At 40.2% G+C, this 44549-nt stretch carries 39 protein-coding genes; 13 read left to right on the forward strand and 26 right to left on the reverse strand.

Annotation, left to right across the window (positions count from 1 at the left end):
- Positions 1–127: 127 nt before the first annotated feature.
- Positions 128–1054, reverse strand: coding sequence for a DUF58 domain-containing protein (locus Q1R07_RS12110; protein WP_300490545.1), 927 nt, complete (start codon positions 1052–1054; stop codon positions 128–130).
- Positions 1055–1658: 604 nt separating this feature from the next.
- Between Q1R07_RS12110 and Q1R07_RS12115 the strand changes: the two genes are divergently transcribed.
- Complete coding sequence (locus Q1R07_RS12115) at positions 1659–2117, forward strand: hypothetical protein (protein WP_300490547.1); 459 nt, start codon at positions 1659–1661, stop codon at positions 2115–2117.
- A gap of 122 nt (positions 2118–2239) precedes the next feature.
- Here the strand turns inward: Q1R07_RS12115 and trxA are convergent, their stop codons facing one another.
- From trxA to Q1R07_RS12145, 6 genes are all read right to left on the reverse strand, one after another.
- Positions 2240–2557, reverse strand: a complete 318-nt coding sequence (gene trxA, locus Q1R07_RS12120) for a thioredoxin (protein ID WP_136404020.1) — start codon at positions 2555–2557, stop codon at positions 2240–2242.
- Positions 2558–2716: 159 nt separating this feature from the next.
- On the reverse strand, positions 2717–7219 hold the full coding sequence (dnaE, locus tag Q1R07_RS12125; RefSeq protein WP_300490552.1) for a DNA polymerase III subunit alpha: 4503 nt from the start codon (positions 7217–7219) through the stop codon (positions 2717–2719).
- Between the two features lie 102 nt (positions 7220–7321).
- A complete protein-coding gene (locus tag Q1R07_RS12130) occupies positions 7322–8905 on the reverse strand; it encodes an MFS transporter (protein ID WP_300490555.1) in 1584 nt (527 codons plus the stop codon).
- Positions 8906–8908: 3 nt separating this feature from the next.
- Positions 8909–9958: an HlyD family secretion protein gene (locus Q1R07_RS12135; protein WP_300490558.1), complete on the reverse strand. Its 1050-nt coding sequence runs from the start codon at positions 9956–9958 to the stop codon at positions 8909–8911.
- Between the two features lie 37 nt (positions 9959–9995).
- Positions 9996–11354 (reverse strand): TolC family protein, encoded by a 1359-nt coding sequence (locus Q1R07_RS12140; RefSeq protein ID WP_300490560.1) that lies wholly within the window; start codon positions 11352–11354, stop codon positions 9996–9998.
- A gap of 146 nt (positions 11355–11500) precedes the next feature.
- On the reverse strand, positions 11501–12184 hold the full coding sequence (locus Q1R07_RS12145) for a DUF6252 family protein (RefSeq protein WP_300490563.1): 684 nt from the start codon (positions 12182–12184) through the stop codon (positions 11501–11503).
- Between the two features lie 251 nt (positions 12185–12435).
- Here Q1R07_RS12145 and Q1R07_RS12150 point away from each other — a divergent pair, with 251 nt between their 5' ends.
- The 5 genes from Q1R07_RS12150 to Q1R07_RS12170 all read left to right on the forward strand — a co-directional run bounded on the left by Q1R07_RS12150 (position 12436) and on the right by Q1R07_RS12170 (position 16606).
- Entirely contained in the window at positions 12436–12987 is a 552-nt protein-coding gene (locus Q1R07_RS12150; RefSeq protein WP_300490566.1) for a 30S ribosomal protein S16, read from the forward strand.
- Positions 12988–13004: 17 nt separating this feature from the next.
- The gene (gene rimM, locus Q1R07_RS12155) at positions 13005–13535 is read left to right on the forward strand and encodes a ribosome maturation factor RimM (RefSeq protein WP_300490569.1); all 531 of its coding nucleotides are present in this window, start codon (positions 13005–13007) and stop codon (positions 13533–13535) included.
- Positions 13536–13541: 6 nt separating this feature from the next.
- On the forward strand, positions 13542–14249 hold the full coding sequence (locus Q1R07_RS12160; protein ID WP_300490572.1) for a methyltransferase: 708 nt from the start codon (positions 13542–13544) through the stop codon (positions 14247–14249).
- A gap of 229 nt (positions 14250–14478) precedes the next feature.
- Positions 14479–15657 carry an acyl-CoA dehydrogenase family protein gene (locus Q1R07_RS12165; RefSeq protein ID WP_300490575.1) on the forward strand — a complete coding sequence of 393 codons (1179 nt, stop codon included), beginning with the start codon at positions 14479–14481 and terminating at the stop codon, positions 15655–15657.
- Positions 15658–15820: 163 nt separating this feature from the next.
- On the forward strand, positions 15821–16606 hold the full coding sequence (locus Q1R07_RS12170; protein ID WP_300490578.1) for a DUF3050 domain-containing protein: 786 nt from the start codon (positions 15821–15823) through the stop codon (positions 16604–16606).
- A gap of 30 nt (positions 16607–16636) precedes the next feature.
- Here the strand turns inward: Q1R07_RS12170 and Q1R07_RS12175 are convergent, their stop codons facing one another.
- From Q1R07_RS12175 to Q1R07_RS12240, 14 genes are all read right to left on the reverse strand, one after another.
- The gene (locus Q1R07_RS12175; RefSeq protein ID WP_300490581.1) at positions 16637–17653 is read right to left on the reverse strand and encodes a hypothetical protein; all 1017 of its coding nucleotides are present in this window, start codon (positions 17651–17653) and stop codon (positions 16637–16639) included.
- Positions 17631–19256 carry an NAD(P)/FAD-dependent oxidoreductase gene (locus Q1R07_RS12180; RefSeq protein WP_300490584.1) on the reverse strand — a complete coding sequence of 542 codons (1626 nt, stop codon included), beginning with the start codon at positions 19254–19256 and terminating at the stop codon, positions 17631–17633. The genes Q1R07_RS12175 and Q1R07_RS12180 overlap by 23 nt, the downstream gene beginning before the upstream one ends.
- Positions 19234–20751, reverse strand: coding sequence for a polyamine aminopropyltransferase (locus tag Q1R07_RS12185; RefSeq protein WP_300490587.1), 1518 nt, complete (start codon positions 20749–20751; stop codon positions 19234–19236). The genes Q1R07_RS12180 and Q1R07_RS12185 overlap by 23 nt, the downstream gene beginning before the upstream one ends.
- A complete protein-coding gene (locus Q1R07_RS12190; RefSeq protein WP_300490590.1) occupies positions 20744–20959 on the reverse strand; it encodes a DUF350 domain-containing protein in 216 nt (71 codons plus the stop codon). The genes Q1R07_RS12185 and Q1R07_RS12190 overlap by 8 nt, the downstream gene beginning before the upstream one ends.
- A gap of 213 nt (positions 20960–21172) precedes the next feature.
- Complete coding sequence (locus tag Q1R07_RS12195) at positions 21173–22399, reverse strand: DUF4178 domain-containing protein (RefSeq protein ID WP_300490593.1); 1227 nt, start codon at positions 22397–22399, stop codon at positions 21173–21175.
- Between the two features lie 3 nt (positions 22400–22402).
- Positions 22403–22765 (reverse strand): S-adenosylmethionine decarboxylase, encoded by a 363-nt coding sequence (locus Q1R07_RS12200; RefSeq protein ID WP_300490596.1) that lies wholly within the window; start codon positions 22763–22765, stop codon positions 22403–22405.
- 100 nt (positions 22766–22865) lie between these two features.
- The gene (locus tag Q1R07_RS12205; protein WP_300490598.1) at positions 22866–23195 is read right to left on the reverse strand and encodes a 2Fe-2S iron-sulfur cluster-binding protein; all 330 of its coding nucleotides are present in this window, start codon (positions 23193–23195) and stop codon (positions 22866–22868) included.
- A 2-nt stretch (positions 23196–23197) separates the two neighbouring features.
- On the reverse strand, positions 23198–24256 hold the full coding sequence (locus Q1R07_RS12210; protein WP_300490601.1) for an NAD(P)/FAD-dependent oxidoreductase: 1059 nt from the start codon (positions 24254–24256) through the stop codon (positions 23198–23200).
- 172 nt (positions 24257–24428) lie between these two features.
- Positions 24429–24668 carry a NifU family protein gene (locus Q1R07_RS12215; protein WP_256551594.1) on the reverse strand — a complete coding sequence of 80 codons (240 nt, stop codon included), beginning with the start codon at positions 24666–24668 and terminating at the stop codon, positions 24429–24431.
- Between the two features lies 1 nt (position 24669).
- Positions 24670–25800, reverse strand: a complete 1131-nt coding sequence (locus Q1R07_RS12220; RefSeq protein ID WP_300490609.1) for an Mrp/NBP35 family ATP-binding protein — start codon at positions 25798–25800, stop codon at positions 24670–24672.
- Positions 25801–26137: 337 nt separating this feature from the next.
- The gene (locus Q1R07_RS12225) at positions 26138–28540 is read right to left on the reverse strand and encodes an ABC transporter permease (RefSeq protein WP_300490612.1); all 2403 of its coding nucleotides are present in this window, start codon (positions 28538–28540) and stop codon (positions 26138–26140) included.
- A 2-nt stretch (positions 28541–28542) separates the two neighbouring features.
- On the reverse strand, positions 28543–29286 hold the full coding sequence (locus tag Q1R07_RS12230; protein WP_300490615.1) for a head GIN domain-containing protein: 744 nt from the start codon (positions 29284–29286) through the stop codon (positions 28543–28545).
- Positions 29287–29316: 30 nt separating this feature from the next.
- A complete protein-coding gene (locus Q1R07_RS12235; protein ID WP_136403996.1) occupies positions 29317–30030 on the reverse strand; it encodes an ABC transporter ATP-binding protein in 714 nt (237 codons plus the stop codon).
- Positions 30031–30156: 126 nt separating this feature from the next.
- Positions 30157–31398, reverse strand: coding sequence for an HlyD family efflux transporter periplasmic adaptor subunit (locus Q1R07_RS12240; protein WP_300490618.1), 1242 nt, complete (start codon positions 31396–31398; stop codon positions 30157–30159).
- Positions 31399–31544: 146 nt separating this feature from the next.
- On the opposite strand from Q1R07_RS12240, the gene Q1R07_RS12245 reads away from it, so the two are divergent.
- The gene (locus tag Q1R07_RS12245) at positions 31545–32900 is read left to right on the forward strand and encodes a sigma-54 dependent transcriptional regulator (protein ID WP_300490621.1); all 1356 of its coding nucleotides are present in this window, start codon (positions 31545–31547) and stop codon (positions 32898–32900) included.
- A gap of 11 nt (positions 32901–32911) precedes the next feature.
- The gene (locus Q1R07_RS12250) at positions 32912–34264 is read left to right on the forward strand and encodes a HAMP domain-containing sensor histidine kinase (RefSeq protein WP_300490624.1); all 1353 of its coding nucleotides are present in this window, start codon (positions 32912–32914) and stop codon (positions 34262–34264) included.
- 2 nt (positions 34265–34266) lie between these two features.
- On the opposite strand, the gene Q1R07_RS12255 is transcribed toward Q1R07_RS12250, so the two are convergent.
- From Q1R07_RS12255 to trmB, 3 genes are read right to left on the reverse strand one after another with little or no spacing between them, the layout of a single operon-like run.
- The gene (locus Q1R07_RS12255) at positions 34267–34599 is read right to left on the reverse strand and encodes an MGMT family protein (RefSeq protein WP_300490627.1); all 333 of its coding nucleotides are present in this window, start codon (positions 34597–34599) and stop codon (positions 34267–34269) included.
- The gene (locus Q1R07_RS12260) at positions 34599–35225 is read right to left on the reverse strand and encodes a LysE family transporter (RefSeq protein WP_300490630.1); all 627 of its coding nucleotides are present in this window, start codon (positions 35223–35225) and stop codon (positions 34599–34601) included. The genes Q1R07_RS12255 and Q1R07_RS12260 overlap by 1 nt, the downstream gene beginning before the upstream one ends.
- Positions 35226–35237: 12 nt before the next feature.
- Positions 35238–35912, reverse strand: coding sequence for a tRNA (guanosine(46)-N7)-methyltransferase TrmB (trmB, locus tag Q1R07_RS12265; protein WP_300490633.1), 675 nt, complete (start codon positions 35910–35912; stop codon positions 35238–35240).
- 238 nt (positions 35913–36150) lie between these two features.
- Between trmB and Q1R07_RS12270 the strand changes: the two genes are divergently transcribed.
- Positions 36151–37227 carry a glycosyltransferase gene (locus Q1R07_RS12270; protein WP_300490635.1) on the forward strand — a complete coding sequence of 359 codons (1077 nt, stop codon included), beginning with the start codon at positions 36151–36153 and terminating at the stop codon, positions 37225–37227.
- Here Q1R07_RS12270 and Q1R07_RS12275 read toward each other — a convergent pair.
- Together Q1R07_RS12275 and Q1R07_RS12280 are read right to left on the reverse strand one after the other, a co-directional pair.
- A complete protein-coding gene (locus Q1R07_RS12275; protein WP_300490637.1) occupies positions 37192–38235 on the reverse strand; it encodes an ATP-binding protein in 1044 nt (347 codons plus the stop codon). The two genes, Q1R07_RS12270 and Q1R07_RS12275, sit on opposite strands and share 36 nt — an antisense overlap.
- A complete protein-coding gene (locus Q1R07_RS12280; RefSeq protein ID WP_300490640.1) occupies positions 38236–38919 on the reverse strand; it encodes a response regulator transcription factor in 684 nt (227 codons plus the stop codon).
- 196 nt (positions 38920–39115) lie between these two features.
- Here Q1R07_RS12280 and Q1R07_RS12285 point away from each other — a divergent pair, with 196 nt between their 5' ends.
- From Q1R07_RS12285 to Q1R07_RS12300, 4 genes are all read left to right on the forward strand, one after another.
- Positions 39116–41866: a TonB-dependent receptor gene (locus Q1R07_RS12285; RefSeq protein WP_300490643.1), complete on the forward strand. Its 2751-nt coding sequence runs from the start codon at positions 39116–39118 to the stop codon at positions 41864–41866.
- A gap of 198 nt (positions 41867–42064) precedes the next feature.
- Complete coding sequence (locus tag Q1R07_RS12290; RefSeq protein ID WP_300490645.1) at positions 42065–43243, forward strand: hypothetical protein; 1179 nt, start codon at positions 42065–42067, stop codon at positions 43241–43243.
- Between the two features lie 114 nt (positions 43244–43357).
- The gene (locus Q1R07_RS12295; RefSeq protein WP_300490648.1) at positions 43358–43684 is read left to right on the forward strand and encodes a T9SS type A sorting domain-containing protein; all 327 of its coding nucleotides are present in this window, start codon (positions 43358–43360) and stop codon (positions 43682–43684) included.
- Positions 43685–43795: 111 nt separating this feature from the next.
- A partial coding sequence (locus tag Q1R07_RS12300) for a hypothetical protein (protein WP_300490651.1) occupies positions 43796–44549 on the forward strand: 754 nt, incomplete at its 3' end.

Genomic DNA, 44549 nt, shown 5'->3' on the forward strand with positions numbered 1-44549 from the left:
GCGTGACAGGCATGTATTCTAACCAACTGAACTACCAAACCAGTGCTTTATTGCGGTTGCAAATATACAACCCTTTTCCATTTCTCCAAACAATTTCTAAAAAAAATTCAGAATTTATTTCAAGTATTTATCCAAACTTTTGTTTTTCAACAAGGTAGGTTGTCATAATTTTTTCAAATTTTTCATCTACCGAAACCGGGACATACTTAATTTTATACTGCGTACAGGTATTTGCTACTTTTGTAAAGTAATCCTGAACCCGCTTTTCGTAATCATTTTTAACATTTTCGGCAAAAAGATTGATCTGTTCTCCGGTTTCAAGGTCAATAAATTTCCGCGGTGCATTGTCAAAATCGAATCGAAATTCTGTTTTTTTATCAATTATATGAAACAAGACCACTTTATGTTTATTGTGCTTTAGGTGTTGCAAGGCTTTAAACAAACGTTCGTCATCTTCTCCCTGAAACATATCCGTAAATAAAATCACCATCGATCGTCTATGAATTTTTTCTGCAATCTGATGCAAAAAGGTGATGGTATCGGTATTTTTTGACGATTTTGGCGCTTGTAAAACATTTTCCAGTACATTGAGCAACATCCGGTGGTGGCGTTCACTACCTTTTTCCGGCGCGTAATATTCGTAGGTATCCGAATAAACGCTTAATCCTACGGCGTCACGCTGCTTTTTAAGCAGGTTCATCAATACCGCGGACGCCAATACCGAAAATCCGATTTTATTCTCGTAAAACAACTGTTCTTTCCCCAACTCCGGGTAATGCATGGACGAGGAATTATCCAGAATCAGGTGACATCTCAGGTTCGTTTCTTCTTCGAAACGCTTGGTATACAAACGATCGGTTTTAGCAAATAACTTCCAGTCAATATGTCGGGTACTTTCACCGGGATTATAGACTTTATGTTCGGCAAATTCGGCCGAAAATCCATGAAACGGGCTTTTATGCATCCCGGAAATAAAGCCTTCTACGATCTGGTTGGCCAAAAGCTCCAGATGCTGAAAACTCGATATTTTTGCAATTTGATGGTCAATCTTCATACTTCCAAAGATAATGAGATAATTGAATGCTTTTCTATTTTAAAAAAGCTTCTTTTTAAAATAGAACACAAAATCAAACCCTTTTTACTTTTCACAGCCTTAAAAGACGTATCGAACAACAAAAGACAAACAGTCACTTTAGCCCGAATATAAGTCAAATCCTGTTTTAACGGGTATCGTATACTTTTTTAAAACAAAATTTTAATACTTTAATAATCCAATAGTTTATCGTCTTGCTATCAAAGACGGACATTTCGAGTCCGATTATAAAGCCGCTTGTTTTTACAGCAAATCTTCCCTAATCCTCCAAAGCCTTGGAATAATGGCGATACAGATTCATCGACAAAACATGAAAATAAATGGGACACACTAGAGGAATATCGTAAAGGAGAGATAATAACGAATGAGAAAACTAGATTCAACTCTTTAAGTAAATAACTCCAGTCAAGCTATAAAAAATACAAATAATATCAAACTAAGGACAAATGATCACTGAATAAATAGAAATAGATTGCAGTTGCTATCTTTAGCATAACAAGCGTTACGTTCCTAACTTTTAAAGTTATAAGAAACGTAGAATAACGAAATTTTTAAAATAAAAATTATGACAAAAACAATTGCAATTTTAGCATTATTGATCAGCAGTATAGCCTTTTCACAGGAGCTATCCTTAAAAGGAAGTACAGTATTTCAGCAGGAAAAAAAACTTAAAAACAAAGAGGTGCTAGAGTTACTTCAGTCTAATATCAGGGCATTGGAATTCTATCAAGAAGCCCGCACCAAGACCACTGTTGGAGGATTATTATTAGGATTGGGGCTCGGGTTGGCCGCTGGCGATGTGCTTTATGGCGCTACAGCTGATGTCAAATACCCAACACCGCTTACTTATGTAGGATTAGCCGCTACTATAATTTCAATCCCGGTTCTTTGCGGAAGGTCAAAGAAATTAAAGAAAAGTATTGAACTCTATAACAAAAACTTAAAAACAGTAGGAAATAACGATTCGTATGAAATGCGGTTTACGGCTAATTCCAACGGAATTGGCTTTAAACTCTCATTTTAATAAAACACAGGAGTCATTGTTCCTTATACCTTACAAGTTTTAAAAGCCTGTCAGGTGTAGCTTAAAATATAAAAGGCCCCGCAAATTGCAGGGCCTTTTATATCAAACAATTATAATGATTATTATAATAATGCGTCGATTGCATCGCTATAGGTTTGCTTTGGAGCAACTCCTACCTGACGTCCCACTACTTCTCCGTTTTGGAAAACCAAAACTGTAGGAATGTTACGTACACCATATTTCGCTGCAAACTCTTGGTTAGCATCTACATCAACTTTCCCGATAACGGCTTTTCCTGCATATTCTTCACTCAATTGATCAATGATCGGAGCTACCATTCTACAAGGACCACACCATGCCGCCCAAAAGTCAACCAAAACCGGTTTATCTGATTTCAATACTAATTCTTCGAAAGTAGCATCTGTTATTGCTTGTGCCATTTTATTTTCTTTTAGGATTTATTAGTTACAAAAGTAGCTTTTTATTTTCACTTTTAAAACGCCTTAAAATCAGTTTTCATTATGTCCGAATTGTTAAAATCGATTTCACATTTTTTTAAGGAAATTCAAATCGAATATTCGAAAATGAAAGATCTGTTCTTAATTCAGTCTGAAATTTAGTTGCATCTTTTCGAGTTCCTGTAACAATTCGCCCGAAATATTCACTTTTAACTTCCGACTCGGCATACTTAATTTGGTTACTACCCGGATTTCTTCTTTTTCTTCCGGGATATCTATTTCGGCCTCCTCCAAAACCTCATCGGCAGCAGTATCCTCTTCAACCACCGGCGGTGCTTCTACGACACGCTTGACTTTCTCAAGTTCCATCACTTCAAAAGTCACACTGTGATCGCCGCGGTTCATCTGGAAAATCTCGTTCAATTCAGCAATCAGATTTTGCTGTAACTCCGTTATATTCATCTGGATGATCAGTTTTTTAGCAAAAGACGCCAATACATCCTGTAACGGTTTGATATCCAAAAACTGAATTCTCGGTTCTGTACGTTTGCCTTCTTTATTCACCCAACCTTCTTTGATATTAATTTTAAAATACATAAAGTAGTTCGCCACCAGAAAATGACGGTATTTCAGATAATCTTCCCGGAACATCGAAAATCGGTAACTCTCATCATAGCCTTCGAGGTTAAAACTGGCAAATCCCATTCCGTTTTTGGCCACGCGGTGTTCTACTCCAGTTACAATTCCACCAAAGCTCAGGTTTTTCCCAACATGCTGTTCCATATTTTTTAAGGTGTCCAGACTCGCATTACAGAAATATTTCACTTCAAATTTATAATCGTCCAATGGATGACCCGAAATATAAATCCCTACTACTTCTTTTTCCTTCGCCAGCTTTTCCATCGTACTCCATTCTTCACATGGCGGTACTACCGGTTCCGGAATCTGTACATCACTGGCTTCTCCAAAAAGACTTACCTGTGATGAGTTTTCATTTTCCTGAAATTTCGCACCATAGCGGATCGCTTTTTCCAAAAACGTCAGGTTATCCCCATCCGTATGGAAATACTGCGCCCGGTGGGTTATAGCAAAACAGTCGAATCCTCCGGCCAGTGCCAGGTTTTCAAAGGCTTTTTTATTGGCCGCCCGTAAATCGATTCGCTTTGCCAAGTCGAATATCGATCGGTATTTACCGTCTTTTCGACAATCGACAATCGTGTTTACGGCACCTCCTCCAACACCTTTGATCGCTCCCATTCCGAAACGAACGGCATAGTCTTCGTTTACCGTAAATTTATAATAGGATTCGTTTACATCCGGTCCCAATACCTGTAATCCCATTCGCTTACACTCTTCCATAAAGAAGGATACCTGTTTGATATCGTTCATGTTATTCGACAGTACCGCCGCCATATATTCGGCCGGGTAATGCGCTTTTAAATAAGCCGTCTGATACGCAATCCAGGCATAACAGGTCGAGTGGGATTTGTTAAAGGCGTAACTTGCAAATGCTTCCCAGTCTTTCCAAATCTTATCCAATTTTACCGCGTCGTGCCCATTGGCTACCGCCTGATCGATAAATTTGGATTTCATTTTGTCCAGTACCTCTTTTTGTTTTTTACCCATCGCCTTACGCAATACGTCGGCATCACCTTTGGAGAAGTTCGCCAGTTTTTGCGACAGTAGCATTACCTGCTCCTGATATACCGTAATACCATAGGTTTCCCCTAAGTATTCTTCGCAGGCATCCAAATCGTATTCGATCGGTTCGTCTCCGTTTTTACGGCGGATAAACGACGGGATATATTCCAACGGTCCGGGACGATACAAGGCATTCATCGCAATAAGGTCGGCAAAAACGGTTGGTTTTAGCTCCTTCATGTATTTCTGCATTCCGGGTGACTCGTATTGGAAGATTCCTACGGTTTCACCACGCTGGAACAGTTCGTATGTTTTCACATCGTCGATCGGGAAATTCTCCGGATCCAGTTCGGTTCCGGTTCGGTATTTCACCAATTTTACGGTGTCTTTAATCAATGTAAGGGTCTTCAGACCCAGGAAGTCCATTTTTAACAATCCGGCACTTTCGGCTACGGAGTTGTCAAACTGGGTTACATATAAATCGGAATCTTTAGCCGTGGTAACCGGTACGAAATTCGTGATATCGTCCGGCGTGATAATTACCCCACAAGCGTGAATCCCGGTATTTCGCAACGATCCTTCCAGCATTTTGGCCTGTTGAATGGTTTCACCAGCCAGATCCTGTTCTTTTGCAATCGCGATCAACTCTTTAACGCGGTCAAATTCATCCGATGATTTCAGGGCTTTTTTAACCTGATCTTCTTCTTCCGCCAGGAAACGCGCCAGGTTCCATTTGGATGGCATCATTCCCGGAATCAGCTTCGCAATACGATCGGCTTCAAACAACGGTAAGTCCAATACCCGCGCCGTATCCCGGATCGCCGATTTGGTTGCCATTTTACCATAGGTAATGATCTGAGCCACCTGATTCGATCCGTATTTATTGATTACGTATTCCATAACACGACCACGACCCTCGTCGTCGAAATCGATATCGATATCGGGCATGGATACACGGTCGGGATTTAAGAAACGCTCAAAAAGAAGGTCGTATTTAATCGGGTCAATATTGGTAATTCCAAGACAATACGCTACCGCCGATCCCGCTGCCGATCCACGACCGGGTCCTACGGATACATCGAGGTTTCGGGCTTCGGCAATAAAATCCTGTACGATCAAAAAGTAACCCGGATAACCGGTTTTTTCAATCGTTAATAATTCGAAATCCAGTCGTTCGCGAATGTCGTCGGTTATTTCTTCGTAGCGTTTTGCTGCTCCAACATACGTCAGGTGACGTAGAAATTTATTTTCACCTCGTTTTCCACCATCTTCTTCGTCTTCGGCCACCTGGAATTCTTCCGGGATATCGAATTTTGGAAGTAGTACGTCGCGGTAAAGGGAATACGGTTCAATCTTATCGACAATCTCCTGAATCGAAACAATCGCTTCCGGCAGATCGGCGAAAAGCTTTTTCATTTCGTCTCCCGATTTGAAATAGTATTCCTGATTCGGTAATCCGTAGCGATAACCACGTCCCCTACCAATTGGCGTAGCCTGCTTTTCCCCGTCTTTTACACAAAGTAAAATATCGTGGGCATTGGCATCTTCTTTGGCCGCATAATAGGTATTGTTGGTTGCAACGAGTTTGATGTCGTGTTTTTTCGAAAATGAAATCAAGGTTTGGTTTACCCGGTTTTCATCTTCCTGATTGTGGCGCATCACCTCAATGTAAAAATCGGCACCAAATTGTTCTTTCCACCAGATCAAAGCCTCTTCGGCCTGGTTTTCTCCAATATTTAAAATTTTACTCGGTACTTCTCCGTAAAGGTTACCGGTTAACACGATAATATCTTCTTTGTATTGTTCGACTACCGTTTTGTCGATCCTTGGCACATAATAAAATCCACTAGTATAGGCTATCGACGACATTTTAGCCAGGTTGTGGTAGCCTTTTTTATTTTTAGCCAGGAAAACCACCTGATAGCCGTTGTCTTTTTTGGTTTTATCTTTATGATTTTCGCAAATATAGAATTCACAACCTACAATCGGTTTTACTTCCGTTTCGGTTGGTTCTTCTCCTTTTTCTTCGGCTTCTTTATTTTTGGCCGCCGCTGCTTTGTTGTGGTTTAACACCGCACTCACAAACTGAAAAGCTCCCATCATGTTACCGGTATCGGTCATCGCGACAGCCGGCATTTTAAATTTTACAGCTTCTTTTACCAGGTCGTTAATCCCGATCGTTGACTGTAATACCGAAAATTGGGTATGATTGTGCAAATGGGCGAACGCCGCATCTTTAAGCTCTTTTTTACCTTCTTCCGAAACGGTTTGACGGTTTCCTCCTTCTTGCTGTTGCAAACGCTTCCGGATTTCGTCGGAAGCCGCTTTTAGGTTGATGTGCTTTAAACCGATCAGTTTGATTTCGCCCGGATTGCTCTGACGGAAGTTAAAGAAGTACTCCGGATCAACATCCAGTTCTTCTTTAGTAAACACTTCCCGTTTGATCAGTTCAAGGAAACAGCGTGTCGTCGCCTCAACGTCGGCAGTCGCATTGTGCGCTTCGGAAAAAGGCACTCCAAAAAGGTATTGGTGCAACTCCGTTAGTGTAGGCAGTTTGTAGCGCCCTCCTCTACCTCCGGGCAATTTTAGTAATTCGGCAGTCACTTCGGTACAGGTATCGAGAATTGGCATTTGTGCCATATCACTTCCCACGTTCATTCGATGGAATTCACATCCCATAATGTTTACGTCGAAACCAATATTCTGACCTACAATATATTTGGCTTTAGACAGCGCAATATTAAATTTTTCGAGCACTTCCATCAGTGCCACGCCCTGTTCCATGGCTAACTCGGTCGAGATACCGTGAATCCGTTCGGCGTCGTACGGAATATTAAACCCTTCGGGCTTTACCAGATAGTCCTGATGTTCGACCAAGTTCCCCATTTCATCGTGCAGCTGCCACGCAATCTGGATACAACGCGGCCAGTTGTCGGTATCGGTAATAGGTGCCGACCAGCTTCGCGGTAAACCAGTTGTTTCGGTATCAAATATCAAGTACATAGCTAAAAATCAGTATTTTAAAATCTGTAGTATTTTAAAAAAAGTAATTTTCAAATGTACTGCTTTTTAGAGAAAGAATATAGCAGAATTTGTTAACAGCCGTTAACTACCCCATACGCGGTTTTTAAACAGATCGAAGGTTTGTTTTAGATGACTATTGAGTAATAATAAGACTACTAAAAACAAGAGTCCGTATCCGATTACGGTAAAAATTTCCATATCCGACAGTAATACCGATTGTTTGGAAACGGCCTGAATCAACTGTTGGACGGCTAATTTATAGGCTTCGTCTGCAGTAAATCCTTTTGCCATAAAACTTTGGGTCAGTTTTGCCAATCGTTCGCCGGTTTCGGGACTTTCGGACAATACAAACTGGCGGAGTTTTGTAAAATGCGATCGCTGCAAAAATACCTGCGCATTTTGCAGGATACAAAAACCGATTGTACTTCCCCAAAAACGACCACTTACGCCAACCGTTCCGGAAAAAGGCGCATAATGTGTCGGAACCGACGATACCGTAAACAGCACCAACGGTACAAATAAAATGCCCACCGCCACACCTTGTAACATATACGGAATAAGAATATCCCATAAGGCTACATCCGGCACAAATAAAAAGGTAAACCAAAAATGATAGATCGCAAAAATCAGAAACCCAAGACTAAAAATAAGCCGTGTCGCCACACCTTTTGCCAGAAAAACGCCCGCCAATACCATCCCGATCACATTTCCGATCACATTGAGGTATTGCACCTGTGCTACACGCGACGGCTCCCAGTTCCAAACGGTAAACATTGCACTATGACAAATCGTAAGGGTTGCCCGGGCAATATAAAAAATCACAAAAAGAAAAAAACCGGTTCGAAGGTTCGCATACCGGAACACATTCATATCAAAACAAGGCCTTTTTACCAATTGTTGTCGGATCACAAACAATCCGCCGGTTATCAGAGTTATGATCAATGCCATAATGATTTGCGACGAATCAAACCAGTATTTCCGTTCTCCGTAAATAAAGAAAAAGGAACCGCATAAAATAGCCGTCAGCACCAAGATATAACTCGCCCAATCGACCTGATACAGCGGGATTTTTTTATGAAAACGATTGTTATTAAACGTCAGCATGACCAAGGCCACACAAAGCACCTGAAATATAGCCGAACCATAGGCCATATAGGTCCAGTCGTAATTTTCGAGCAACCAAACCGCTATATTCATAATAAAAGGCGACGCCAGCAACAAGGCTCCATAATTACAGCTAAACCCTATGATCACTGCATTTTTGGATTTAAACCGAGTGATCAGCAATTGACGCAACGGAATCCACGGTAAAGCCATTAATACCCCTTCGACCATCCGTAGCATGATAAATACGGAATAATTATCGGTATAAGCCGACAAGATAAACGTGATTGCCGCCAGGCTGTAAATCGTTACAAAATACTTTTTGGTCGGAAAAAATTTAAACAGTCGGCTTTCGATCATAATCGTGGCCAGAAAGGTTCCGTAGGTTACACATAGCGAAAACTGTAGATCTTCCACATCCACATCCAAAAAACTGGCCGAATAGGTCACATTCGCGGTATATACCCCTAACAATACCATGGAATGCAACATGCACAGAATCAGGATCAGGATGATCGCCCAATTGGGAACCCAAGGCTTAAAAACACTATTTTGCGACATCGCCTATTGGTGTTCGGCTATTACAATCACATTCATCCCCGCCCGTAAAAACTCGGTTTGATCATCGGTTTCAGCCAGTTTGATCCGAACCGGAATCCGCTGTTCGATTTTTACGAAGTTACCCGTCGCATTGTCGGGCGGCAACAGGGAAAAACGCGCACCACTGGCCGGTGATAACGATTCCACCGTTCCGCGGAAAACACGCCCGCGCACCGCATCGGCTTTTAATTCAACTTCCTGACCAATGGTAAGGTATTGTAATTGCGTTTCTTTAAAGTTTGCTGTTACCCATTTTTCCTTACTAACAATCGAGACTAATGTTTGTCCTTCTTTGACCATTTGTCCCGGCTGTATCGTTTTCCGACCCACCCAACCATCATACGGAGCCGTTATTACTGTGTACGACAGAAAAAGTGAGGCATTGTCTGCCATCGCCTGATTGGATTGTACCACCGCTGCTGCCGTTGGTAATTTCGACCGGGTTTCTTTCGTATTCAAAGCCGTTGTCCGGATGGTTTTCTGGATCTCGTTATAACGTGCTTTTGCCGTTTCGTAGGCGGCCTTCACCTGCTCCACTTGTTGTTCGGTCGCAGCTTCTTCCTTTAATAAGGCCTTATAACGCTGGTAATCCTGTCCGGTTTTCCAGACTTCCGTACGTGCCGCTTCGAGCTGTGCTTCCTGTTCCGCGGTTTTATTCGAAACGGTGGCCACGCTGTTTTCGATTACTTTTATATCCTGACGCGCATGGTCAACATCGGCCAACGCACGGTCGAGATGAGACTTGTATTCCCGGTTGTCGATTACGATCAGCGTATCCCCTTTATGGACAAACTGATTTTCTTCGTAGCGCACTACCTGTACAAAACCAGTTACCCGCGCCATGACAGGAGTAACATATTGATCAACTTGAGCGTCGTTGGTTTCTTCGTGGTTGTTATAGAAAATCAGGAACCAGATTCCCAGAACGATTCCGCAAAAAACGATGCAACCGGCTATTACGGTGATCAATGTATGAAAAGAACGATGTGCCCCTGGCGCCTTTTGTGTTCCCATCTTGTAAAAATTGAATTGGAATATTGAATTGGAATAATTAGTGCAATCGGTCGGCCGTATGCAGTAGCTCGTAGTACTTCATCGCGGCTTCAATTTTGGTGGCTGTATTTTTATACCGGGCTTCCAGCAATGCATTATCGGCATCGATCATTTCGGTGATCAAAACCAGTTGATTCAGGTATTTTAACTTGACAATCCGGTAGTTTTCGACTGCCAGAGCCAAGGCTTTTTCCGTCACCGGAATTCGCGCAAGGCTTTCCTGATAGTGCGTATAATCGGCAAAGATTTTATCTTCGACGGCATCTTTTACGATACCGGCTTCCATTTTTTGGCGTTCCCATTGCTGATCGGCGATTCGGGATTTTGCTTTGTTTTTATGTAACGTGGAAAGATTAAACGTGGCTTCAATTCCAACTTGCCCCAATGAGTAGAGATACGGATCGGGCGGAAAAAACATATAGTTCGGATATTTAAAACTGTAATTTCCGAACAAACTGATCACCGGATAATAATTGGATTTTACCACTTTTTTCTCCAGATTTCTGATTTCAACCTCCTTTTGGACCATTTTCATCTCTTCATTGTCCAAAGCGGCTTTTAAAAAGTAATCGTAACTTTCGATATGCTGCAATCCGGAGAGTAACTGCGTCGTATCGGGTTCTATCAGTTGACCTTCCGGAAGTTGCATTATGGTTTTCAGGTCGTGTATGGCTATCGCAATATTTTTGCGATTGGTGAGTGCATCCAGTTCCCGATCGGATAATTGCAATTCGGCACGCAAGACTTCATTTTTGGTTACCGTTCCGTGTTTTTTAAACGACTGTACTTCTTTTAAACGCTCCTGTTCCTCTTTGATGCTTTCGGCAATTATTTCCTGAAGTACCATCATTTTATAGATTCCTAAAAACGAAGCCACAACCTGTAACTTTACGTCATTGGTCGTTTTTTCGGATTTTAAAGCCATCAACTCCGATTCTTTTTCGGCTATTTTTACCGTATGATTGATTTTATTTCCGGCATATAACGGCATTCGGAATGCTGCCGACACGTCGTAAATTTCCGGGATGGTTTTGGTGACTTGTTTTCCCTGAAGAAAGCCGCTTTGAAACTCCGTCAGATTGGTAATTCTGGAATACAGGGAATGCAATTCCACTTCGGGTAACCGGAGTTCTTTTTTGGTTTTGACCGTTTCGCCGGAAATCTGTTCGTCGATATGAGCTTTTTGAATAAACCGGTTGTTTTTTTCGGCTATTTGCCAGGCGTCGTGTAGCTTTAACCGGGTAATTTGTTGGGCGTTTATCGTTACTGTGCCCGAAAGCAGCAAAATGATAGTGAGTAGGTTGCCTGAAATACTCTTCTTTTTGTGGTTTAAAAAAACCAGCGTGTTGCGATGCATAAGTCCATCAATAAATATGAGGCAAAGTTGGCGTGTTTTTACCGAGTGTTAAAATCTTAAAAAGCCAAATATTTATTCATTTCAGACATTTATAATTCATAAAAAAACCACCTCGAAAGGTGGCTTTGTTTATTTTTTATTTCGATCTAGTAAATCGGAATTCTGTAGAATACTCCTTTTTGGTAGTTTACGATACTGTCGTTATCGTTTTTCGCATTAAATTTAAAGCTTCCGGTAATGGTTCCATCCTGAATGCTTTCAATTTTGATTTCTCCGTCGCTTCCCTGAACGTTAACCACTCGGAATTTTGCCAGATTATCACCACCTACAATAGTAACGATATCGCCCGGTACATATCCGGTACCTCTTAAGTGGATTGCTACCGTACTCACCGCTCCGGCTGTCGTTTGAATTGCAACCTGTAATCCGGTTCCCGAACCACCCGATGTAAAAGCAGAAGTAGTATTGGTATATCCAGTTCCTCCGTTTTCTAAAGCAATTTTACTTGCTGGTCCGCTAAAAACTCCTGTAGTATAGATATCTTCCATTCCGTTCATAGTCGAAATAAAGCTGGCTCTGTTACTTTGGTTTGTCGTTCCTAATGGATACGTCCCGTTTTGAAAAGAAGATGTTCTTAAAATCACCTGCTCATCTACCGTGATCCCTTCGATTGTAACCGATCCATCTGCACCAATGGTAGCATGTGCATCCGCAGCTCTCCATAAACCATAGTTCTTTTCACCCTGAAGAGACGGATTATTAAACTGTACATTCTCCTCACAAGAAGTGAATGCTGCCATAAGAACTACAAGAGAAAGTATTTTTTTCATTTTAAATTCAAATTAATATTTGGGTTCTTTTATTTCTACAAAAATAGTTTTTTATCGATAATAAGCTAATAAAATCATAAAAAATCACAAAAACACCTAAGTTATCTTGTTTTCAAAACGATAGCTCCCGTTTTGTCCCTATCAGGACCTAAGGATTTTATGTGTTTTGTATTCGTTTGTATTTAAAAGTTTTATATATTTGCACCCTTATTTAACAGAGGTCGTGTACCTCAAAATTTAATCACAAGATTATGTCAGTAAAAATTAGATTACAAAGACATGGTAAAAAAGGGAAACCTTTTTACTGGATTGTTGCAGCTGATGCTCGCGCAAAAAGAGATGGTAAATTCCTAGAAAAAATCGGAACTTACAATCCAAACACTAACCCAGCTACTATCGACTTAAACCTTGACAGTGCTGTACAATGGTTACACAACGGTGCTCAGCCAACTGACACTGCAAGAGCTATCCTTTCTTACAAAGGTGCTTTATTAAAACACCACCTAGACGGAGGTGTTCGTAAAGGTGCTTTAACGCAAGAGCAAGCTGACGCTAAATTAGCTACTTGGTTAGAGGAAAAAACTTCTAAAGTTGACGCTAAAAAAGACGGTTTAAGCAAAGTTCAGGCTGATGCTAAAGCGAAAGCGTTAAAAGCAGAGCAAGAAGTAAACGCTAAGCGTTTGGCTGCTGCTGAAGAAGCTGCTAAAGCTGCTGAGGCTGTTGCTACTGAAGAAGCTGCTGCTGAAGAAGTTGCTGAAGAGGCTCCTGCTGTTGAAGAAAACAACGAAGAAACTCAAGCTTAATTTACTCCGCGATTCCTATGCGTAAAGAAGAATGCTTCTATTTAGGTAAAATCGCTAAAAAATTCAGCTTCAAAGGGGAAGTCCTGGCTTATTTAGACACGGACGAACCGGAAATGTACGAAGAATTGGAATCAGTTTTTGTTGAATTCAACAATAATCTGGTTCCTTTTTTTATTGAAAGCTGTTCGCTACACAAAAACGATTTTCTTAGAATCCGTTTTGAAGATGTAGCTAGCGAGGAAGAAGCCGACAAATTGCTCGGCTGTCCTTTATACCTACCTTTAAGTGCCTTACCAAAATTGGAAGGCAATAAATTTTATTTCCACGAGGTCATTGGCTTCGATGTGGAAGATACCCGTTTGGGAATTATCGGCAAAATCGTTTCTATTAACGACAGCACCGCGCAACCTTTGTTTGAAATCGAACATAACGGAATCGAGATTTTAATTCCGATGATCGACGATTTTATCGTTGCGATTGACCGAGCCAACAAAAAAGTGGTACTGAACACTCCGGAAGGTCTGGTTGATCTCTACCTGAACAATTAAAACCTTATGTTTCAGTTTAAGCAATTTACCATAGCACAGGACCGCTGCGCGATGAAAGTGGGTACCGACGGCGTTTTATTAGGCGCCTGGACTCCGCTTGACCATCATCCGTATAGCATTTTGGACATTGGCGCCGGAACCGGTTTAATTGCATTAATGCTGGCACAACGCAGTACCGCCGAACAGGTCGACGCCATGGAAATTGACGAAGAAGCCTACGAACAGGCGGTCGAAAATTTCGAAAACAGTCCGTGGAACGATCGTTTGTTTTGCTATCATGCCGCTTTGGATGAATTTGCAGAAGAAATCGAAGACGAATACGACCTGATTGTTTCCAATCCGCCTTTTTATACCGATACCTACTATTCTCAAAACGAACAACGCGATTTGGCCCGATTTGAAGATGCCATGCCGTTTGAAGATTTGGTTGAAGCCGCATCGGTTTTATTGTCGGATAATGGTGTTTTTGCCGTGATCATTCCGTTTAAAGAAGAAGAACGTTTTATCGGACTGGCTCAGGAATGCGAATTGTTTCCTTTTAAAATCACACGGGTTAAAGGTACGCCTACAACCGAAATCAAACGAAGCCTGATTGCTTTTTCCCGAAATCCGGAAAATCAGCCGGAAACGGACGAGCTTATTATTGAAATCGCCCGCCATCAATACACTCCGGAATATACCGCACTGACTAAGGATTTTTACCTGAAGTTATAAAACATCTTTTCATCTTTCCTCCATCTGATTATTTGTTATACTTATAACAAAATGTATCCGTTTTGGCTATTTTACTGTTTTTTAAATTTTTCCCATTTTCAAAACAAAAATATTTTTAAATCGGTGGAATTATACCTCTAAAATTTAGGACAATTCGATATTATAGCGTTCTATAGTGTTGAAAAGTTGATTTTGTTTGCTTACTTTTGTGAACCAAAATTTATAAACAATGAAACCAGACTTATTTCAAGCTCCTGATTATTACCTATTAGACGATTTATTATCAGACGAACATAAATTAGTACGTGATGCTGCCCGTGCCTGGGTAAAACGTGACGTATCTCCAATTATCGAAGAATATGCTCAAAAAGCAGAATTCCCAAAACAAATCATCAATGGTTTGGCAGAAATCGGTGGTTTCGGTCCTTATATTCCTGTAGAATATGGTGGTGCCGGATTGGATCAGATCTCTTACGGTTTAATCATGCAGGAAATTGAAAGAGGCGATTCTGGTGTACGTTCTACTTCTTCTGTACAATCTTCATTGGTAATGTATCCAATCTGGAAATACGGTAACGAAGAGCAACGTATGAAATACCTTCCGAAATTAGCTACCGGAGAATTTATCGGTTGTTTCGGATTAACAGAGCCGGATTACGGTTCGAACCCGGGTGGTTTAGTGACCAACTTTAAAGATATGGGAGATCACTATTTACTAAACGGTGCTAAAATGTGGATTTCCAATGCGCCATTTGCCGATATCGCTGTGGTTTGGGCTAAAGACGAACAAGGAAGAATCCACGGATTAATCGTTGAAAGAGGTATGGAAGGTTTTACAACTCCTGAAACGCACAACAAATGGTCACTTCGTGCTTCGGCTACAGGTGAGTTGATTTTCGACAACGTAAAAGTTCCAAAAGAAAACTTATTACCAAACAAATCCGGATTAGGAGCACCACTAGGATGTCTTGACTCGGCACGTTACGGAATTGCATGGGGTGCTATCGGTGCTGCTATGGATTGCTACGATACGGCTTTACGTTATTCAAAAGAGCGTATCCAGTTTGACAAACCAATCGGAGCGACACAATTGCAACAAAAGAAATTAGCTGAAATGATCACTGAAATCACTAAGGCACAATTATTAACCTGGAGATTGGGTGTATTGCGTAACGAAGGAAGAGCTACATCGGCTCAGATCTCTATGGCGAAACGTAACAACGTGGATATGGCTTTAACCATTGCTCGTGATGCGCGTCAGATGTTAGGTGGTATGGGAATCACAGGTGAATATTCGATCATGCGTCATATGATGAACTTAGAATCGGTTGTAACTTACGAAGGTACACACGATATTCACTTATTGATCACAGGTATGGATGTAACCGGATTAAACGCATTCAAATAGGATTCTAAATCCCTATATATTTAAAAAGAGCTTTATACAAGCTCTTTTTTTATGATAAAAAACCAGCTATTATAAAACCTATTGATCGCTTTATACGTAAATCAATGTTAAAAGCTATTCGCATAACCGCTAGCTTGTTTATTTTTGTACTAAACTTTTACCAATGAATATAAAATCCATCAATAAAAAAATTCAACCTCAAAAGGATATCCTTTTGAGCCATCCTTTATACAGCCAGATTCAAAATATAGACGACCTGCATTGTTTTCTTGAAGGACATGTGTATGCCGTTTGGGATTTTATGTCATTGCTAAAAGCATTACAATCCAAACTAACCTGTACGACGACACCGTGGTTTGCCACTAAAAATCCGGAAACCCGTTATTTGATCAATGAGATTGTACTCGCGGAAGAATCCGATATTTCATTGGACGGAAAACGACTGAGTCATTTCGAAATGTATATCGATGCGATGAACGATTGTCACGCCAATACGACACCGGTATACGAATTTCTGGACAACGTAGTGAACACTCAGAATATTTTTGTATCGATCAAACAAAGTAGCTTACATCCCAATATCAAGGCTTTTCTCGACTTTACGTTCCGCGTAATCGAACAGGGAAAACCACATGAAATTGCCGCTGCTTTTACCTTCGGACGCGAAGATCTGATTCCGGGTATGTTTACCGCCATTCTAAAACATTTTCAGGAGAATTTCCCGGCTACCGATCTTTCCAAACTGATTTATTATTTTGAACGTCATATCGAATTAGACGCCGATGATCACGGTCCAATGGCAATGCAGATGATCAGCGAACTTTGCGGCGAGGATTCCGAGAAATGGAGCGAAGTGGAAAGTGTCTCTATATTGGCACTCGAAAAACGCATCGGACTATGGAATGCGATTGAAGAAACTATCCGCCAGAAAAACCTGGCAACCACATAAAACAAAAAACATCCTTTTCAGGATGTTTTTTTATTTGGATTTCCATATAAATCCGTCCAATATATAATGTGTAAACTGCGGTACAACCAACAAGGGTACCAAAAGAAAATGCAATGTGGTAAGATCGAATCGGACAGCCGAAAAATGTTCCTGCCAGACCGTGACTTCCCAGAGGTATTCTTCGGCAAAAGCTATACTAAGCAAAATACCGATATACAATGCTATCTTTTTATAATTTTTAAGCCCCTGCAATATTCCGGTGCTACTTTCATTTTTAGATTCAATTTCTTTTAAATAGACCAATGCCATATAAGGTATTCCATGCGAAACGACGTTAAGCGCTGTAAAAATCAAATCATTATTAAAATATACAATCCCAAAATACCAGGATAAAGCCGTTCCAACAATCACGGTGTTCTTCGGAACATTAAAGTAACGCTCTTTTACAGCTTTATAAACCGTTCGCACGACATAGGCTACAAGTACCAAAACATAGCCAAACTGTAGTATTTCCAACAGCGTAGCATTCTGAAACTGCAGAAATTCCCGTGGCATAAACCAGTTAAAATTTCGCGATGGGGACAAAAACCAGTACAACATCGGATATCCGGTTGCCGTATAAATTACCAGACTGTCGAAATAGCGGCTGTACTTTTCTCTGGCTTCGTTTCTGGAATACAATCGCATAAAACCATATTGCTGTCGGATAAAATGAAAGACAGCCACATAGGCCAATACCGACCAGAAAAAGGCTTCCCCAAAGGAAAACAAGATCATCCCTATTATCAGGCAGAGTATCGGTAATCCGATTAATAATTTTTTCCGCTTTTGAAATTCAGAGGCGACAAAATAGGTTTTAAACAAGGTGGCATAAACATGCGCGACATCAATAAATACAATCAAAAACAACCAGGTATAAAACGAATAGTGTTGTTCGGCCCAAAGGATTTCTTTCTGAAAAAACACAATTACCGCCAGCACCAAAAAGGGAGGCAATAGGATAAACAGGCTATCTGATTTGGCTTTATGAATCCAGGGTTGCATCATGTATCATTTTATTAACGGCATTAATACCCTGATGAAAAGCTTCTTCAAAAATGGAAATTCCGGCCAGATCCGAATGGGCGAAATAAATTCTGTTGCCAATAGATTGTCCGGCCTGTTCTTTTTCTTTTCCGAATAAAAATCCGGGAACAGGACTAATCATCCCATGTCCTAAAAGGTGGATATCAATCGCTTCGACATATTGCTCAATATCCGGATGGGCTTTGCTCAAATCGGAAAGCACCTGCCGCTTCCAATATTCCTTATCTTGCTTATATAGCTCTCTTCGGCTTTGTGGTATATTTGCCGACGAAAAACTATGATAATATGTAATTACTTTTTTAGGCTGTAGTTGTTGTAAGGATTGATGCTGATCATAAATATATCCCAATCCTTTAGCATCGTATATAACATTATCCCAACACAACGGATAACTGTGGTTGTCGATTAATTCTGTCACCGTTACCGTAGCCAGCAACCAGGGCGCATAATGAAATGCTTTTGAAAACTCCTTCCTACCGGTCAGTAAATACTGATTTACAAATTGAGGCGTAGCCAGAATTACCCGATCAGCTACAATGGTAACCGACTCCTGCTTTTCGCTATCGAATGCGGCTATCACTACGGAATCATTTTTAATTTCGGCCTGATACACCAAATGCTTTTTCAATGTTTTCTGATCGGTGTATTTTTTTAAATGCGATGCCAGTCTTGCATTTCCTTCCGCCCAGGTTAACACATTTTCTTTTTTATCGGCCGTAGCATCGTGTTTCCTTCCACAGAAATAATGAATCCCCGCCCAAGCCGAAACATAGGCGATTCCCAAACCATAATCGTCCCGACAACAATAGTCAATATAATTCCGTAAAGCTTCCGTCGTAAATCCGTTGCGATCCATCCATTCCAGCATTGTGATTGTATCTAACAGCCGCGTCTCATGATCAGTCGAAGACAGCACCAACGGGATATCAAACAGATAGGCTCCGTCCAAACCTTTTGCTTTTCTAAAAAACTCCATTTTGTCAAAAAACCGACGGAACTGCTCTTCTTCCGCCTGAGTAGCTCCCAATCGCGGAACAAGACCTTCCTGCCAGCTATTTTTATAATACAACCGTTCCTGAGGCGAAAACGTCAACTGTTCCTCATCGAATACCGGAAAACCTTTGGTATCATAACCGGTAATTATTTTGGTTTCTCCCAGAAATTGCAACAGTTCTTTATCCTGAAAATTGGGCAACGGAAGATAGTGTGCTCCCAACGGGTATTTCGAGTACCGGTTTTCGCCATTGGACGAATTCCCTCCCAAATGGTCTTCCAGCTCAACTACTAAAAAATCGGTTATTCCTTTTTTATGGAGTTGTCTCGCCGCACTAAGGCCAGCAATTCCGCCACCTACAATCAGATACGGAATATGAATTTCCCGAACCGGCTTCGGAAAGTTTTTCGCCCAAAGACGATGCCCCAATATATGGTTCGTTCCTGTGAGTCGCAACAACAGTCCTGTGGCTTTCTGTTTACAGGATTGCACCAGTGGAATCAATAGCAATGAAGCCGCGATTCCTTTTAAAAAAGTACGTCTTGACTTATAATTTTCCCCACTCTTCATCAAAATAGCGCACTAAGATCTGATTATCCAAACGATTTATTTCCACTGTATTGGCAATCATATCTTTGGAAAAAAAATTAAGTTTATCAAACTGATAATTATAAAAGCGTAATCCATCCGCTTTCCGGTTTACAGTCGAGAATGCTGCCGACGGATTAAGCGCTGCAATTGTATAGCCCCATTCACCAAACGAAGGCACGTAGGCATGATAGGCATCGACTTGCGGAAAAACTTCATTTATGGTCTTATTGATACACCAAAAAGACTTTGGTGCAAAATAAGGCGATGTAGTCTGAACCACTATAAAAGCATCCGGACTTAGAATATGCTGTAAGGATCTGTAAAAATTCAGGGAGTACAGTTTTCCCAAACTGTAATTGGACGGATCCGGGAAATCGATAATAGCCACATCAAATTTTTCCGGACAGTTTTTAGCCCAGATATAGGCATCCTGATTGATCACTTTTACTTTTGGATCGATCAGGGAATTTTTATTAAATCCGGTTAGGATCGTATTGGTTTTAAATAGTTTTGTCATTCCTTCATCCAAATCGACCAACGTAATACGCTTTACCTCTTTGTATTTCAGAATTTCCCTAACGGCTAACCCATCGCCTCCTCCTAACACCAATACATGGTCGACCTTTTTGGCAGCGGCCATTACCGGATGTACCAAAGCCTCATGATACCGGTATTCGTCGGCAGAACTAAACTGAAGGTTGTTATTTAGGTATAAACGGTAATCGCTTTTATTATGTGTTAACACAATTCGTTGGTAGGGTGTGGAACTCGTATACACAATATTTTCGCCGTACAATTTCCCTTCAGAAAAGGACAGAATAGCTTCCGAAAAGACAAAAACAACCAACAATAGAAAAAACGAGGCTATCGCTTTTACTTTTAAAACAAACGGACGGTTTAATTCTTTTTTAAGAAGAAAACACAGACCAATCGCAATTGCTATATTGATCATACCAAAAAACAAAGAGGTTCGCATTACACCCAATTGCGGAACCAAAACCAACGGGAACAATATAGAAGCTAATAAAGCACCTATATAATCGAAGGTAAAAACATTGGATACCAAATCACGGAATTCCACCCGGTCTTTCAGGATATTCATTAGCAACGGAATTTCAAGACCAACCAGACAGCCCGTAGTAAATACGAGTAGATATAGAATAAACTGAAAATAATCGACACTTTCGAATAACAAAAACAGCACCACGGAACTTAAACCACCGACTAAGCCCACCAATATTTCGATTTCGACAAAGGTGTCCAGCAGTTTTTTGGTAATGAATTTTGAGAAATACGACCCAATTCCCATTGAAAACAGGTATACACCAATGATCAATGAAAACTGTTTTACGGAATCACCTAACAGGTAACTCGCCAGTGTACCGGCAACGAGTTCGTATACCAAGCCACAGGTTGCAATTGTAAAAACGGCGATAAGCAATAAAAATTCAAATCGAAGGAATTTTTTACCCATGAATCGCTGCGCTTACTATCATTGAAATCCCGATAATAAAGGCCGCCAGCACAATTGCTACCGCCACATTATTCTTTTCGGAAATTTCTTTCCATGTATTTTCAGGTGTCAATTTTTCGATTACAAAATAAGACCCTAACAAGATCAGTAATCCCAACACGGAAAAGACCAAGGAGTTTAAAATGAGTTTTGTACTGATAAAATCCATATTTTTTATTTTTTGGTTATTTATGATAAAATCGGTTTACACGATGAGTACGCGATTCTGACGTACCGTATTTTTCAACCGTGGCACAATCGCAGATCCGGTTTCCTCCGATTACAAATTGCAAATACACCAAATAAATGGCTAGCCCTAATAACAGTGGCCATTTATTTTGCTTTATATAGGTTTGCATATTATTTTTCATTGTCATCGCTATTATTCATAAGGAGTATACGGACTATCTTCCCATCGTTTTATTTCGTTATACAGCTCTCCAAAGTAGGCAATTAATACAATCACAGCCATAATAATAACCAGCATCCAAATATTCCAATAGGAGGCTTTATTCCAGGTTGCCGTTACTTTCATACCGGTATTATTCAGGTCTTCCGGAGCTTTTACAACAGTTATCGCCAGGTGGTATTTTCCGGCACCTATACCGCAGATACTGAAGTCGTCCGATTGATCGCCTTCGGTCCAGCTTTCGCCTTCCGAATAACCGTGATAATATTCGACATCTTTATTCGCATATATCTCTTCGTTTGTGTCTTCATTTACCAAAGCTACCTGTGCATTGGCCCACGAATTATCCACTCCGGAATGCACGGAAATGGTTAGTGGCGATGCGCCGCCATTAAGTGTAAACGCCGGGGAAATATACTCTTTGTCATTGTATTCGCTAAAAGAAATATCATTGCTAAAAACTACTTCTTCCTGCTTATCGTGATACACATACAAATGCGTTAACAGAATCAACAAGGTTACCGAACACAATATCAAAGCCAGTTGTCGGACATTAAAAAAATAGGGTTGCACCAATCCGATACCAATCCGATTAGGCAATTCTTTCGTAGGCTTAAAAATACGTTTTATCTGATTCTTTGAAATATGTTCACCTAAAAAAACCGTCCGTTCTTCTTTTTCTAACTTTTCAAAAGAGATCATATACGGTGGTGCGATAAGTTCAGCCATCGTTATCAGTCCTGTTGGCAAATCAATATCAAAAAAACCGGCCGCTGCTGCTATTCTCGGTCTTGCAATATCATACAGCTTAAAAACCTTGTCATTATAATCGATTATTTTGGGATGGCCTTTTGCAAAATCATCCGGAATTTCTCGTAACAAAATCCAGTGTCCACTTACTTCCGATAAATATAAAAACTTCCCTGTCGTTGAGGCCAGAACATACTCTTTCCAATAGTAATTCATATATTCTTTAACAACAACGCCCGTAACAGTATACTCTTCCTCTTCCAGTGTCCCTTTTAGTCCCAGTGCAAGACCACCGATCTGTTTGTCGTATTTGTATTTATCTTTAAACGTAAAGTCACCGGTTTCGGTTGCTTTATAAATACTGAAACAATTGGAACAGACAAATTGTTTCACCGGAAACGGCACTTCAACATCTGTAGGGGTATCACACTGATAGCACGTAATTCTCATTCCTTATCTGTTAATTTCAAAATTTTTAATAACATCCGCCTGAAAATAGGCGATATAATCATTTGCCATGTTTTTCACTTTTACCGAATTGTCCTGAAGATAATTACACAAATAAATATCCATGGTGAGTTGGTTGTATTCCGGCCAGGTATGAATACAGATATGCGACTCTTTTAAACAGACAGCAATCGTAAAACTGCTATTGTCAAAAGTGTGTGTTACTATACCTACTTTTTCGAGTTGGTATTTTTCCAGTATCGTTTCGGTAAAAATAATAAAATCTTCTGCTGTGATAAGCTTACGGCTATCCGAAACAGAAAGTGTTAGAAGTTGATGTAATCCGGGAGAATACGAAGTTTGTGTCATTAATTATACCCCATTCGGGAAATTTATCGCGTGTAGTAATTATACGGCAGACTTCTCAAAATGTTACAAAAAAAGCGAAGAAAAATCTTCGCTTTTTTTATTATTCCGGAGCCAACTCCAGTTCTAGTCCGTTTATTGCTTCCGTGATGTGAATCTGACATCCAAGCCTACTGTTATCTTTTACATTAAAAGCTTCCGATAACATCGCCTCTTCATCATCGTTCATTTCCGGTAGGCCCACATCGTTGAGTATATAACACTGGCAGGACGCACACATGGCCATTCCGCCGCAAATACCAATGGTTCCTTCCGGCGCCAGTTCGTAGGCACGTACCAGTTCCATGATATTCATATTCATATCTGTAGGCGCCTGTACCTCATGAACCGCTCCTTCACGGTCTGTAATGATTATCGTTACATCCTGAGACATGGCTATTCAATTGATTTTACAACCGCTTTTTCGGCTTCCTTACGGGTACCGTCAAAACCGTCGACACCACTTACGGTGGTATATTTTAATACGTATTTTTTACCCGGATTCAGTTTGTTATAAACACTCTGACACATTAAAGTGGCTTCGTGGAAACCACATAAAATCAGTTTTAATTTACCCGGATAGGTATTGATATCGCCAATGGCATAAATTCCTTCGATATTGGTCTGATAATCCAGCGCATTATTTACTTTAATCGCGTTTTTCTCGATCTCAAGTCCCCAATTGGCAATAGCGCCCAATTTTGGTGTCAATCCGAATAACGGGATAAAATAATCGGTTTCTACATTCATGCGTGCGCCATTGATTTCGATATCCACCGATTCAATACGTTCGGATCCTTTAAAACCAACAACTTCAGCAGGTGTGATCAAACGAATTTTACCTGCTTTTTTCAATTCCTGAACTTTTTCAACCGAGTCCAAAGCACCACGGAATTCGTTTCGACGGTGTACCAGCGTTACTTCCGAGGCTACATTCGATAAAAAGATACTCCAGTCCAAAGCCGAATCTCCTCCTCCGGAAATTACTACTTTTTTATTGCGGAATTTTTCCGGATCTTTTACAAAATACTCTACCCCCTTATCTTCCTGCTCGTAAAACTCCAAATCTTTCAGGATTGGTTTTCTCGGTTCAAAACTTCCCAATCCACCGGCAATAGCGACTGCTTTTGCGTGATGTTGCGTCCCCTTATCGGTGGTTACAATAAACGTTCCATCTTCCAGTTTTTCTATAGTTTCCGCTTTTTCATTTAGCGTAAATCCCGGTTGGAACTGTTTGATCTGTTCCATAAGATTATCGACCAAATCACCTGCCAATACCGACGGAAATCCCGGAATATCGAAAATAGGTTTTTTAGGATACAACTCCGTTAATTGTCCTCCCGGTTGCGGAAGACCATCGATAATATGGCATTTTAATTTTAAAAGTCCGGCTTCGAAAACGGCAAAAAGTCCTGTGGGACCTGCACCAATAATTAGTATATCTGTTTCAATCATTACGTAATGGATTAATTAAGGACACAAATGTCCCTCGAATTATTTTCTTGTTCTATGACAAATATCAAGAAATCTAACGATGGAAGGCATTATACTGCCTGTCAGGAAATATCCTGAAGACAAAAAAAGTCCCGGCTTCTGTATCTCAAAAGCCGGGTACTGTATCCTGAATTTATGCTACGTTAACCACAGTTTCGATCTGCGGCACATATTTTTTGATCGTAGTTTCCACACCAGCGCGTAACGTCATTTGGTTTACGCTACAAGCTGTGCAGGCACCTTCAAGGCGAACTTTTACGTGCTTATCGTCTTCAATTTCGATAAGCGTAATATCGCCACCATCCGAATTTAAGAACGGACGAATTTCTTCCAGTGCTCTTTCAACGTTTAGTTTGATTTCTTCTGTTGTCATTTTATTTCTTTTTTACAGCTGAACATCCAGCCATCGTGGTAATTTTTATTGCTTCTGTAGGCGGCAGACTTTCATTTCTGCTTACTACTTCCTGTACTACGGAACGCGCCAGTTCTTCAAATGCTTTTTCGATTGGCGATGCCGTTTGCAAAGCGGCCGGACGACCGTAATCGCCTGCTTCGCGAATGCTTTGTACAATTGGCACTTCTCCTAAGAATGGTACCTGTAAGTCTTCTGCAAGATTTTTCGCACCTTCTTTTCCGAAGATATAATATTTGTTGTCCGGTAATTCATCCGGTGTAAAATAGGCCATGTTTTCAATGATTCCCAAAACCGGTACATTGATGCTTTCGGCCTGGAACATCGATACTCCTTTTTTAGCATCGGCCAAAGCCACTGCCTGAGGTGTACTTACCACCACCGCTCCGGTAATTGGAAGCGATTGCATGATCGACAGGTGAATATCTCCTGTTCCCGGTGGTAAATCCAGTAACATAAAATCCAGTTCGCCCCAATCGGCATCAAAAATCATCTGATTTAAAGCTTTCGAAGCCATTGGACCTCTCCAGATTACCGCCTGATCCGGACTGGTAAAGAAACCGATAGATAAGATTTCCACACCGTAACTCTGGATGGGTTTCATTTTGGATTTTCCGTCAACCTCAACCGAAATCGGACGTGCTTTTTCCACATCAAACATAATCGGCATGGAAGGACCGTAAATATCTGCATCCAAAACGCCAACCTTAAAGCCCATATTCGCCAGCGTTACCGCCAGATTTGCCGTAATAGTCGATTTTCCAACACCACCTTTTCCAGATGAAACAGCGATAATATTGCTGATTCCCGGAATCGATTTGCCTTTGATTTCCGGTTTTTCCGGAGCTTCAACTTTTATATTGACTTTTACTTTTGCCTTATCGTATATTTTTTCATGGATCACTTTCATAATGTCCACCTCAGCGCGTTTTTTGATATGCAACGCCGGGGTGTGCAATAATAAATCCACTACTACTTCATCTCCGAAAGTGATTACGTTTTGTACCGCACCGCTTTCTACCATATTTTTACCTTCTCCCGCTATGGAAATCGCTTCCAATGCTTTAAGAATTTCTTTCCTGTCTAATTTCATTATTTTATTCGCTTTAAGTCGTTTATTAAGACTGACTTTATGTTACAAAGATAAGATGAAAAGTTCTTAAAATAAAGATAAAGAATTGTATTTGTTTATTGCGCAATAGCTTCGCTTTACACTTCCGGTTTCAAAACCCTTAATCCGGGACAATAACGGGAATTCAAACCGGTTTCCAGCTGCTTATTTTTTAAAGAATTTCCGATTTAATTTCGAAAATCCATTTTAAAATTCAATTTTCGGGTAGTCAATCTGAGTTTTTCCGCTGTTACTTCAAAAAAAAGCTGCAACCGAAACATGTCCGATTGCAGCAAAAGGTAGTAAAAATCAAAGTGGATTATTCGTATTTCAGGTATTTCAGAATATCGATCCTTGTTGCCTGATAGGCTTTCGAAAGCACGATAAGCAATGTGAGCGATAATAAGACCACAAAACCAATAATAAACGGTAAGGTGGTTATCGAAATCCGGAAAGCAAAGTCTTCCAGCCATTTATTAAGCAGGTAATACGCCGGCATCGCTGCCAGAATAAAACCGATAATACAAAAAATGATGTATTGTGTCGACAGGTTTTTAAGTAGCATTCCGGTTTCGGCACCCAATGTTCTTCGGATCGCGATTTCTTTTATGCGTCTTTCGATCGAATACGATGCCAGCGCAAACAATCCGAACAATGCTATAGTGATCACTACAATATTGAGCAGCGAAAATAAATTGCGTTGTTTTATATAGGTTTCATAGGTCCGGGCGTATTCTTTATCTACAAAATCGTATTTAAACGGATATTCGGTGTCGACTTTCTGCGTCCAGAATTTCTCCAAACCGGCAATCGTCTGATCCATGTTTTGTGCATCGACTTTTACATATATTTTATTGATATTGGTTTGCATCCACGGAACCGTTTTAATATGAAAGAAAACCATTGGCGGTATTTCCCGCTGTAATCCATATAAATGGAAATTGTCGACTATTCCAACCACTTTTAATTTTTGGCCGTTCCATTCGATTTCTTTTCCAATCGGATCTTTTTCACCCATCTTATCCCATGTTACTTTATTGATCAACATTGTACTAACGGTATCGGAAGCCAACTCCGGTGAAAGCATTCGCCCCTGAAGCAGTTTTATATTCAACATATTCAGTAAATCAAAGTCGATTCCCATATTTTGTGCCTGAATGTTGTTATCGTTATGCGTAAAGCCTGTTGAAGACGTAGCACCTCTGCCTGAAAAATTAAAGGTTCCGGCTCCTACTCCCTTAACGCCTTTGATTTTTTGCAATTCCTGTTGAAAGGTTCTGTATCGCTCGTAATCGGTTCCGTCTCTTTTTGCACGATACGGAATCGTTACAATCTGGTCGCCTTTATAGCCTAATTCCTTACTACTCATATAGCGTACCTGTTGGTATACGATATACGATCCGATAATAAAAAATGTCGCAATGGCAAACTGAAGGATCAACATTCCGTTTCGAAGCCATATTCCGTTTTTACTTCGTCCGAAATTACCTTTCAGTACTTTTAAGGTTTCAAAATTCGATACATATATCGCAGGAAAAATACCCGCCAATGCGATAACCACGACCACAATCAGCAACAATTGCAAATAGAACTGACTTCCGATCATTTGGAGGTCTTTTTCTAAGAACGAATTATAAAACGGCAGAGCAAGCTCCACGATCATCATCGACAAAATCAAGGCCCCGAAAACCACTAATATAGTTTCGAAAACAAACTGCCATACGATTTGTTTTTTAGTCGCTCCGATAATTTTTCGGATACCGATTTCTTTCGCTCTTTTAATCGCATTTGCCGTGGCCAGATTGATATAATTCACAATAGAAAGTACCAGAATCAGAATTGAAAGCCCCATCATGATCATCAAAAACTGGTAATTCCCTTTTCCTTCTACCAAACCGCTGGTTAAGTCACTAAGTCGTGCTTTTGACAATGGCGTCATGGAAACCTTGATAACTCCGTATTTTTTAATAAACTCCTGTTCCGTAATTCCCATTTCGGCAGCGTTTTTCCGGATGCGATGTTCGTAGTAAATTTTTTCAATTTCTTTACAGACCGCGTCTACTTTGTCCGGACTCTTAATTTTTAACATTAATCCGTAATTAAAATCACCCCAACTTTCGCTGTTTTTATCCATTTTTAAATACAACATCACGTCGGGTGCCATCGACGATTTACCCGGAATACGGTATACGCCTCGTACCGCATACGGTTTGCCATCGTAGATCATTTGTTTCCCTATCGGATTTTCATCTTTAAAAAACAATTTGGCAACGTCTTCCGATAATGCTATACTATTTTGATCCTGTATGGCTGTTTTCGCGTTTCCGGCTATAAATTCAAAAGGGAAATACGAGAAGAAATTACTTTCGGCAGCGCCAATTTTCTTGATCATTTCTTTTTTTCCATTGTAGTTCAGAATTTCCTCCGAGTACCATGCCGTATAATAACAGTAACTTTCGATGTTTTTGGATGACGCTTCCAGCATCGGAGCGGTTGGCGCTACATTCCACGCCCATTTACCGGCATCGGCCACATCGTTAATCACTTCATAAACCTTGTCTTTTTCCGGGTTCCATTCGTTATACGCGTGCTCTTCATTCCAATACAAAATGGCAAAGATTAATCCGGAAATCCCGATGCTTAATCCCAATATATTGAGTATTGAAAACAGTTTGTGTTGCTTAAAATGATACACAAACACTTTTAACCAGTTTTGTATCATTGTTATTTAGCTGTAATGGTTCCTAATGAATTTTTGTTTGTTGTAAGCGCTTTCGGTTTGCCGGAATATTCAATAGCAGCTACCGAACTGGCGGATGCATCCAGTTTTTCGGTTACATGTACCGTTACTTTCGAGGCATTTGCCGCTTCAACGATAGCATATTTTACGTCCAGATCACCGGCTTTAAAAACCGATGCCGATTTTGCTACCACTTTTAATTCGGTTGCTTTTCCCGTTATCGTTGCTTTTCCGGCACTTGCTAAGGATGCCTTTAGCGTCGTTGTCTGAATAGCACCTTTAAAAGCCGATCCGGAATTGATGTCCAATTGTACGTTTTTTGATTTGATGTTTCCATCCAGACGTGTTCCCGACGTAAGGGTGATTTGCACATTCGCTGTTTCCACTTCATTTTCTAAGGTCATTTTGGCCCCGGAAGCCAATTTAAAATTGGCAACATTCGGACTTAAAACTTCAACCCGTGCGATTTCAAAATTATTGGTTCCTTTATTGGATTTTATCTTTATTTTTAAGACGCCTTTCTCCACTTCGGTAGTGATCTGTTGTACTTTATCGGCCGTATCGGAGGTTACTTTTATTCCGGTTGTTTTACTTTGCGTATAGCGTATTTCAACTCCGCTATGGGCTTCAATGGTTGTAAAATCGGCTACGGTTCTATTTTCGCTTACCTGCGCCTGGCATACAAATCCGATAAGACTTAAAGTTATGGCAATTATAATTCGTATCATGGTTTTTCTTTTTTAAGGTTGCTGTTGTTTTTAATTTTCTTTGGCATCGACTAAAACATCTACATTTCGGGCGTTTTGCTTTTCGCTGAGGATCACGCCGTCTTTCATATGAATGGTACGCTGTGAAAACGATGCATCATAATCGGAATGGGTTACCATCATGATCGTCGCGCCATTCGCGTGTAAATCGGTTAGCAATTCCATTACTTCGTTTCCGTTACGGCTGTCCAGATTTCCGGTAGGCTCATCGGCCAAAATGATTTTCGGATTGGTGATCAAAGCTCGCGCTACGGCTACCCGTTGTTGTTGTCCACCCGAAAGTTGCTGCGGATAATGTTTTAGGCGATGGGAAAGCGAAAGGCGTTCGGCAATGGCTTCCACTCGTTTTTTGCGTTCCGCACTACCCACATTATTGTAGATCAGCGGTAATTCGATATTGTCATATACCGACAATTCGTCAATCAGGTTAAAGTTTTGAAAAATAAACCCGATTTGCTGTTTCCGCAACTTCGCTTTTTCATTTTCCTTTAGTCCGTTGATCTCCTGACCTAAAAGTTTATAGCTTCCACTGGTAATTCCATCCAAAAGTCCGATGATATTGAGCAGGGTTGATTTCCCGCAACCCGAAGGTCCCATTACGGAGATAAAATCCCCTTCGTTAATTTGCAGTGCAATCTGATTTAATGCGGCTGTTTCCACTTCTTCCGTCCGGAAAACTTTAGAAAGATTTTGAATGCTGATCATAACTGTTCGTTTTTTAGATTGATTGATTGATTTTTTCGATTTCCCGTTTCCGGGTTTTTACATTTTGTTCTTTTGTTTATCCGACTTAAAAATGGTTCGGTTAAAGTTATTATTAATTCCATTATTTTACTTGTCAAATTGTAAAACCGCCACTTCTTTATAATCCTGATAAGAAGAGGTGATTACGTTTTCGCCATCTTTTAATCCTTCCAGCACTTCAAAATACAGCGGATTTTCCCGCCCCAGCTTGATCGTACGTCGGATGGCTTTATCACCATTGACTACAAAGATCCAGTTTCCGGAGGTTTCCTGATTAAAACTTCCTTTGGGCAATACCAGCGTTTTCACACTTTCGGAAAGGGTTAATTTAACGCCAAAGCTTAAGCCCTGTTTTAAATCCAGCTCTTTGGCGTTTTCAAAATTCAGCTCGACCTGAAATTTACCTTCTTTAACTTCCGGGATTACTTTGGCAATATGTACCGGGAACTGTTTCCCTTTGTATTCGATCGTTCCTTTTTGTCCAACCGATACGCGCTCCAGGTAAAATTCGTCGACTTTTGCAACCAGTTTATACCCTTGCATCACATCAATTTTTCCGATACTTTCTCCGGCCTGGTAGTTTTTACCTAAAATCGGCTCGAACGAAGAAAGCCGTCCGGATAAGGGTGCCGTAATCAAAAAGTTCTTTTTATTCCCTCGCAAAATGTCAAGGCTTTTTTCCATTGTCGCAATCGAACGATTGATTTGCTGAATCTGGATCTGGTTGGTTTGTTTTTCTTTTTGAATGCTTTGCTGGATAATATTTTTGCGTTCCTGTTGGTAACGGAAGCCTTCCCGTGTCGTTTCCCATTCATTTTTGGCAATGATTCCTTTTTTAAACAGTCGTTCGTTAAGATCGTATAATTGTTTGGCCGTATTATAATCGTGTTCGATTGCGATCAGGTCTTTTGCGAGGTTTAATTCCTGATTTCGGATATCCAATCGCGCTTTGTTTAGATTGTTTATTTGTTCGATCATGGACGTCTCTTGTGTCAGGTAGCTTAATTCCGTATTCGGGTTATATAATTTGGCCAATGCCTGTCCTTTTTCGACATGACCTCCATTTTCTACAAAAATTTCCTGAACCGAACCACCTTCAATAATGTTGATTAAAATAGAATTTAACGGTTCGGCTTTTGCCTGAAACATAATAAAATCTTCAAAGTAGGCTTTACTTACGGTTTTGATGCTAACCTCATCCCTTTTTACATTCAGGCTTTTTTCTTTTGTGATCATTGAATAGGCAAAATAGCTAACGATCAAAAAAAGTAGCACTATCCCAATACGATAGCTATTTTTTCTATTTTTACGAGTGATAACAGTATCCATTTTTTGATTTTTGATATACTACACAAAGACAATTTCGTGCCATTGTTTTAAAAATCAAGAACCTTCTGATTATCAATTGTTTTATAATTCGCCCTAATTTTGAAGTGTTCAATATCGGACACTTTTTTGTCCGAAACCGAACAACCATGAAAAAAAAACAAGCACAGATTTTAATTATCGACGATCAGGATGATATTCTTTTGGCCGCAAAACTGCTGTTAAAAAAACATTTTGAAACCATTCATACCGCCAATTCTCCAAAAAAATTAGTCCAATTACTTGCCGATAATCCAATTGATGTGGTACTTCTGGATATGAATTATCGTATCGGTTTTGAAGACGGACGCGAAGGTATTCATTGGTTAAAGGAAATAAAATTGCTTGCTCCGAACACGGTAGTCGTTCTGATGACCGCTTTTGGAAAAGTGGAAACGGCAGTCGAAGGGCTTAAATCCGGCGCTTTCGATTATGTGATGAAACCATGGGACAACGATAAATTACTTACGGTGATCAACAATGCCGTAGCGCAAAGTCGGAAAGACCAGAAAAAGAATCCACCGCAACTTCAAGTCGGTCAGTCGGTTTTTATGGGTAATGCTCCCAAGATCAAACAAGCCTATGCTATTGCAGACAAAGTCGCCAAAACGGATGCCAATGTACTTATCCTTGGTGAAAATGGAACCGGAAAATATGTTTTCGCCGATTATATTCACCGGCATTCGGACCGGAAAGACCAACCGTTTATCGCGGTTGACCTCGGTTCGTTAAACGAAAACATCTTCGAAAGTGAATTGTTCGGTTATGCGAAAGGTGCTTTTACCGATGCCAAATCCGATACCGCCGGACGTTTTGAAGCCGCACAAGGCGGAACGATTTTTCTGGACGAAATCGGGAATGTTCCGTTGCATTTGCAATCCAAGTTATTACAAGTGATCCAGAATAAAACCGTTACCCGATTGGGTGAAGCCAAAGCCCGACCTCTAAATGTGCGTATCATCACGGCGACCAACCTCGACCTGAAACAGGAAGTGGCGGCAAAAAACTTCCGGGAAGATTTGTTCTATCGGATCAATACCATGACGATTCCATTGCCGTCATTGCGCGAACGAAATGAGGATATTATTCCACTTGCGCACTTTTTATTAGAACAATTGGCCGCAAAATATGGTCGGGATGGGTTACAATTTCAGGAGAAAGCACTGGAAAACATGGAAAAACATCGTTGGAACGGTAATATCCGCGAGATGGAAAACCGGATCGAAAGGGCTGTAATCCTTTGTGAAGAGGCGACTATCACCGCTTCCGATCTGGATCTGACGTCCATTTCCGAACCGGATGAGGTAGCAGAAGACCTGCAATTGTCGGATCTTGAAAAACGAACCATCGAAAAAACGTTACACAAACATCAGTATAACATTAGCAAAACAGCCGAAGAATTGGGACTTTCCCGAGCGGCTCTATACCGCCGAATCGAAAAATTCGGGATTGCAACCAACGATTAAATCCGCCGCTTATGACACAATCCTGGAAAATATACAATGCTTTTTTTATCCGGTTACTGCTATTGCTGGTACTTCTCGGAAGTTGTATTTTGCTGTTTCAGAAACAACTCTACTATACGCTATTTGGTTTTGTTTTTTTCGGGGTCTTAGTACTACTGGAAATGTATTATTTTATCCGAAATGCTTTTTTATTTTACGATAAAACCATCACCGCTATTTTACAGCAGGATTATTCGGCCAGTTATTCCGATGCGTATAAAACCGGAAATTACAGCAAATTGTACCAGCTTTACGAAACGCTAAAAGAACGGGGAAACGAGCAAACATCCAAGGAACTCGTGTACCGAACCATTTTAAACAATATCGACAGCGGTGTTTTAATCCTTGAAAAAAAGGAATCGGAATGGGGTATTTTTTTGATGAACGATTATTTTTCAAATCAGTTTACGGTACCAAAGGTTTCCAAATGGCATTATCTGAAAAAGCAGATTCCATCGTTTTGTTCGGCTATCGAGCAATTTGACTTTCAGGAAGTGAAAACATCCGTGCAAATTCGTGCAAATGCCGATGCGGAATTTCAGACGTTCCGCTTACAGGCGTCATTAAGTAAGAGTTACAATACCGAATATTATATTATTTTTCTGGATTCCATTCAAAAGGTAATCGAGAAAAAAGAGAAAGAAGCCTGGATTAATCTGATGAAGGTGATTTCGCATGAATTATTAAACTCGCTGACACCGATTCGTTCGCTATCGCAGAATTTACAGGAAATTGTGGATCAGGACGATTTAAGTTCCGAAGATCTGGATGATATCCGGTTAAGTCTTTCGACGATCATCAACCGAAGTGATCATCTTCAATTCTTTGTCGACAATTACCGCAAACTGGCGATGTTACCCTCACCTCAAAAGGAAAAAACCGCTTTACAATCGCTCGTACAATCCTGTATTGACACCATGATGCCGTTGTTTAAAACACATGGTATTAGCATCCATAATAACATTGATTTTGACCGTTGGCTTTATGTCGACCGCAACCAATTGGAACAGGTTATCCTAAACCTGCTTACCAATAGTATGTATGCGCTAACCGGAGATTCGACGGATTCGAAAGTAATTGAGCTATCCGCATCAGTGGCCAATAACCGTTTGTTTATTGTGATTTCCGATAGTGGTTCCGGAATTGAAAAAGAGATTCAGGATAAAATTTTCCTTCCGTTTTTTACCACGCGGAAAGAAGGTGCCGGTATTGGTTTGACATTATCCAAAAACATCATCGAAGCCCATGGCGGTTATCTCAATTACCAACGCGACAGCGCGCATACAACGTTTGTTATTAGTCTGATTGAAGGCGAAAATTCGTAGTATTACAATTGTATTTCCGGTTGCCAGAATAGTTTTTCGAAGTGCACCACCTGATTGTTTTTCACTTTAACACCTTCGCTTTCGAGTAGTTGTTGCATCAGATTGGTTCCGTCGAAATGGTGTTTACCGGTGAGCATTCCCACGCGATTTACCACACGATGTGCCGGAACATCGTCTTTTCCGTGTGCTGCATTCATCGCCCAGCCGACCATACGTGCCGAACGCGCCGCGCCCAGGGTTTTGGCAATCGCACCATAGGACGTTACCCGCCCGTACGGAATTTGACGTGCCACTTCGTACACCCGTTCGAAGAAATTTTCATTTTCGGCTTTCATTATCCCAAATAATTATTGATCAACTTAATTAAGGTGACGACAGAAACCAGTCCGGTTATGGATCCGATAATATAATTGATATTGGTAATTAGAAAGGACGGTTTTTCGCCTTCTTTTTTCTTAAAAAACAGGATATAAAGGTAAAACACCAGAAACGATCCGATAACGGCTCCCAATACAAACAGGGAAATATAGGATTGATTAAAAAAGAAATATCCGTTTCGCGACAACCATACGCTGATAAAGACATAATACGGAATCGGAAAAAGATTGAGTGCCGACAGTAGCATTCCCAAAAAGAAACGACTGGTTTTGCTTTTCATTTTAAGCTCTTCCTTGGGTTTCTTCGGTTTGTTGGCAATCGTAAAAAAATAGAGCGTTAACAACACAAAAATCACAAGACCAACTTCCTGTAACAGGTTAATGATTTCCGGATTACGATCGATAAATTTTGCAAATAATACCGCCAGATAGGTTTGAAAAAGTACGGTAAACGTAGCGCCCAATGCAAACATCAGGGCTTTATTTCTGCCATCCCGCACACTTAGTTTTGCAGCCGTCATATTGAGCAGACCGGGTGGTGTGATCCCAATCGAAGCCACTGTAAAACCAAGTATGAGGGGCATGAAATAATTCATCTATTTTATTTTGAATTGGATATAAGTTATCGCTTTATTTTGTTCTAAATATTGTTGTTCGTAAAACGTCTGAATGGCAGTTACCACTTCCGGCGCTCCTTCGTTTTTGTAAACATTATGATTGGCATACAACACTTCGTGGCCTTCGCCGTGTAATAATCCCAACGTATAACCGTGCATAAATTCGCTATCGGTTTTCAGGTTCATGATCCCGTCTTTTTTCAGGATTTTTTTATAGCGTTGTAAGAATTCCGAGTTCGTCATACGGTGCTTTGTACGCTTGTATTTGATTTGCGGATCCGGGAATGTAATCCAGATTTCGTCTACTTCTGATTCTGCGAATACATATTCCAGCAATTCAATCTGCGTTCGTATAAAGGCTACATTCGACAATCCGTTTTCTACAGCTGTTTTTGCTCCCCGCCAAAATCGTGCCCCTTTTATATCAATCCCGATAAAATTTTTATCCGGGTAACGCGTAGCCAATCCAACGGAGTATTCCCCTTTTCCACATCCCAATTCCAACACCAACGGGTTATCATTTTTAAAAACCTCCTGTTTCCATTTGCCTTTAAACGGAAAAGTATCCGACACCACCTCTTCCCGAGTTGGCTGAAATACGTTCCCAAATGTCTCGTTCTCCTTAAATCTTTTTAATTTATTTTTACTTCCCACGACTAAACTTAAAATTTTGGTAAAATTACGGAAATATCCAAGAACTAAAATAGTTTTACTTTGCAGTTATTAAATAAGTTATCAAAAACGATCTTATTTATATCCGGATAACCGGATTGGTTTACGCTTCCCGTTATGCATCGCAGGTTTTTATAAAGACCTGTTATTTCAGGGGTTGATTTGTGTCTTTTGGATTGCCCGCGGGGTAAAATGAAAAACTTTTGGAATATTTAGTACAATGCATAAAGAACGAAAAAAAAGAATTTTAGTCGCTCCATTAAATTGGGGCCTTGGGCATGCCACGCGTTGCATCCCGGTTATTGAGGCTTTGGAAAATCACGGATTTCAGCCGGTGATTGCTTCCGATGGTGTTGCGTTGTCGCTTTTAGAAAAAGAATTTCCGCACCTGCAAGCCTTACAACTTCCTTCTTATAAAATCCAGTATGCTCAAAACGGAGCTAATTTTAAATGGAAAATGATCAGTCAGATTCCGAATATGTACCGCGCCATGCGGGACGAACGGAAAATGGTAGAACGTTGGATTCAGGAAGAGGCCATCGACGGGATTATTTCCGACAACCGACTGGGTGTTTTTTCTTCCAAAGTCCCTTCGGTTTTTATCACGCATCAATTGAATGTTTTAACCGGAAACACTTCCTGGATTACGACTAAAATCCACCATCAGTTTATCCGAAAATACAGAGAATGCTGGGTTCCGGATATCGCCGGAAGTCCGAATCTTTCCGGGAAACTGGGGCATACGGAAACGCCGGTAACCAATGTAAAATATATTGGCCCGTTAAGTCGTTTGCACAAAAAGACCGTCGAGCCCTTATATGATCTGATGGTTATTCTGTCCGGGCCGGAACCGCAACGGACATTACTGGAAGACAAATTAAAACTGGAACTGAAATATTTTGAAGGTAAAATCCTTTTTGTCCGTGGTGTAATCGAAGAAGAACAAACCATCTCGCGACGCCTGAATTTTACCTGCTATAATTTTATGAATACCGAAGAACTGGAAATGGCCTTTAACCAAAGTAAAATGGTATTGAGTCGTTCCGGATATACGACTATCATGGATTTGGCACATTTGGGCAAAAAAGCCTTTTTTATCCCAACTCCGGGTCAATATGAGCAGGAATACCTGGCTAAAAAATTAAAGAAAAAAGGACTGGTTCCGTATTCCCGACAGGAGGAATTTAAAGTTGGCGATTTGAATCAGGTGGACTTGTACAAAGGACTTAAGAACATCACTCAGGAAATCACCTGGCGTCAGTTATTTTGTCTTTTCGAGCGTAAAGGAAAACTCTGATCCGACACCGATTTTACTTTCCACATAAATACGTTCGTCGTGCGCTTCGATAATGTGTTTTACGATGGCCAATCCCAAACCGGAACCACCTTCGGAGCGCGCACCACTTTTGTCCACACGGAAAAATCGTTCGAATAAACGGGAAATAAACTGCTTTTGAATTCCTTCCCCATTATCGGTTACGCGAATAATCACTTTGTTATTGACCAAATCCTCGATACTGATTTCGGTTGTTCCGTTTTCTTTTCCGTATTTGATGGAATTTTCGACAAGATTGGTCACCACCTGCTGGATACGTTCTTTATCGGCAAAAACCTTTACCGGCTTGCTGTATTTCCGATCGAACATCAACATAATGTTTTTCTGATCGGCACGCATTTCCAGAAGATCCAAAACATTCTGAATGACATCGACAATATTGAATTCGGTAAACTCCAGATTTAGATCGCCGGTTTCGAGTTTGGTGATCATATCCAGATCTTTTACGATATAGATCAATCGTTCGACACCTTTTTCGGCGCGTTGCAGGTATTTTTTGCGGATGGTTTTATCGTTCATCGCCCCGTCCAGTAAGGTAAGCAGATAGCCCTGAACGGTGAACAACGGTGTTTTTAATTCGTGAGAAACATTCCCCAGGAACTCCCGACGGTATTCCTCACGAATTTTTAAAGTTTCAATTTCTATTTTTTTGTCTTTTGCAAATTTCTGTACTTCGTTCATCAGCGTCGCCATATCGGTTGTAACCGGCTGACTTCTGAGTGTGGTAGAATCCAGTAACGACACGTCGTCGTAGATTTTTTTAACCCGTCGGTAGATAAAGCGCTCTACGCGGTATTGCAGTACGAAAAAGGAAAAAAAGTAAACGCCTAAAGCAAAAACAATACAGAATTTATAGTTTAGTTCGTAAAACCAATACGTCAATCCTGCGATTAATAAGGTGGAAAAAAGGGTAATATAGAGCGCAGATTTGACTGCAAATCTGTATGATTTTTTAAAGCTTATGGACATTTATATTTCTAATTTGTAACCGACTCCTTTGATGGTTTTAAATAGATCGTCTCCGATTTTTTCTCTTAGTTTTCGGATATGAACGTCAATTGTTCGTCCGCCAACCACTACTTCGTTACCCCATACTTTATCGAGGATTTCTTCTCTTTTAAATACTTTTCCGGGTTTGGAAGCCAAAAGGTAGAACAATTCAAATTCTTTACGCGGCAGGATAATTTCTTCTCCTTCTTTTACAATTTTGTATTCTTCGCGGTTGATTTCGATTTCACCTACTCGTAATACATCACCTTGTTGCTCTTCTTCTTTTAAGCGACGCAATAAGGCTTTAACCTTACTCACCAGAACTTTCGGTTTAATCGGTTTGGCGATGTAATCGTCGGCTCCGGCATCGAACCCTGCCACTTGTGAATAATCTTCACTTCTTGCGGTCAGGAATGTTATAATCACATTGGCCAGTTCCGGGATTTTACGGATGTTTTCGCACGCTTCCATACCATCCATTTCAGGCATCATCACATCCATAATGATCAACTGTGGCATTTCTTTTTTAGCTTTTAAAATGGCCTCTTTACCATTGCTTGCCGTTACGATCTGATAACCTTCCTGTGATAGATTATATCCTACGATTTCGAGGATATCCTGCTCATCATCAACCAATAAAATCTTAATGTCTTTTTTCTTCATAATGGACACTCTATGTGTGTTTTCGGGTTGTAAAGGTAAAGATAATACAAAACGATTATATGTGTTAACGATTATTTAATCTGTTAACGATTTCGTAATACATTCCCAACAAAACGATAACAGGTTACTAACTTCAGGTTAACTTCGAAAGGGTTCCTTTGCGCAAAATTTAATACAACACGTAAACAACAACACAATGAAACTTAAGTTATTACTAACAACATTATTGTTCACAGTCTTCGCCTTTGCTCAAAAAGGAACTGTTAAAGGTACGATAACAGACAAGGAGATGAACAATGAGCCACTTCCTTTTGCCAGCGTAACGATTAAAGGTACAACAATTGGCGTAAATACCGACGAAAAAGGAACATTTAGTTTGAGCGTTCCGGAAGGAAACCATATTCTAATGATTGCTTTTTTAGGATACCAAACCGTAGAGGTACCTTTTAAAATTGCTTCGGGCGAAACGAAGACAATTGATAAAGCTCTTGGTACTGCCGGTGTACAGTTGGAAGATGTAGTTTTAAAAATCGAAACCAACCGTCAGAAAGAAAGTGCGCTTTTAGTAGAACAGAAAAAAGCCATCGAAATAAAACAAAGTATCGGAGCACAGGAACTTTCCCGTAAAGGAGTGAGCGACGTGGCTACTGCGGTTACCAAAACTACCGGTATTACCAAACAGGAAGGTACCGGAAACATTTATGTGAGAGGTTTGGGTGACCGTTATAATTCGACTACGATGAACGGCCTACCTATTCCTTCGAACGATCCGGAAAAGAAAAACATCCGATTGGATATTTTCCCAACCGATATCGTAGAATATGTATCGATTGACAAAGTATATAACGGAAAAACATCGGGCGATTTTGCCGGAGGTAACGTTGATATCGTTTCCAAAGATTATAAAGGCAAAGGATTTTTGCGTCTGGACATCGGTTCCAACGCCAACACAAATGCTTTGGCCGAAGACAACTTCCGTCTTGCAAAAGGCCCAAACAGTTTTGGTTTTAGCAATCCGGCTAACCCTAAAACGATCTCCACTTACGATTTCAATACCTTACAATTTGAAGGAAAAACTCCGGTAGCCGGTTCTTTCGGAATCTCAGGAGGTAAATCATTCGACATCGGTTCGGAAAGCAAATTGAGTATTTTCGCCACCGGATCTTTCGGAAACGAATACACCTCAAAACGCGACGGTAGCGCTAAAGGTAGCGTAAACGGTGACGGAAGTTTGGTTAACAGAAACTTCAAGACCTTCTCTTCTATGGGTTACACCACCAATACAACTGGTTTGGTAAACGTAGGCTATAAAATCAACAACAATCATAAAGTAAGTTTTAACTCTTTATTTATCAACACGTCTAGCCAGGTTAAAGACGAGTATTTCGGATATATCGCCGATCTTGCCGATGCTGGTAACGGATTGATTCGTCGTTCGGAATATGTAAAAAATACTTTATTCGTAAACCAATTATTAGGCGAGCACACTATTAGCGATCGTTCCAAATTCAATTGGGGTGTTGCACAAAACAACATCACTGGAGATACTCCTGACAGGATGTACAACACATTACGAAAAAACGATACCGGTTACACCATCATTAGTCAGTCAAAACCGGACAACCACCGTTACTTCCAACGATTAAAAGAATACGAAACAGTTGCCACCGCTTCCGTTGATTACAAATTCAATAAAACCAGCGATGGTGATTTTAGAGGTAAATTCACAGCAGGTTATAACGGTCGTTTTAAAAACAGAGACTTCAAAGCAACGCAGTTCAACTTTAAAACGTTTGGTCCTTACACTACAACTATCGTAGATCCTGAAAACCTGGATATGTTTTATAACCAACAAAATCTAAACAATGGTTATTTTGAAATCAGTACGTTTGTTGGTAATGCCGAAATCGCGAACGCACTTGATCCGCAAAAATATACCGGAGAACAAATCATCCACGGTGGTTATTTAAACACCGAATATAAATTCAGCACTAAATTAACAGCTGTTTTAGGTTTACGCGCTGAATATATCTCACAAAAAGTTGACTGGAAAACACAGTTGGATCCAGTTGGAGACAAAGATGAATTCAAAAAAACAACGTTCCTTCCAAACTTAATCATGAAATATGAGCTAAACGAAAAACAAAACCTTCGTTTGGGAATGAGCAAAACCTACACTTTACCACAGTTTAAAGAAAGAGCTTTATTTATCTACGAAGATGTAACAGAAGTAAAAGTAGGTAATCCGGATTTATATCCTTCCGATAACTACAATTTAGACTTGAAATGGGAAATGTTCCCTAAAAGCGAAGAGTTGATTTCCTTTACCGCTTTCGGAAAATATATCTTAAATCCAATTAACGAAGTAACAATCGCTTCTTCTACAAACGATATTTCATTTGTAAACACAGGAGATCGCGGTTATGTTGCCGGAGCCGAAGCAGAATTCCGTAAGTTGATCTTCCAATCGGGTGAAAACAACAGTAAAAAATTAACGGCCGGAATCAACGCTTCTTATATGTATACAACTCAGGACTTAAACGGTCCAAAAGTAGACAAAGAGACTCGTTACAATGTTGACTTTACAAAATCGAAAAGTGCCTTTACCGGAGCATCGCCTTTATTGTTAAATGCAGACGTATCGTTCTTTAAAGAATGGAACAACAAAGAATCGAACATCTCCACTACATTAGCCTACTCGTATTTCTCGGATCGTATCTATGCTTTAGGAACAAACTTACGTGGTGATCAGGTAGACAAAGCGGTAGGAACTTTAGATTTTATTGTAAAATCAAAAATCAATAAAAACTTAGGTATCGGACTAATGGCTAAAAACATTTTAAATCCTAAAATCGAACGTGTACAGGAAAACAACAATGGCGACGTTACGTTGTTAACGTATACTAAAGGAATGAATCTGAGTTTCAATGTGAACTATCAGTTTTAATACAACATCAAAACACACCTGAAGGAGCGAATTATCGCTCCTTCTTTTTTTGAAGTAAAGTTGACTTAACAAACGAAACATTTACTTAATAATTACTTCTTTATATGTTAATCCAACCGTGACAATGGCTTAACCCGCTTTTCAAAAAAACGAAGCACTTTTGCATCAAACATAACTAAAAAATTATTCAGAAAAAAAATGAAAAAATCAATCGTAAAATTATTTGTGATTTTCGCAGTAACAGCTGGAACTTTAGCAAGTTGTTCATCATCTGACGAGAGCACACCAAGCGGACCTTCTTCTTCTTTCGTAGCTAATGCAAACGATTTTAAAGGTGTTATCAACGACGGTGTAGTAACTTTAGTTGCCGGAGCAACTTACAAGCTTACTGGAAAAATCCAAGTAAATAGCGGTGCTACTTTAACAATTCCTGCTGGAACAAGAATTGAAGGTACTGGAGGAACATCTGCTTATATCGCAGTAGCACAAGGTGGTAAAATCAACATTTTAGGAACAGCTGCAAACCCTGTAGTTATGACTAGTGGTTTGACAACTAAAAATGCTGGTGACTGGGGAGGTTTAGTAATTTGTGGAAAAGCACCTATCAACAGAGGAACGGTTACTGCACAATCAGAAGTTGCTGACTTAACGTACGGTGGTACTGTTGCAAATGATAATTCTGGTGTAATCCAATATTTAAGAGTTGAATATTCTGGTGCTGCTTTCAACACTGAAAAAGAATTCAATGGTATTTCTTTCTTCGGAGTTGGTAACGGAACTGTAGTTGAAAACGTAGAAGTGTACCACGGTGCTGATGACGGATTCGAATTCTTCGGTGGAACAGTAAACACTTCAAACTTAATCTCTATCGGAAACGAGGATGATCAATTTGACTGGACTGAAGGATGGAACGGTACTAACACAAACTGGTATGGTAAACTTGCTTTCGGAAAAGGAAACAGAGGTATCGAGGCTGACAACTATGAGTTCAACTTTGACGCTAACCCGGTTTCTAACCCGACGATCACTAACTTAACGTTAATCGGACCTGGTAGTTCTGCTGACGCAACTGCTTACCCTGAAAACCAAGCTTTAAAATTAAGAAGAGGAACTAAAGGTATGTTCAACAACGTAGTAGTAAAAGACTTCAAAGTTGGATATGACGTAGAACACGATCAAACAATCTCTTTCGTAGGTACTACTCTAAAAGGAACTAACACGAAATTCGAAGGAATCGGATCAAACGCAAAAGGTAAGAAAACTGACGGTAGCGCAATTGACGTAGCCGGAGTATTCACCGAGTCTGCTACTGCAACAGGAGCTGGAAACGGAACTGCTGCTCCAAGCTGGGCAACAGGATGGACTGTAGGATTCTAATCAAAATATAATTATAGTCTTTTTCAGAAAAATATCTCTCTTTTAACAAGAGGGATATTTTTTTTGGCATAAATTTTGAACTTTTTTTTATATCTTTATGCCATATTTACACCTATGAAGAAAAATTACTTTTATATTATTTTAGTTGCCTTTTTTCTGTTTTCCGCCAATTTATTTGCGCAGGAATCAAAAGGTTCTTCGGGTACGACTATCGAAGGTCTGAATATTTATCCAAACCCAACCAATGGGGACAAGATATACATCACTTCCAAATCAGCACAAGATAAGGAAGTTGAGATTTTTGACGTGTTAGGTAAGCGCATTTTACAAGCTACTTTAAACTCAAAAGAACTAAACATAGCCAATTTAAATACGGGTGTTTACATCATCAAAATCAAAGAGGGCGAAGCTTCCGCAACAAGAAAGCTTATTATCAAATAGTTAACAAAGGGTTATTTCTTACATTTAACCATAATTTTACATTAAAAGTTTTCATTTATCGCGAAATACTTCTTAACTTTGTTGTCCACTTTTTAAAAAACAATTCAAAACATGAAAAAACTTTACATTTTATCATTAGCGCTTTTTACATCGGCAGCTTCATTCGCTCAGTTTGTATATGAGCCATTCAACTTCTCTGGTGCAGCTACATCAAACGGATGGACTAGCCATGGTGGTACTGCAGGACAAATCACAACATTATCAGGAAGTTTAACGTACCCAGGTTTGGCTGCTTCAGCAGGAAACAAAATTTCCATCATTGCTGCAAACACTGAAGATATGAATAAAGCTACTACTTCTGCAATTACTGGTGCTGCTTATTATTCAACAATCATCAACGTACAGAACACGACTTCTATGCACGCTAACACTGCTACAGGGGATTATTTCTTCTCTTGTACTTCAGTAGCTTCATCAAGCACAACTGCTTTCCAAGGACGTTTATATATTCGTCAAGGAGCAACTGCTAACACAGTAAACTTAGGTGTTTTAAATAATAGTGGTGGTACTGCAGCTCCAACATATTCTGCTACTGATTACCCTATCAACACGCCTATTTTTATCGTTATTAAATACGACATCGCTGCTAACAGCGCTAGCCTTTGGGTAAACCCTACTCCAGGTGCTGCTCAACCAGCTGCTACTGTTACTAACGCTACAGGAACAACTGCAGCTCCAACTAACATCAATGGTTTAATTATCAGACAAGCTGGAAACGCTACTAACAGTACAGGAAATGTTGAATTAGACGAAATGAGAATCGGTACTACTTGGGCTCAGGTTACTCCTCAAGCTACAGCTAGTT

The organism is Flavobacterium sp. (assembly GCF_030146175.1).
In the GTDB taxonomy this organism is placed as follows: Bacteria; Bacteroidota; Bacteroidia; order Flavobacteriales; family Flavobacteriaceae; genus Flavobacterium.

What these genes read in the sequence shown, in the direction of transcription:
- Q1R07_RS12230 (WP_300490615.1), bottom strand. Translation starts at nt 29,286, where the DNA reads ATGATACGAATTATAATTGCCATAACTTTAAGTCTTATCGGATTTGTA.
- Q1R07_RS12275 (WP_300490637.1), bottom strand. Translation starts at nt 38,235, where the DNA reads ATGTCCATAAGCTTTAAAAAATCATACAGATTTGCAGTCAAATCTGCG.
- trxA (WP_136404020.1), bottom strand. Translation starts at nt 2,557, where the DNA reads ATGGCACAAGCAATAACAGATGCTACTTTCGAAGAATTAGTATTGAAA.
- Q1R07_RS12290 (WP_300490645.1), top strand. Translation starts at nt 42,065, where the DNA reads ATGAAAAAATCAATCGTAAAATTATTTGTGATTTTCGCAGTAACAGCT.
- Q1R07_RS12145 (WP_300490563.1), bottom strand. Translation starts at nt 12,184, where the DNA reads ATGAAAAAAATACTTTCTCTTGTAGTTCTTATGGCAGCATTCACTTCT.
- Q1R07_RS12255 (WP_300490627.1), bottom strand. Translation starts at nt 34,599, where the DNA reads ATGAAAGCCGAAAATGAAAATTTCTTCGAACGGGTGTACGAAGTGGCA.
- Q1R07_RS12140 (WP_300490560.1), bottom strand. Translation starts at nt 11,354, where the DNA reads ATGCATCGCAACACGCTGGTTTTTTTAAACCACAAAAAGAAGAGTATT.
- Q1R07_RS12250 (WP_300490624.1), top strand. Translation starts at nt 32,912, where the DNA reads ATGACACAATCCTGGAAAATATACAATGCTTTTTTTATCCGGTTACTG.
- Q1R07_RS12175 (WP_300490581.1), bottom strand. Translation starts at nt 17,653, where the DNA reads ATGATGCAACCCTGGATTCATAAAGCCAAATCAGATAGCCTGTTTATC.
- Q1R07_RS12270 (WP_300490635.1), top strand. Translation starts at nt 36,151, where the DNA reads ATGCATAAAGAACGAAAAAAAAGAATTTTAGTCGCTCCATTAAATTGG.
- Q1R07_RS12115 (WP_300490547.1), top strand. Translation starts at nt 1,659, where the DNA reads ATGACAAAAACAATTGCAATTTTAGCATTATTGATCAGCAGTATAGCC.
- dnaE (WP_300490552.1), bottom strand. Translation starts at nt 7,219, where the DNA reads ATGTACTTGATATTTGATACCGAAACAACTGGTTTACCGCGAAGCTGG.
- Q1R07_RS12165 (WP_300490575.1), top strand. Translation starts at nt 14,479, where the DNA reads ATGAAACCAGACTTATTTCAAGCTCCTGATTATTACCTATTAGACGAT.
- Q1R07_RS12160 (WP_300490572.1), top strand. Translation starts at nt 13,542, where the DNA reads ATGTTTCAGTTTAAGCAATTTACCATAGCACAGGACCGCTGCGCGATG.
- Q1R07_RS12225 (WP_300490612.1), bottom strand. Translation starts at nt 28,540, where the DNA reads ATGATACAAAACTGGTTAAAAGTGTTTGTGTATCATTTTAAGCAACAC.
- Q1R07_RS12210 (WP_300490601.1), bottom strand. Translation starts at nt 24,256, where the DNA reads ATGATTGAAACAGATATACTAATTATTGGTGCAGGTCCCACAGGACTT.
- Q1R07_RS12285 (WP_300490643.1), top strand. Translation starts at nt 39,116, where the DNA reads ATGAAACTTAAGTTATTACTAACAACATTATTGTTCACAGTCTTCGCC.
- Q1R07_RS12280 (WP_300490640.1), bottom strand. Translation starts at nt 38,919, where the DNA reads ATGAAGAAAAAAGACATTAAGATTTTATTGGTTGATGATGAGCAGGAT.
- Q1R07_RS12195 (WP_300490593.1), bottom strand. Translation starts at nt 22,399, where the DNA reads ATGAGAATTACGTGCTATCAGTGTGATACCCCTACAGATGTTGAAGTG.
- Q1R07_RS12260 (WP_300490630.1), bottom strand. Translation starts at nt 35,225, where the DNA reads ATGCCCCTCATACTTGGTTTTACAGTGGCTTCGATTGGGATCACACCA.
- Q1R07_RS12245 (WP_300490621.1), top strand. Translation starts at nt 31,545, where the DNA reads ATGAAAAAAAAACAAGCACAGATTTTAATTATCGACGATCAGGATGAT.
- Q1R07_RS12130 (WP_300490555.1), bottom strand. Translation starts at nt 8,905, where the DNA reads ATGTCGCAAAATAGTGTTTTTAAGCCTTGGGTTCCCAATTGGGCGATC.
- Q1R07_RS12110 (WP_300490545.1), bottom strand. Translation starts at nt 1,054, where the DNA reads ATGAAGATTGACCATCAAATTGCAAAAATATCGAGTTTTCAGCATCTG.
- Q1R07_RS12190 (WP_300490590.1), bottom strand. Translation starts at nt 20,959, where the DNA reads ATGGATTTTATCAGTACAAAACTCATTTTAAACTCCTTGGTCTTTTCC.
- Q1R07_RS12200 (WP_300490596.1), bottom strand. Translation starts at nt 22,765, where the DNA reads ATGACACAAACTTCGTATTCTCCCGGATTACATCAACTTCTAACACTT.
- Q1R07_RS12220 (WP_300490609.1), bottom strand. Translation starts at nt 25,800, where the DNA reads ATGAAATTAGACAGGAAAGAAATTCTTAAAGCATTGGAAGCGATTTCC.
- rimM (WP_300490569.1), top strand. Translation starts at nt 13,005, where the DNA reads ATGCGTAAAGAAGAATGCTTCTATTTAGGTAAAATCGCTAAAAAATTC.
- Q1R07_RS12170 (WP_300490578.1), top strand. Translation starts at nt 15,821, where the DNA reads ATGAATATAAAATCCATCAATAAAAAAATTCAACCTCAAAAGGATATC.
- Q1R07_RS12295 (WP_300490648.1), top strand. Translation starts at nt 43,358, where the DNA reads ATGAAGAAAAATTACTTTTATATTATTTTAGTTGCCTTTTTTCTGTTT.
- Q1R07_RS12185 (WP_300490587.1), bottom strand. Translation starts at nt 20,751, where the DNA reads ATGGGTAAAAAATTCCTTCGATTTGAATTTTTATTGCTTATCGCCGTT.
- Q1R07_RS12150 (WP_300490566.1), top strand. Translation starts at nt 12,436, where the DNA reads ATGTCAGTAAAAATTAGATTACAAAGACATGGTAAAAAAGGGAAACCT.
- Q1R07_RS12180 (WP_300490584.1), bottom strand. Translation starts at nt 19,256, where the DNA reads ATGAAGAGTGGGGAAAATTATAAGTCAAGACGTACTTTTTTAAAAGGA.
- Q1R07_RS12235 (WP_136403996.1), bottom strand. Translation starts at nt 30,030, where the DNA reads ATGATCAGCATTCAAAATCTTTCTAAAGTTTTCCGGACGGAAGAAGTG.
- Q1R07_RS12135 (WP_300490558.1), bottom strand. Translation starts at nt 9,958, where the DNA reads ATGGGAACACAAAAGGCGCCAGGGGCACATCGTTCTTTTCATACATTG.
- Q1R07_RS12205 (WP_300490598.1), bottom strand. Translation starts at nt 23,195, where the DNA reads ATGTCTCAGGATGTAACGATAATCATTACAGACCGTGAAGGAGCGGTT.
- Q1R07_RS12215 (WP_256551594.1), bottom strand. Translation starts at nt 24,668, where the DNA reads ATGACAACAGAAGAAATCAAACTAAACGTTGAAAGAGCACTGGAAGAA.
- Q1R07_RS12240 (WP_300490618.1), bottom strand. Translation starts at nt 31,398, where the DNA reads ATGGATACTGTTATCACTCGTAAAAATAGAAAAAATAGCTATCGTATT.